51 protein-coding genes and 2 tRNA genes (2 of these 53 running past the window's edge) are annotated in these 57,671 nt (G+C 62.6%); 32 read left to right on the forward strand and 21 right to left on the reverse strand.

What is annotated here, in order from left to right; all coding sequences use genetic code 11:
• From ASD12_RS27640 to ASD12_RS27655, 4 genes are all read left to right on the forward strand, one after another.
• On the forward strand, positions 1-697 hold the 3' portion of the coding sequence (locus ASD12_RS27640; protein WP_056594199.1) for an AAA family ATPase. The gene continues 86 nt to the left of window position 1, outside the view; the window shows 697 of its 783 coding nt (coding positions 87-783); its start codon lies beyond the left edge, outside the window; the stop codon is at positions 695-697.
• Positions 694-1,215, forward strand: coding sequence for a CoA-binding protein (locus ASD12_RS27645; RefSeq protein WP_013532199.1), 522 nt, complete (start codon positions 694-696; stop codon positions 1,213-1,215). Before ASD12_RS27640 ends, ASD12_RS27645 begins: the two co-directional genes overlap by 4 nt.
• Before the next feature lie 146 nt (positions 1,216-1,361).
• Positions 1,362-2,642: an O-acetylhomoserine aminocarboxypropyltransferase gene (locus ASD12_RS27650; protein WP_056594202.1), complete on the forward strand. Its 1,281-nt coding sequence runs from the start codon at positions 1,362-1,364 to the stop codon at positions 2,640-2,642.
• A gap of 81 nt (positions 2,643-2,723) precedes the next feature.
• Positions 2,724-3,071, forward strand: a complete 348-nt coding sequence (locus ASD12_RS27655) for a cupin domain-containing protein (RefSeq protein WP_056594205.1) — start codon at positions 2,724-2,726, stop codon at positions 3,069-3,071.
• Here the strand turns inward: ASD12_RS27655 and ASD12_RS27660 are convergent, their stop codons facing one another.
• Positions 3,072-4,139 carry a hypothetical protein gene (locus tag ASD12_RS27660; RefSeq protein WP_244482994.1) on the reverse strand — a complete coding sequence of 356 codons (1,068 nt, stop codon included), beginning with the start codon at positions 4,137-4,139 and terminating at the stop codon, positions 3,072-3,074.
• A 24-nt stretch (positions 4,140-4,163) separates the two neighbouring features.
• Positions 4,164-5,414, reverse strand: coding sequence for a cytochrome P450 (locus ASD12_RS27665; protein ID WP_056594208.1), 1,251 nt, complete (start codon positions 5,412-5,414; stop codon positions 4,164-4,166).
• A 104-nt stretch (positions 5,415-5,518) separates the two neighbouring features.
• Between ASD12_RS27665 and ASD12_RS27670 the strand changes: the two genes are divergently transcribed.
• Positions 5,519-6,622 carry an FAD-dependent oxidoreductase gene (locus ASD12_RS27670; protein WP_056594212.1) on the forward strand — a complete coding sequence of 368 codons (1,104 nt, stop codon included), beginning with the start codon at positions 5,519-5,521 and terminating at the stop codon, positions 6,620-6,622.
• Between the two features lie 13 nt (positions 6,623-6,635).
• On the opposite strand, the gene ASD12_RS27675 is transcribed toward ASD12_RS27670, so the two are convergent.
• Positions 6,636-7,226, reverse strand: a complete 591-nt coding sequence (locus ASD12_RS27675) for a hypothetical protein (protein ID WP_056594213.1) — start codon at positions 7,224-7,226, stop codon at positions 6,636-6,638.
• 328 nt (positions 7,227-7,554) lie between these two features.
• Here ASD12_RS27675 and clpP point away from each other — a divergent pair, with 328 nt between their 5' ends.
• From clpP to ASD12_RS27695, 4 genes are all read left to right on the forward strand, one after another.
• Entirely contained in the window at positions 7,555-8,184 is a 630-nt protein-coding gene (gene clpP, locus ASD12_RS27680; protein WP_056594216.1) for an ATP-dependent Clp endopeptidase proteolytic subunit ClpP, read from the forward strand.
• Positions 8,185-8,481: 297 nt separating this feature from the next.
• Entirely contained in the window at positions 8,482-9,756 is a 1,275-nt protein-coding gene (gene clpX, locus ASD12_RS27685) for an ATP-dependent Clp protease ATP-binding subunit ClpX (protein WP_023759839.1), read from the forward strand.
• Positions 9,757-10,062: 306 nt separating this feature from the next.
• Positions 10,063-12,474 (forward strand): endopeptidase La, encoded by a 2,412-nt coding sequence (gene lon, locus ASD12_RS27690; protein ID WP_056594218.1) that lies wholly within the window; start codon positions 10,063-10,065, stop codon positions 12,472-12,474.
• A gap of 296 nt (positions 12,475-12,770) precedes the next feature.
• Positions 12,771-13,043: an HU family DNA-binding protein gene (locus ASD12_RS27695; protein ID WP_006201846.1), complete on the forward strand. Its 273-nt coding sequence runs from the start codon at positions 12,771-12,773 to the stop codon at positions 13,041-13,043.
• A gap of 86 nt (positions 13,044-13,129) precedes the next feature.
• On the opposite strand, the gene ASD12_RS27700 is transcribed toward ASD12_RS27695, so the two are convergent.
• Positions 13,130-14,152, reverse strand: a complete 1,023-nt coding sequence (locus tag ASD12_RS27700; protein WP_056594220.1) for an aldo/keto reductase — start codon at positions 14,150-14,152, stop codon at positions 13,130-13,132.
• A gap of 175 nt (positions 14,153-14,327) precedes the next feature.
• On the opposite strand from ASD12_RS27700, the gene ASD12_RS27705 reads away from it, so the two are divergent.
• Entirely contained in the window at positions 14,328-14,894 is a 567-nt protein-coding gene (locus tag ASD12_RS27705; RefSeq protein ID WP_056594223.1) for an SIS domain-containing protein, read from the forward strand.
• A gap of 3 nt (positions 14,895-14,897) precedes the next feature.
• Positions 14,898-15,641 carry a creatininase family protein gene (locus ASD12_RS27710; RefSeq protein WP_056594226.1) on the forward strand — a complete coding sequence of 248 codons (744 nt, stop codon included), beginning with the start codon at positions 14,898-14,900 and terminating at the stop codon, positions 15,639-15,641.
• A gap of 150 nt (positions 15,642-15,791) precedes the next feature.
• Here the strand turns inward: ASD12_RS27710 and ASD12_RS27715 are convergent, their stop codons facing one another.
• The 3 genes from ASD12_RS27715 to ASD12_RS27725 all read right to left on the reverse strand — a co-directional run bounded on the left by ASD12_RS27715 (position 15,792) and on the right by ASD12_RS27725 (position 19,610).
• Positions 15,792-16,709 (reverse strand): carbohydrate ABC transporter permease, encoded by a 918-nt coding sequence (locus tag ASD12_RS27715; protein WP_056594228.1) that lies wholly within the window; start codon positions 16,707-16,709, stop codon positions 15,792-15,794.
• Between the two features lie 25 nt (positions 16,710-16,734).
• Positions 16,735-17,856, reverse strand: coding sequence for a sugar ABC transporter permease (locus tag ASD12_RS27720; RefSeq protein WP_056594231.1), 1,122 nt, complete (start codon positions 17,854-17,856; stop codon positions 16,735-16,737).
• Between the two features lie 89 nt (positions 17,857-17,945).
• On the reverse strand, positions 17,946-19,610 hold the full coding sequence (locus ASD12_RS27725; RefSeq protein ID WP_056594552.1) for a hypothetical protein: 1,665 nt from the start codon (positions 19,608-19,610) through the stop codon (positions 17,946-17,948).
• A 289-nt stretch (positions 19,611-19,899) separates the two neighbouring features.
• Between ASD12_RS27725 and ugpC the strand changes: the two genes are divergently transcribed.
• The 3 genes from ugpC to rbsK are packed head-to-tail and all read left to right on the forward strand — an operon-like array spanning position 19,900 to position 22,366.
• A complete protein-coding gene (gene ugpC / locus ASD12_RS27730; protein ID WP_056594235.1) occupies positions 19,900-20,958 on the forward strand; it encodes a sn-glycerol-3-phosphate ABC transporter ATP-binding protein UgpC in 1,059 nt (352 codons plus the stop codon).
• A gap of 21 nt (positions 20,959-20,979) precedes the next feature.
• Positions 20,980-21,432, forward strand: a complete 453-nt coding sequence (locus tag ASD12_RS27735; RefSeq protein WP_056594238.1) for an RbsD/FucU family protein — start codon at positions 20,980-20,982, stop codon at positions 21,430-21,432.
• A 4-nt stretch (positions 21,433-21,436) separates the two neighbouring features.
• Positions 21,437-22,366, forward strand: coding sequence for a ribokinase (gene rbsK / locus ASD12_RS27740; protein ID WP_056594241.1), 930 nt, complete (start codon positions 21,437-21,439; stop codon positions 22,364-22,366).
• A gap of 129 nt (positions 22,367-22,495) precedes the next feature.
• On the opposite strand, the gene ASD12_RS27745 is transcribed toward rbsK, so the two are convergent.
• A tRNA-Asp gene (locus tag ASD12_RS27745) sits at positions 22,496-22,572 on the reverse strand.
• A gap of 216 nt (positions 22,573-22,788) precedes the next feature.
• Between ASD12_RS27745 and ASD12_RS27750 the strand changes: the two genes are divergently transcribed.
• Positions 22,789-22,864, forward strand: a tRNA-Val gene (locus ASD12_RS27750).
• A 440-nt stretch (positions 22,865-23,304) separates the two neighbouring features.
• Here ASD12_RS27750 and ASD12_RS27755 read toward each other — a convergent pair.
• From ASD12_RS27755 to ASD12_RS27775, 5 genes are all read right to left on the reverse strand, one after another.
• A complete protein-coding gene (locus tag ASD12_RS27755; protein WP_056594244.1) occupies positions 23,305-24,075 on the reverse strand; it encodes an SDR family NAD(P)-dependent oxidoreductase in 771 nt (256 codons plus the stop codon).
• Positions 24,076-24,088: 13 nt separating this feature from the next.
• A complete protein-coding gene (locus tag ASD12_RS27760; protein WP_056594247.1) occupies positions 24,089-25,084 on the reverse strand; it encodes an ABC transporter permease in 996 nt (331 codons plus the stop codon).
• A 115-nt stretch (positions 25,085-25,199) separates the two neighbouring features.
• Entirely contained in the window at positions 25,200-26,240 is a 1,041-nt protein-coding gene (locus ASD12_RS27765; RefSeq protein ID WP_056594251.1) for a sugar ABC transporter substrate-binding protein, read from the reverse strand.
• 39 nt (positions 26,241-26,279) lie between these two features.
• A complete protein-coding gene (locus ASD12_RS27770) occupies positions 26,280-27,044 on the reverse strand; it encodes an ATP-binding cassette domain-containing protein (RefSeq protein WP_056594254.1) in 765 nt (254 codons plus the stop codon).
• A complete protein-coding gene (locus tag ASD12_RS27775) occupies positions 27,041-28,207 on the reverse strand; it encodes an ROK family transcriptional regulator (RefSeq protein ID WP_056594258.1) in 1,167 nt (388 codons plus the stop codon). Before ASD12_RS27775 ends, ASD12_RS27770 begins: the two co-directional genes overlap by 4 nt.
• A gap of 223 nt (positions 28,208-28,430) precedes the next feature.
• Here ASD12_RS27775 and ASD12_RS27780 point away from each other — a divergent pair, with 223 nt between their 5' ends.
• Positions 28,431-29,609 carry a M24 family metallopeptidase gene (locus ASD12_RS27780; RefSeq protein WP_056594555.1) on the forward strand — a complete coding sequence of 393 codons (1,179 nt, stop codon included), beginning with the start codon at positions 28,431-28,433 and terminating at the stop codon, positions 29,607-29,609.
• A 10-nt stretch (positions 29,610-29,619) separates the two neighbouring features.
• A complete protein-coding gene (locus tag ASD12_RS27785) occupies positions 29,620-30,834 on the forward strand; it encodes an amidohydrolase (protein WP_244482995.1) in 1,215 nt (404 codons plus the stop codon).
• A 71-nt stretch (positions 30,835-30,905) separates the two neighbouring features.
• On the opposite strand, the gene ASD12_RS27790 is transcribed toward ASD12_RS27785, so the two are convergent.
• Together ASD12_RS27790 and ASD12_RS27795 are read right to left on the reverse strand one after the other, a co-directional pair.
• Entirely contained in the window at positions 30,906-32,210 is a 1,305-nt protein-coding gene (locus ASD12_RS27790) for a M23 family metallopeptidase (RefSeq protein ID WP_056594264.1), read from the reverse strand.
• A gap of 150 nt (positions 32,211-32,360) precedes the next feature.
• Positions 32,361-32,828 carry a peroxiredoxin gene (locus ASD12_RS27795; RefSeq protein ID WP_056594560.1) on the reverse strand — a complete coding sequence of 156 codons (468 nt, stop codon included), beginning with the start codon at positions 32,826-32,828 and terminating at the stop codon, positions 32,361-32,363.
• A gap of 95 nt (positions 32,829-32,923) precedes the next feature.
• On the opposite strand from ASD12_RS27795, the gene ASD12_RS27800 reads away from it, so the two are divergent.
• Entirely contained in the window at positions 32,924-36,304 is a 3,381-nt protein-coding gene (locus ASD12_RS27800) for a DUF3971 domain-containing protein (protein WP_056594267.1), read from the forward strand.
• Between the two features lie 6 nt (positions 36,305-36,310).
• Here the strand turns inward: ASD12_RS27800 and tyrS are convergent, their stop codons facing one another.
• Positions 36,311-37,564 (reverse strand): tyrosine--tRNA ligase, encoded by a 1,254-nt coding sequence (gene tyrS / locus ASD12_RS27805; RefSeq protein ID WP_056594269.1) that lies wholly within the window; start codon positions 37,562-37,564, stop codon positions 36,311-36,313.
• Between the two features lie 231 nt (positions 37,565-37,795).
• On the opposite strand from tyrS, the gene ASD12_RS27810 reads away from it, so the two are divergent.
• A complete protein-coding gene (locus ASD12_RS27810) occupies positions 37,796-39,439 on the forward strand; it encodes a glycosyltransferase family 39 protein (RefSeq protein WP_056594273.1) in 1,644 nt (547 codons plus the stop codon).
• A gap of 111 nt (positions 39,440-39,550) precedes the next feature.
• Positions 39,551-40,300 (forward strand): phosphatase PAP2 family protein, encoded by a 750-nt coding sequence (locus ASD12_RS27815; protein ID WP_244482996.1) that lies wholly within the window; start codon positions 39,551-39,553, stop codon positions 40,298-40,300.
• Positions 40,301-40,320: 20 nt separating this feature from the next.
• On the opposite strand, the gene ASD12_RS27820 is transcribed toward ASD12_RS27815, so the two are convergent.
• The gene (locus tag ASD12_RS27820) at positions 40,321-40,971 is read right to left on the reverse strand and encodes an FMN-binding negative transcriptional regulator (protein WP_056594279.1); all 651 of its coding nucleotides are present in this window, start codon (positions 40,969-40,971) and stop codon (positions 40,321-40,323) included.
• Between the two features lie 21 nt (positions 40,972-40,992).
• Complete coding sequence (locus ASD12_RS27825) at positions 40,993-41,667, reverse strand: alpha/beta hydrolase (RefSeq protein ID WP_013532163.1); 675 nt, start codon at positions 41,665-41,667, stop codon at positions 40,993-40,995.
• A 238-nt stretch (positions 41,668-41,905) separates the two neighbouring features.
• Between ASD12_RS27825 and ASD12_RS27830 the strand changes: the two genes are divergently transcribed.
• From ASD12_RS27830 to sufA, 8 genes are all read left to right on the forward strand, one after another.
• Positions 41,906-43,069, forward strand: coding sequence for a cysteine desulfurase family protein (locus tag ASD12_RS27830; protein WP_056594283.1), 1,164 nt, complete (start codon positions 41,906-41,908; stop codon positions 43,067-43,069).
• Between the two features lie 187 nt (positions 43,070-43,256).
• Positions 43,257-44,774 (forward strand): Fe-S cluster assembly protein SufB, encoded by a 1,518-nt coding sequence (gene sufB, locus ASD12_RS27835; protein WP_027037002.1) that lies wholly within the window; start codon positions 43,257-43,259, stop codon positions 44,772-44,774.
• Between the two features lie 6 nt (positions 44,775-44,780).
• A complete protein-coding gene (locus tag ASD12_RS27840; RefSeq protein ID WP_057145839.1) occupies positions 44,781-45,068 on the forward strand; it encodes a hypothetical protein in 288 nt (95 codons plus the stop codon).
• Positions 45,061-45,816 (forward strand): Fe-S cluster assembly ATPase SufC, encoded by a 756-nt coding sequence (gene sufC / locus ASD12_RS27845; RefSeq protein WP_056594289.1) that lies wholly within the window; start codon positions 45,061-45,063, stop codon positions 45,814-45,816. Before ASD12_RS27840 ends, sufC begins: the two co-directional genes overlap by 8 nt.
• Before the next feature lie 25 nt (positions 45,817-45,841).
• A complete protein-coding gene (gene sufD, locus ASD12_RS27850; protein ID WP_056594564.1) occupies positions 45,842-47,110 on the forward strand; it encodes a Fe-S cluster assembly protein SufD in 1,269 nt (422 codons plus the stop codon).
• A 115-nt stretch (positions 47,111-47,225) separates the two neighbouring features.
• Entirely contained in the window at positions 47,226-48,467 is a 1,242-nt protein-coding gene (locus ASD12_RS27855) for a cysteine desulfurase (RefSeq protein WP_056594292.1), read from the forward strand.
• A gap of 21 nt (positions 48,468-48,488) precedes the next feature.
• Positions 48,489-48,881, forward strand: a complete 393-nt coding sequence (locus tag ASD12_RS27860) for an SUF system Fe-S cluster assembly protein (RefSeq protein WP_056594294.1) — start codon at positions 48,489-48,491, stop codon at positions 48,879-48,881.
• 109 nt (positions 48,882-48,990) lie between these two features.
• The gene (gene sufA / locus ASD12_RS27865; RefSeq protein ID WP_056594296.1) at positions 48,991-49,371 is read left to right on the forward strand and encodes a Fe-S cluster assembly scaffold SufA; all 381 of its coding nucleotides are present in this window, start codon (positions 48,991-48,993) and stop codon (positions 49,369-49,371) included.
• 31 nt (positions 49,372-49,402) lie between these two features.
• Here sufA and ASD12_RS27870 read toward each other — a convergent pair whose 3' ends face one another.
• The gene (locus ASD12_RS27870; protein WP_056594300.1) at positions 49,403-49,900 is read right to left on the reverse strand and encodes a GFA family protein; all 498 of its coding nucleotides are present in this window, start codon (positions 49,898-49,900) and stop codon (positions 49,403-49,405) included.
• A gap of 90 nt (positions 49,901-49,990) precedes the next feature.
• On the opposite strand from ASD12_RS27870, the gene ASD12_RS27875 reads away from it, so the two are divergent.
• Entirely contained in the window at positions 49,991-50,314 is a 324-nt protein-coding gene (locus ASD12_RS27875) for a TfoX/Sxy family protein (protein WP_056594304.1), read from the forward strand.
• Between the two features lie 56 nt (positions 50,315-50,370).
• Here the strand turns inward: ASD12_RS27875 and ASD12_RS27880 are convergent, their stop codons facing one another.
• Both ASD12_RS27880 and ASD12_RS27885 read right to left on the reverse strand, forming a co-directional pair.
• Positions 50,371-51,288 (reverse strand): pseudouridine-5'-phosphate glycosidase, encoded by a 918-nt coding sequence (locus ASD12_RS27880; RefSeq protein WP_056594567.1) that lies wholly within the window; start codon positions 51,286-51,288, stop codon positions 50,371-50,373.
• A 75-nt stretch (positions 51,289-51,363) separates the two neighbouring features.
• On the reverse strand, positions 51,364-52,308 hold the full coding sequence (locus ASD12_RS27885; protein ID WP_056594571.1) for a carbohydrate kinase family protein: 945 nt from the start codon (positions 52,306-52,308) through the stop codon (positions 51,364-51,366).
• Positions 52,309-52,589: 281 nt separating this feature from the next.
• Between ASD12_RS27885 and recA the strand changes: the two genes are divergently transcribed.
• The 3 genes from recA to ASD12_RS27900 form a co-directional block, all read left to right on the forward strand.
• On the forward strand, positions 52,590-53,687 hold the full coding sequence (gene recA, locus ASD12_RS27890; RefSeq protein ID WP_023759787.1) for a recombinase RecA: 1,098 nt from the start codon (positions 52,590-52,592) through the stop codon (positions 53,685-53,687).
• A 294-nt stretch (positions 53,688-53,981) separates the two neighbouring features.
• Entirely contained in the window at positions 53,982-56,648 is a 2,667-nt protein-coding gene (gene alaS / locus ASD12_RS27895) for an alanine--tRNA ligase (protein WP_056594307.1), read from the forward strand.
• Between the two features lie 10 nt (positions 56,649-56,658).
• On the forward strand, positions 56,659-57,671 hold the 5' portion of the coding sequence (locus tag ASD12_RS27900) for an SDR family oxidoreductase (protein WP_056594310.1). It continues 280 nt past the right edge of the window; the window shows 1,013 of its 1,293 coding nt (coding positions 1-1,013); its start codon is at positions 56,659-56,661; its stop codon lies beyond the right edge, outside the window.

Genomic DNA, 57,671 nt, shown 5'->3' on the forward strand with positions numbered 1-57,671 from the left:
AAAATATCCCTGGAACCTGCCGCTGTTTCACGGCCACGACTTCGAACTCGAATTCACCACGCCAATCACAATCATTGTCGGCGAGAACGGCACCGGCAAATCGACGCTGCTCGAGGCCATCGGCGCACTGGCAGGCTACGACGAAGCCGGCGGCGGCAAGGGCTACCGGCCGGTCGATCATACCAGCGCCATCGACAAGAGTGGTGCCACATTGGCAAACACCTTCCGTGGCCACTGGCTGCCGAAAGTCACCGCCGGCTGGCTCTTTCGCGCCGAATCCTTCTACTCCGTGGCTCGCTATCTCGATCAGGTGGCGCTGGAAGATCCCTTCAGGCCGCCGCCGCCGGATTTCCTGTCCTGGTCGCATGGCGAGGGTTTTATCCGCTTTTTCGAGGAGCGCTGCCGCAGGCAAGGCATCTACATCCTCGACGAGCCTGAGAGCGCGCTGTCTCCGTCGCGCCAGATCGAACTGCTCAAGATGCTGCGGCGCATGGACCAGTCGGGCACCGCGCAAGTGATCATGGCGACGCATTCGCCGCTGCTGATGGCTTGTCCTGGAGCGCGGCTGAACCGCATCAGCCGGTTCGGACTCGCGCCCGCGGACTTTCGTGATACGGCCCACTTCCGCATGTTGCGCGATTTCAGCAATGACCCGGATGGTTTTCTCGCCGAGGCGTTGTATGAGGACGAGGCATGAACCACGATAGTTACGACAACAGCTACATTGCCGGCATCCTCAATTCGGTGAAGACCGTCGCCATGGTCGGCGCATCCGCCAACGATGTGCGACCGAGTTATTTCGTGCTGAAATATCTGCTGGCCAAGGGCTTTTCGGTGTTTCCGATCAATCCCGGCCAGGCCGGCAAGGAAATCCTCGGCCGAATGACCTATGCCAGGCTGGCCGATATTCCAGAGCCGATCGACATGGTCGACATTTTTCGCGCGCCAGCGGCTGTGCCTGGCATCGTCGACGAGGCGTTGCGGCTCGACCCCTTGCCGAAAGTCATCTGGATGCAGCTTGGCGTGCGCCATGACGAGGCAGCCGCGCGCGCCGAGGCCGCCGGCATCAAGGTGGTGATGAACCGCTGCCCCAAGATCGAATATGGCAAACTGTCCGGCGAGATCGGCTGGACCGGCGTCAACTCCGGTGTGCTGTCGTCGAAGAAGCCGCTGATGCGGTCGGGATTCCAGAGTTTCGGCGTCCGCCAGAAATAGAAGCAAAATTATTCCTTAGGTCAGCTCATTTTCTCAGGCCTCGGCCGCAGATGGTTCGCCAAAGGGCATTTTCTTCTTTGCATTCGCGCTCAGGCTTCGCCAAGAATGCCCGGCGATTTCAAGAGTTTCAAAAGGGAGGTTTTTCAGTGACCCGCACGCCAGGTTTCAACACGCTCGCCGTCCACGCCGGCGCCAAGCCAGATCCCGCGACCGGCGCACGCGCCACGCCGATCTACCAGACGACCTCCTTCGTCTTCGATGATGCCGACCATGCCGCCTCGCTGTTCGGGCTGAAGGCCTTCGGCAACATCTACACCCGCATCATGAACCCGACCCAGGCGGTGCTGGAAGAGCGCATGGCGGCCCTCGAAGGCGGCACGGCGGCCCTTGCGGTCGCCTCCGGTCATGCCGCGCAGGTGATCGTGTTCCACAATCTGATGCAGCCTGGCGACAATTTCGTTGCCGCCAACAAGCTCTATGGCGGCTCGATCAACCAGTTCGGCCATGCCTTCAAGAATTTTGGCTGGGAAGTGCGCTGGGCCGAAACCAATGACATCTCTACCTTCGAAAGCCAGATCGACGACAGGACCAAGGCGATCTTCATCGAGAGCCTCGCCAATCCGGGAGGCACCTTCGTCGACATCGAGAAGATCGGTGACATCGCGCGCAAGCATGGCCTGCCGCTGATCGTCGACAACACGCTGGCCTCGCCCTACCTCATCCGGCCGATCGAGCATGGCGCCGACATTGTCGTGCATTCGCTGACCAAGTTTATCGGCGGCCATGGCAATTCGATCGGCGGCGCCATCATCGATGGCGGCACCTTCGACTGGTCGAAGTCGGGCAAATACCCGATGCTGTCGGAACCGCGCCCCGAATATGGCGGCCTCGTCCTGCACGAAACCTTCGGCAATTTCGCTTTCGCTATTGCCGCGCGTGTGCTCGGCCTGCGCGACCTTGGCCCGGCGATCTCGCCGTTCAACGCCTTCCTCATCCTGACCGGCCTGGAGACCTTGCCGCTGCGCATGCAGCGCCACTGCGACAACGCCGTGACGGTTGCCGCCTGGCTGTCCAACCATCCCAAGGTCGCCTCGGTGAACTACCCCGGCCTGCCCAGCGACAAGAACAACGCGCTACAGAAGAAGTACTCGCCGCTTGGCGCCGGCGCCGTGTTCACCTTCGCTCTCAAGGGCGGTTATGACGCCGGCGTGAAATTTGTCGAGGCGCTCGAACTGTTCTCGCACCTCGCCAATGTCGGCGACACCAAGTCGCTGGTCATCCACCCGGCCTCGACCACGCACCGCCAGCTTTCCGACGAGCAGAAGGTCAAGGCGGGCGCGGGACCGGACACGGTACGGCTGTCGATCGGCATCGAGGACGTCAACGACATCGTCGCCGACCTCGAACAGGCGCTCGCCAAGGTCTGATTTTTTTACCCTCCCCCTTGTGGGGAGGGTCGGCGCGCAGCGCCGGGGTGGGGGGAGCCGGCTCTTTCAAGGAGGCAAGTCTTGTCCGCGCATTACCTGACAATAGCGACTGACAGCGTCGAGCCTGAATCTGGCGCGCCGGCGCCAGATCGGCTGATCTTGGGCGATCCGAAATTCCGCACCTGGAATGTCGAGGAGCGGGAGGGCGGCCTCTACGCCGGCATCTGGGAATCGACTCCCGGCAAATGGCGTATCGTCTATGACGAGTGGGAGTTCTGCCACATCCTGTCCGGCGTTTCGGTGATCGCGGAGGACGGTGGGCAAGCGCGCACCGTCAAGTCCGGCGACAGTTTCGTGCTGAGGCCTGGCTTCAAAGGCAGCTGGGAAGTGCTTGAAACGACTCGCAAGGAGTATGTGATCAAGCTTTGATCACTTTGCTGGAAACTGGCTGAGGCAGGCTTCCGACGCCTTGTCGTGGAAGGTCAGCACGTCGACATCCTGTGCCTCGACATCCGCGTCGGAGATTTCCTCGCGATAATACTGCGCCATGAGATCGAGCCCCTCCTGGCTGATGCCCTGTGTCGGCATCTCGCGGGCAAGGCAGCCGCAGAGGCTGAGCGCCCGGTCCGGCGAGCCAATCTTGTGGTTGGTGAGGATGAAGGTCTGTGCCGGGCAGGCATCGAGGAAAGCGTCGAAATCCAGCTTCTGCTGCGGCTGGTCGCCATGGTTGAAATAGGCCGGTGGCCATTGGCTCTTGCCGCTGGCGACATCGCAGCCGGTGGCTACATCCTTGGCACTGTTCTGGACGGCCAGCAGCGCCGTCCACTCTTCACCGGTCGGGTATTCGAAGTTTTCTGCCAGCGACGCGGTGTACATGTCGAGATCGGGCTGCGTAAAGCCGATCACCTGAAGGCGATTGAACTGGCATTGACATTCAGCGCTCACGCGCTCGGCTTCGCCATCGGCTGGCTGCTCGTTGGACTTGCTTTTCTGGCAAGCCGCCAGGAAGGCTGCTCCATCGAGCGACGAAGCTGGAAAGCTGGAGGCGTCGAGATAGCGCTTGCCGTCCCAGCCGATCGTCATCTGGTCGGACTGGATGTCGAGAAAACCGTTCCGTTTGAAGGCGCTGAGCCCGATCTTGTCCTGCGGCACCAGCCGGGCACCCGGAATGTCGCCGAGAACCTCCTGGTAGCTGTCGCCTTCCAGGACAAACAGGAAGTTCCCGCAGTTGGTGCCATCACAGCCCGGCGCATAGCGATAGGCGAAAATCTCCGGAAAACCATCGAGGTTGAGATCGACCTCGATGGCAAACGATGTTAGCGGCAGTCCTTTCGATCCGGTCTGCCGCTCCAGCAGAACCGTGGCCATTTTCTGGGCGATGGCCATGCTGTTTTGCCATGGGATGTTTTCCGGCTGCTGCTGGGCGGCCGCGATGTCAGGGGATGCGCGCACCAGCGCCAGGGCGAACAACGTCGCCCGTATCGAAAACAGTCTCATATCGCAGCCCCAGGCCCGCGATCGTCAGAAGCCGACGGCGAGCGTTTCCAGCCCATGGAAGTGGTAAGTGTCGCGGAAGCTTGGGCTTTCGGCAAGATGGAGCTTTGGGTGACGCTCAAACAGGGTTTTCAGGGACACCTGCAATTCGAGCCGGGCCAGCGGCGCACCGATGCAGAAATGGATGCCGGCGCCGAAGGACACGTTCTTCTGGTCCGCACGGCCGGGCTGGAAGGCTTGCGGTTCGGCGAAGGCACGCGGGTCATGGTTGGCCATGCCAAGCAGCAGCCCGATCGTCTGGCCCGGCTGCACGACGATGCCGGGCGAGACCTCGATCTCGTGATAGGCGTAGCGGGTGAACATGTGCAGCGGCGCGTCGAAGCGCAGGCATTCCTCGACCGTTGCCGCGGTCGCCTCGGGTGAAGCGAAGAAGCGGCTGACATCGCCGCCTTGCATAAGGATGGAGCGAACAGCGTTGCCGGTCTGATGCACCGTCGCTTCATGACCGGCATTGAGCAGCAGGATCGCCGAGGACACCATCTCGTCCTCCGACAGTTTTTGGCCGTCCTCCTGCGCCGAAATCAGCAACGACAGCAGGTCGTCGCCGGGCTTCTTGCGCCGCTCGGTGACGTAGCCACGCAGGAAGTCGGCAAATTCGCTCGCCGCGCGATTGGCGGTTTCCTCGGTTTCGCGGGTGCGGCCGTGGATGTACATGGCGACCATCCGGTGTGACCAGTCGAGCAGTTGCGGCCCCATCTCGACCGGCACGCCGAGCATTTCGGCAATGATGGTGATCGGCAAGGGCGCCGCAAAGGCCGGCAGCAGGTCGACGGCCTTGCCCGGTTCGAAACGGTCGATCAGGTCGTTGGCCAGAGCCTCGACACGCGGCCGCAGCCGTTCGATCTGGCGGGAGACTAAGGCACGATTGACCAGCGTTCTCAGCCGCGTGTGAACCGGCGGCTCGAGCTCCAGCATCGAATTGGCTTCGATGCCGTCGAATGCTCTGAGATGGCTGCGATCCTCGCCGATGCCGCGGCTATCCGGAATGCCAGCCGGGTTCTGGCGGCCGAAGCGGCGGTCGCGCAGCAGCCGGTTGACGTCATCGAAACCGCCAAAGCACCAGAAGCCGAATTCTTCCCAGAAGAATGCATTCGATGCGCCGTGCAGAAAGGCATAGGCCCCGTAAGGGTCTTGAAAAAAGGCCGGGTCATGCGGGTCAAGCCTTAAGCGACGAGTGGCTGGATCAAAGGCCAGGGCGGGTGGCGTCAATTTGCTCATGCCAGACCAATAGCGCGGCTTGCCAGCCGGGTTCCAGACCGTATGTTGACGACCGCAACCCAATGCGTTGAGCCAGCCGGCGCGGCTGCGGAAAGACTGATTTGATGAATGTGATCGTTGTTGGCGCGGGTATCGCCGGCCTCTCCACGGCGTGGTCGCTGGTCAAGGCAGGCCATAGCGTTTCGATCGTCGAGCAGGGGCCGATCCCCAATCCGCTGGCCGCGTCGGGTGACCACCATCGTATCATCCGCCGCGCCTACCGCGCCGGAACCGGCTATGGCCGGTTGATCACCGAAGCCTATCAGGCATGGGACGAGATGTGGGCCGATCTCGGTGAAAGCCACCTCGATGCGCGCGGATTTGTCTGCATTTCGCGCGAGCCGGGCGACGAGGCCGAGGAATACCGCGAGGGGTTGGAAGAGGGCAATTTTCCCTTCGAATTGCTGGAACCCGATGCAGCCGTGGAACGCTGGCCCTTTTTGCAGGCCAGTTCATTCCGCTATGCCTATTTTTCGACCGAAGGTGGCGCGCTGCATTGCCGCAAGATCGCCTCCGGCCTGGCAAAGTGGCTGCGCGCCAACGGCGCCAATGTCTACGAACACAGCAAGGTCACCGCCATCGACTCCGAGGCCGGCCATGTCGTGCTCGAAAGCGGCGAGACAATGCAAGCCGACCGCATCGTCGTCGCTGCAGGTGCCTGGGTGTTGAAACTGTTCCCGGAGCTGGGTGGGGAACTGAAGACCTATCGAACCGCACTTGCCTATGTCGAACCGCCGGCCGACCTCAAGGCCGCCTGGCATGCGTCACCGGTCGTCCTCGATATCGGCGGCACGGTCGACGGCTATGTGATCCCGCCCTCCGGCGGCGCCGGCATGAAATTCGGGTCCGGGCTGCACAGGGTGCCGACCAGCGACGCCGACTGGAACCGTCAGCCGGTGCCGGGCGAGGGCGAAGCGATCCGCAACCTGTTTTCGCCGCCGATCGCCCGCATTGCGGAATATGCGGTGACCGAGGTCGTCACCTGCGCCTACACCTTCACATCAGACGAGAAATTCATGGCCCATGAAAAAGGCAAGTGCCTGATCGTTTCGGCTTGCTCCGGCCATGGCTACAAGTTCGGGGCCGCGGTCGGCCGGCGCGTAGCCGCCGCCATCGGCGATGGCGATATCGCCGGCCTGAAGGCATGGCTGCGGGCGGAAGTGGCCTGAGCGCTTTCCGGGCCTAATCCTGGCAATGCCTCGGAATATGCACGCGCCGCCAGCCTGAAGACCCTTCACGGATCAGCACGCGGCGCGCGACGGTATTATACGAGGCGGGAACATCGATGACTTGTCTCTGTTCCGGCTGCACCAGCACCTCCTCGGCGATGCTGTCGTACTGTGCGGGAATGACGACACGGCGCGTGCGTTCCGGCTGGATCACCACGGTTTCGGCGACGCGCTCATAGCGCGCCTTGTGCCGGATCTTGCACAGCACCTTGCGGCCGTGGATGACGCGCCATTCCCAGGAATATCCGCCGTCATCGACCCGGACCGTACGGTAGACGGTGCGGGTGACGGCGGGCACGACCTCGTAGGTCACTTGTGGCGGAACGGTCATCACCACGCGTTCGCGGGTGCCGTAGATAGGGGCAACATAATCGACCTGCTGACCGGGCGGACTGACCATCACGTCTTCATAGACGGTGTCATAGATGGCCGGCGTGCGGACGGGTTCGTAACATTCGACGGCGCGGCCGCCGGCCGCCGTCTGCGAAATCGTACCGAGCATGGCCAGCCCGGCAATGGTGAAGCATGCGGTTTTCCCAGACATGGCACTCCCCGTGTTGAACTCTAGCATCAGTTCAACGCTGAATTGTAGGGGAAGCTGCCTCGGAGAAAAGCGGTTTCGGCGCATTTCGTTAAGCGATGCGGTTAAGAAATTGCTACGGTGGTGACGACACCGCCGAGCGATCACGGCACAGGTCGATGAATCCCGTGAAATGTAACCTTGATTCGACTTACCCAGATGGCTAGGACGGGTCGGCCTTGCGCAAGGATGAGCCGGCATCCTATTTACACAGTAACGATCCAGAACCGATTCTGCCCGATCTGCCAGCTTTGCCGGCGCCGGAATCCCACCGCGAGATAAGAGATAACTAATGAAGAACCCCGTCGAAACCTACATGAACCTCGTTCCGATGGTGGTCGAACAGACCAATCGCGGCGAGCGGGCCTACGACATTTTCTCGCGCCTCCTCAAGGAGCGCATCATTTTCATCACCGGTCCGGTCGAGGACGGCATGGCGACGCTGGTCTGCGCGCAGCTTTTGTTCCTCGAAGCCGAGAATCCGAAGAAGGAAATCAACCTCTACATCAATTCGCCGGGCGGTGTCGTCACCTCGGGCATGGCGATCTACGACACCATGCAGTTCATCAAGCCGGCGGTGTCGACGCTCTGCATCGGCCAGGCGGCCTCGATGGGCTCGCTGCTCTTGACCGCCGGCCACAAGGACATGCGCTTTGCCACGCCGAACGCCCGCATCATGGTTCACCAGCCTTCCGGCGGCTTCCAGGGCCAGGCGTCCGACATCGAGCGCCATGCTCAGGACATCATCAAGCTGAAGCGTCGCCTCAACGAGGTCTACGTCAAGCACACCGGCAAGAGCTACGAAGAGATCGAAAGGACGCTCGACCGCGACCATTTCATGACCGCCGACGAAGCCAGGGATTTCGGCCTCATCGACAAGGTCATTTCGTCGCGTGAGCCGCCTGAAGGCGCTGTGGCATAAGGGCTTATTGGCAGTTGGCTGGCGGCATCACGCGCTTTTGGCGCGTCTTGCGGCATTTCGGCCACAATTGGCTGTTCCCTCGGGGGACAGGATTGCCTACGTTAAGGCTATGTTGAGTTTCGGCGGCTTAGCTTTATGCGGGGTTGTCGCGAATCATTGCCACGTTTTCTGATTTGTGTTTCGTACGGAATGCGTTGCGGGAGCCGGGACACACTGGCGGCGGCGGATTCCCGCGATAGATAGAGTATGCGCCCTTTCAGCCAGACCATCGGCGGGCGGCCATGAAAGGACATGAAAATGAGCAAGGTCGGCAACAACAGCGGCGATTCCAAGAACACGCTTTACTGCTCGTTTTGCGGCAAAAGCCAGCACGAAGTGCGCAAGCTGATCGCCGGTCCGACGGTCTTCATCTGCGACGAGTGCGTCGAGCTCTGCATGGACATCATCCGCGAGGAGAACAAGACCTCGATGGTGAAGTCACGCGAGGGCGTGCCGACACCGCAGGAGATCCTCAAGGTTCTCGACGACTACGTCATCGGCCAGCCCTACGCCAAGCGCGTGCTGTCGGTGGCGGTCCACAACCACTACAAGCGCCTCGCGCACGCCGGCAAGAACAACGATGTCGAGCTGGCGAAGTCCAACATCCTGCTGATCGGCCCGACCGGTTGCGGCAAGACGCTGCTTGCGCAGACGCTGGCCCGCATCATCGACGTGCCCTTCACCATGGCTGATGCCACGACGCTGACCGAAGCCGGCTATGTCGGCGAGGACGTCGAAAACATCATCCTGAAGCTGTTGCAGTCGGCCGACTACAATGTCGAGCGGGCCCAGCGCGGCATTGTCTACATCGACGAAATCGACAAGATCTCGCGCAAGTCCGACAATCCTTCGATCACCCGCGACGTGTCGGGCGAGGGCGTGCAGCAGGCGCTGCTGAAGATCATGGAAGGCACCGTCGCCTCCGTGCCGCCGCAGGGCGGCAGGAAGCATCCGCAGCAGGAATTTCTGCAGGTCGACACCGCCAACATCCTGTTCATCTGCGGCGGCGCCTTCGCCGGGTTGGACAAGATCATCTCCGATCGCGGCCGCAAGACCTCGATCGGCTTCGGCGCCATCGTCGCTTCGCCCGAGGATCGCCGCACCGGCGATGTCTTCCGTCTGGTCGAGCCAGAGGATCTGTTGAAGTTCGGTCTTATCCCCGAGTTTGTCGGCCGTCTGCCGGTTCTGGCGACGCTGGAGGATCTCGACGAGCCGGCACTGATCCAGATCCTGACTGAGCCGAAGAACGCGCTGGTCAAGCAGTACCAGCGGCTGTTCGAGATGGAGAATGTCGACCTGACCTTCCACGAGAACGCCCTGTCGGCCATCGCCAAGCGCGCCATCGAGCGCAAGACAGGCGCGCGTGGCCTGCGTTCGATCATGGAAGCGATCCTGCTCGACACGATGTTCGAACTTCCTGCGCTCGAAGGCGTGCGCGAAGTGGTTATTTCGGAGGAGGTGGTGACCGGCAGTGCCCGGCCGCTCTACATCTACTCCGAGCAGAAGGAAAAGAAGGGCAATGTCAGCGCCTGACATGAGCCCGCAGCGAAATTCTGAAACGGCGCCGCAAGGCGCCGTTTTGCTGTCTCGCACGGTTTTGCGGGAGCACCCGGTCTTGGGGTCGCAAATGTGTCACTTGCGGGAAAGTTGGAGGTGCGGATTTGTACTCGCCCCTTGATCTTTGTGGATCGTGCATCCAACTAATTGGAGAAGGCCGAGGTGCCCGATTTCTGTGCTGTAAAACTCCCGTCACAAACGGTGGTAGGCGGAACGATCCCCGGTCGTTAATATAGGATTCGCGGTTGGCTGATTGGCGGCCGCGACATGAAAGGTTGGACAATGGCCAAAGTATCCAAGGCACCCAGCGACGGCGTCTTCGCAGTTCTCCCGCTGCGCGACATCGTGGTGTTCCCGCACATGATCGTTCCGCTCTTCGTCGGGCGTGAGAAGTCGATCAAGGCGCTGGAAGAGGTGATGGGTCAGGAAAAGCAGATTTTGCTTGCCACCCAGATGAACGCCGCCGACGACGATCCCGAGCCCGATGCCATCTTTGACATCGGCACGCTCGCCAACGTGCTGCAATTGCTGAAGCTGCCCGACGGCACCGTCAAGGTTCTGGTCGAGGGCGCCTCGCGCGCGAAAATCGTCTCGTTCACCGATCGTCCCGACTTCCATGAGGCCCGCGCCACAGCGTTGGTCGAGCCGGAAGAGGAAGAGGTCGAGGTCGAGGCGCTGGCTCGTTCGGTCGTCACCGACTTCGAGAACTACGTCAAGCTGAACAAGAAGATCTCGCCCGAAGTGGTGGGTGCCGCCAGCCAGATCGACGACTATTCCAAGCTCGCCGACACTGTTGCCTCGCATCTCGCCATCAAGATCCCCGAGAAGCAGGAGATGCTGGCCACGCTCTCGGTCAAGGAGCGGCTGGAAAAGGCGATGGGCTTCATGGAAGCCGAAATCTCCGTTCTGCAGGTGGAGAAGCGCATCCGTTCGCGCGTCAAGCGCCAGATGGAGAAGACGCAGCGCGAATACTACCTCAACGAGCAGATGAAGGCGATCCAGAAGGAGCTCGGCGAGGGCGAGGACGGCCGCGACGAAGCCGCCGAGATCGAGGCGCGCATCAAGAAGACCAAGCTCTCCAAGGAAGCCCGCGAAAAAGCGGAAGCCGAGTTGAAGAAGCTCAGGACGATGTCGCCGATGTCGGCTGAATCGACGGTCGTGCGCAACTATCTCGACTGGATCCTGTCGATCCCGTGGGGCAAGAACTCCAAGGTCAAGCAGGACCTGGCTTTCGCGCAGAACGTGCTCGACACCGATCATTTCGGTCTCGACAAGGTTAAGGAGCGCATCGTCGAGTATCTCGCCGTGCAAAGCCGCCAGAAGAAGCTGAAGGGGCCGATCCTGTGCCTCGTCGGACCTCCGGGCGTCGGCAAGACCTCGCTCGGCAAGTCGATCGCCAAGGCGACTGGACGTGAGTTCATCCGCATGGCGCTGGGCGGTGTGCGTGACGAGGCCGAGATCCGTGGGCACCGCCGCACCTATATTGGCTCGATGCCCGGCAAGGTCATCCAGTCGATGAAGAAGGCTAAGAAGTCCAACCCGCTCTTCCTGCTCGACGAGATCGACAAGATGGGCCAGGACTTCCGTGGTGATCCGTCGTCGGCGTTGCTCGAGGTGCTCGATCCCGAACAGAACTCGACGTTCATGGACCACTACCTCGAGGTCGAATACGATCTGTCGAGCGTGATGTTCGTGACGACGGCGAATACGCTGAACATCCCGGCGCCCTTGATGGACCGCATGGAGATCATCCGTATCGCCGGCTACACCGAAGACGAGAAGATCGAGATCGCCAAGCGGCACCTGATGCCGAAGGTGATCCGCGATCATGCGCTGCAGCCGAAGGAGTTTTCCGTCGGTGAGGACGCGATCCGCGCCATCGTTCAGACCTACACCCGTGAAGCGGGCGTCAGGAGCCTGGAGCGCGAGCTGATGAAGCTCGGGCGCAAGGCGGTGACCGAGATCCTGAAGACGAAGAAGAAGACGGTGAACATCACGGCGGCGAACCTCGCCGACTACCTCGGTGTTGAGCGCTTCCGCTTCGGTCAGGTCGAGGCTGACGATCAGGTCGGTGTTGTTACAGGTCTTGCCTGGACGGAAGTTGGCGGCGAGCTGCTGACGGTCGAAGGCGTCATGATGCCCGGCAAGGGCCGCATGACGGTGACCGGCAATCTGCGCGACGTGATGAAGGAATCGATTTCGGCGGCGGCCTCCTATGTCCGCTCGCGCGCCGTCGATTTCGGCATCGAGCCGCCGCTGTTCGACAAGCGCGACATCCACGTGCACTTGCCGGAAGGCGCCACGCCGAAGGACGGCCCGTCCGCAGGTGCTGCCATGGCGACAGCCATTGTGTCGGTACTAACGGGTATTCCGGTCCGGGCAGATGTGGCGATGACTGGCGAGATAACGCTTCGCGGCCGCATCTTGCCGATCGGTGGGCTCAAGGAGAAGCTGCTTGCCGCACTGCGCGGCGGCATCAAGAAGGTGCTGATCCCGGAAGACAATGCCAAGGATCTGGCGGAGATTCCGGACAACGTGAAGAACGGCATGGAGATCATTCCGGTCTCACGGGTCGGTGAGGTGTTGCGCCACGCGCTGGTGCGTATGCCGGAGCCGATCGAATGGGTCGAACCGGTCAATCCGCCGGCCGCGACAGACACTGCCGACGACGCTGGAAAGTCGCTTGCGCATTAAGCGTCGCGCGTCCACTTGGACGCAATGAACGCTCTAACGCCTTGGACTTGCGCATGGTCTTTTCCGAAAACCGGCTACGGTTTTCGGGGCCATGCGTTGGTTTTCGCCAAGGTTGCAGTGCACAAACAGAGAGCCGGGCCTAGCGCCCGGCTTTTTCATGTGAAAAACCCAGCATTTCCGGGCTTTTTCCGCCTTTTTTCTGCCTTTTCGACTTGGTTGCGGGAACGCTTCTTTCTAAAGTCCCTTTCCTGCCGGATGAGTCGATAGTTCCGGTGTTCTCATGGAAGGGAATTTTTATGAACAAGAACGAACTGGTGTCCGCTGTCGCCGACGCCGCGAGCATTTCGAAGGGTGACGCGCAGTCGGCGGTCGATGCGGTATTTTCCGTGATCACCGGCGAACTGAAGAAGGGCGGCGATGTCCGGCTTGTCGGCTTTGGCAATTTCACCGTGTCAAAGCGTGCGGCGTCGACCGGCCGCAATCCTCAGACCGGCGCCGAAGTGAAGATTCCGGCACGCACCGTGCCGAAGTTCTCGGCTGGCAAGGGCCTCAAGGACGCAGTCAACTAAACGCCTTTTTCTTTTCAGGGACCAGAAAAGCCGGGCTTGCCCGGCTTTTCATTTTTGTGTCCGACGCCGACGCGATGGCGGTCGAGTTATGCGGTCGGCGCTTCAGGGTGCATAAGGCCCTCCTTCTTGAGATCGGCCCAAAGCGCCGCGGGCAGTTTCGCATCGAGCAGCGAGCGGTTGCTCTCGACTTCGCTCGGCCGCTGGCCGCCGGGGATCACCGAGACGACCGACGGATGCAGCAATGGGAATTGTAGGGCGGCCTCGATCAGTCGCACGCCATGGCGCTTGCAGACGCTCTCGATGCCGGCGACGCGGTCGAGGATGTCCTTTGGTGCTTCGGAGTAGTTGTAGTAGGCGCCCGGCTTCGGCCCTGTTGCGAGGATGCCGGAGTTGTAGGGTCCGCCCAGAACGATGCCGATGCCGCGTGCCTGGCAGAGCGGCAGGAAGGACGTCAGCGCCTCCTGTTCCAGCAGCGTATAGCGTCCGGCCAGCAGGAACAGGTCGAAGTCGCCGCGCTCGGCCAGCGTCTGCGCAACCTGCCACTCATTGATGCCGCCACCGAACGCCTTGATCACGCCTTGGTCGCGGAGCGAGAGCAAGCCGTAGTAGCCGGAGCGCATGAACTCCTCGATGCGCTGGTCGGACGCTTCCTTGCTGCCATGGGTGAAGATGTCAACATCATGCACGAAGAGGATGTCGATACGGTCGACGCCGAGGCGCTCGAGCGAGGCTTCAAACGAGCGCATGACGCCGTCATAGCTGTAGTCGTACACCTCGCGGCGCGATGGCGTGCCGAAGAACTTGCCGATGCCCGTGCGCTCTTCCGGCGGGCAGGCCCGCATGATGCGGCCGACCTTGCTCGACAGCACATAGTCGTCGCGCTTCTTGCCGCGCAGGAACGGGTTGAGCCGCGTTTCCGACAGGCCAAGCCCGTAGAGCGGCGCGGTGTCGTAGTAGCGGCAGCCGGTCGCCCAGGCGGCCTCCAGCGTGGCATTGGCGTCCTCGTCCGAGACGGCACGATAGAGGTTGCCAAGCGGCGCCGTGCCGAAGCCGAGTTCGGTGAAACTGATACCGCCATTGCCGATGCGGTCGAAATGCCGTGTCTTCATATCCTGCCGTTTGCCTCGCTTGATTTGTCTCACATACACTATCATGCCTGTGATCAGGCAAAAGCATCGCGGAGCGTTGGACACGCATTTTCGCGGTTGCTAGCATGAGCAAAATCAAGCTGTTCGTGGCAGCAAGAGCGGCAAATCCCAGGGTGATTTTCATGGCAGGGTTGCGGTGAGCGACAAGAGCAAAAACCTGTTCGAGACGGCGCTTGACGAGCTCGGCGGCGTGCTGGCGCGGGTCGACGAGAGCCGGATCGACGCCGCCTGCAAGAGGCTGGCCGGCGCCAGGCAGATCGTCGTCTATGGCTGCGGCCGCGAGGCCCTGCAGGTCAAGGGTTTTGCCATGCGGCTCTACCATTTGGGCCTGCCGGTCGCCGTGGTCGGCGACATGACCACGCCGCCCTTGGGACCGGGGGATGTCTTCCTGGCCAGCTCCGGGCCGGGAGAAACCTCGACCGTGCTGACCCTCATGCAGGTCGCGCACGACGCCGGCGCGACCAACCTGCTGCTGACGGCCCAGGCCGAAAGCAGTGCGGCAAAGCGCGCCGATTTCACGCTGTTCATCCCCGCGCAGACCATGGCCAACGATCAGGGGGCGCAGAAGACGTCGGTCCTGCCGATGGGCTCGGTGTTCGAAGGCGCGCTGTTCCTGCTGTTCGAAGTGATGGTGCTGAAGCTCAAGGATTTGATCGGCGCGTCGCCGGAAGCGATGCGCGCCCGCCACACCAACATGGAATAGATCATGCGCTACGAATTGATGCTGCCGCACCAGATCCGCAAGGCGATCGCCAAGAACTGGCCGGTCGCACTGCCGCTTGGAGTGCTCGAATACCACGGCGAGCACATGGCCGTCGGCATGGACACGCTGGCCGTCGTCAAGGCTCTGGAGCTGTTCGAAAAGGAGAAGGACGTCGTCATCTTGCCGCCTTTCTACTATGGGGCGGCCAGCTACGCGGTAGCGCCGCCGGAAGGCAGCGGCTCGGTGCAGGTCGGCGGCAATGCGCTGGCGGCGTTCGGCGAGGAGCTGTTCTACAGCCTGCTGCGCATCGGATTTCGCAACATCCACGCAATCATCCACCACCAAACCGAGAATTTCGCCGCCGGCATGCCGACCGATCTGGCGTTCAAGACCGCCGGTCGCCAGGCGATCTTCCGCTTTCTCGAGAAGGAACGCGGCGAGGGTTGGTGGGGCTCTCAGACGATGGCCGACTACTATTCGGGACACGCTGCGGGTGAAAATTTCTTCAATTGGGTGCAGGTGCATCCGCTGATGTCGGCTGACATGAACGGCAGGTACCCGTTCGATCATGCCGGCATTGGCGAGACCTCGCTGATGCTGGCGCTATGTCCCGAAGCGGTGGATGCCACGCACTTCGAAGACAACAAGAGCTGGTATACGGCGAGCGCCAAGGATGCATCGGCGGAACTCGGGCAAAAGGGTGTGGCCATGATCATGGATCACCTGCGCACGATCCTGAGGGGCTAATGCATGTCGCCCAAAAGTGACCTCGGTTTTGGGAGAACGACATGCATCAAAACAAAGACCTAAAGCGGGTCGTCTGAATCCATTCAGACGCGACACGCTTTAGCGCGGTTCTTTCCCGCTCCCCTTCCGGGAGAAGGAAGGCTGGCCCTGCTACTTCACCGCTCCCGCGGTCATGCCCATGATCAGATAGCGTTCGAGCGCGATGCCGATGACGGCGAGAGGCGCGATGGCAGCAGTCGCGAGCGCTGCCATCGACCACCAGTTGATGCCTTGCGAGCCGGTCTGGCTCGCCACCATGACCGGGATGGTCTTGGCGTCGGTCGAGGTCAGAAGGGCGGCGAAGAAATACTCGTTCCAGCACAGCACCATCGCCAGGATGAAGGCGGCGACCATGCCAGGCAGCGCGATCGGCATGACGATGCGGAAGAAGGCGCCCCAGATCGACAATCCGTCGACGAGCGCGGCTTCCTCGAGCTCGACCGGGATCGAGTTGAACTGGTCGCGCATGATCCAGATGACGATCGGCAGCACCATCAGCGTGTAGAGCAGGATCAGCCCAACGCGCGTGTCGAGCAGGCCGACTTCGCGGTAGAGCACCAGGAAGGGCAGCGCCAGCACCACCGGCGGCAGTATCAGCTGCGACAGGAAGAAGAACGAGATGTCTTCGTTCTTGAACCAGGCGAAATGGTAGCGGTAGCGGGTGAGCCCGTAGGCGGCGAGGCTGCCGATGACGATGGCGAGGCTCGATGCGCCGACCGAGGTGATCACCGAATTCATGAAGCGCTTGAGGAACTCCTCGCGCACCGTCGAGGTCTGGAAGATCGAGTCCGGCGACAGGCCGAGTGAGCGCCAGCCCTTCCAGTCCGGCTGGAAGTCGACGAAGGGGATGAGATGGCCCTGGGTAACGTCAACCGCGGTCTTGAACGAGGTCGTGATCGTCCAATAAATCGGGAACAGGCAGATGAATGCCCAGAAGGCCAGCGCCCCATAGATGAAGACGCGGCTGGCGAGGAAGCTCGCCGGCGAGCGGATTTCCGAGGCGACATATTCGGTGGTCTGAACGCTCATCTTGGCTCAATTCACCCATCTTGCTTCAATTAACGTTGCGCACGAAGCGGTTGGCAAATTTCAACAGCCACGTGACGAACACGACGATGATCACCAGATAGGCCATCGCCAGCATGGTTCCGTAGCCGACATTCGAGCGGTCGCGATATTCGCGGTAGATGAAGCTTGACACGGAATCGGTGGCACCGCCCGGACCGCCCGAGGTCACTGTGATAATGATGTCGGCAAGCTTCAGCTTGAAGATGATGCGCAGGATCACCGCCGTCACCGATACCGGCAGCATCAGCGGGAAGGTGACCTGCCAGAAGGTCTGCCACGCATTGGCGCCGTCGACGCGTGCGGCTTCGAGCACCTCGCGCGACATCGCCTGCAGCCCGGCCAGCAGCATGATCATCATGAACGGAATGAACGTCCAGGCGTCCAGCACCATGATCGCGATGCGCGCGGTGATGGGATCGCTGAAGAAGGCTGGATTCTCCCAGCCGAGATGTCGTGCCAGCGTTGCGGCCGGTCCAAAGCGGTATTCCATCAGCGACTTGCCGATCATCCACGACACCGCGACGGGCGACAGCATCAGCGGCATCAGGAAGACGACGCGGAAGAATTTTCGCGCCCGGATCTGGGCGTTGAGCAACAGCGCCAGGCCGAAGGCGATCACATATTCGACCGCCACCGCCAGCACATAGAGCACCATGTTGAACAGCGCGTTGCGGTAGTAGGGATCGCCCAGCATCTGCCAGAAATTGTCGAGCCCGTTGAACCTGCGGCCGCTGAAGGAACTGAGATTCCAGTCGGTCAGCGCGATGTAGAAACCAAACAGTGTCGGGAAGATCACCATGGCGATAGTGAACAGCAGCGCCGGCAGCAGGAACAGGGCGCGCTGGCCGTCCTCGCCGCGCGTCAGCACCTGGCCGATGCCGAGCGCCACGCCCCACAACACATAGGCATAGACGACGGGGCGCCAGGTCTCGAAGCCGATCGTATCGGCGCTGCCCTTGTAGAGGATTTCCAGCGCGATCATGGACAGCAGGCCGAGCGTCGCAACGGACATCAGCGCCCAGCCGAGCCGTTTGCGGCCTGGAGAAATCAGATCGGAAGGGCCGGCATCTGCCGGCCACTGGTTTGCGGTCGAAGTCTGGTCAGCCACAAATCTCGCCCGTTTGAAGGCTCTCAAGGAGCCGGAGCCGGTCTAAAGTGGTCCGGCGTTGCCGCCGGACCACGGTTCATAGGGCCAGCCTACATGCCGAGCGAGGCCTTGTAGAGCTTGATCTGGTTGTCGCGGCCGATCTGGTCGGTCAGCTTCTCCCAGGCCGCAGCAATGGCGTCGGCGCCTTCCTGCGCCTTCATCTTGCCGGCGAAGGTGTTGGCCAGGATGTCCTCGGCGGCGCTGTAGTACTGGAAGATGCCGGGGATGCGTGGCTCGATCGCCGCGTTCGGATGATTGTAGCTGTCGGATTCCGACTTGAGGTAGGAGGTGATGAAGGCCTCGTCGTAGCCGGCCGCCACCCATTCCGGAATATCGAAATGCGAGTTGCGGTACGGCTGGAAGCCCGAGGGATACATCGCCGTCCAGATCGACAGGTCCTTGCCGCCAAGATGGGCGGCGGCGGACCAGGCCGCCTTCTTTTTCTTCTCGTCGGCATCGACGCGGGCCATGACATAGACGCCCCAGCCGAGATAGGCGCAGTTGGGCGCATAGTTCGGGCCGCTGGCGAGCTTGTCCCAGGCTCCGGTCTTCGAATTGTAGACATCGTCCGAGCCCGGCAGGATCGAGAAGCCGGTGACGTCGCCGACAACAGACGAATCGTTGGTCTTGACGTTGGAGCCGACGTCGCCCCACCAGGTGACCATCGAGCCGGTGCCGGCCAGGAACTGCTGGAAGGCGGTGGTGTTCGGGTCGGCGTTGATCTGGTCGGCCGGCTCCGAAGGCAGTGCGTCGATGACGTCCTGGATGGCGCGCACCCAGGCCGGGTTGTTGACGCGCGGCTTCATCGTGTCGGCGTCGAACAGCCAGGCCTTGTCGTCGGGGTGCTTGGCGTAAGCGCTGGCGCGGCTGCCAAGGAAGTAGAAGCCGAAACCGCCCCAGGGTTTTGGCGCATCGAGATAGCCAAAGACGTCCTGGTCCTTGAGCTTCTTGCCCTTGAGGAACTTCGTGACCGCCTGGACCTGCTGCCAGGTCTTCGGCACGCCCCACTCGCCTTCACCGCCGCCGTCCTTCCAGGCCTTGGCGAGGTCGGCATCGGCAAACACGTCGGTGCGGTAGTTGAAATTGTGCGCGTCGCCGTCGACGGTCACGCGATATTGCTTGCCGTTCCAGGTGCCGACCGGGGGCTGCAGATAGGCCACGACATCTTTCATGTCGATCTGCTCCTTGACCCAGTCGGGCATTTCCGACGTCAGGCCCTTGCCGCAGACATCGCCTTCGAACGGTGCGCCCATTTCGATGATGTCGAAATCGACGGTGCCTGTAGCGATCGACTGCTGCAGGCGGGCGTTGTAATCGGCCTGCGCCAGGTCGATCCAGTTGATCTTGGCGCCCGTATAGGTCTCCCACGGCTTAAGGAAGCCGCGGAACAGCACATTGTGCAGGTTCTGGTTGTTGAGACCCATGAAGGTCAGCTCGACGCCGGCGAATTCGCCTTCCTTGACGTTCGCCTTGGTCGCCTCGAGGCAGAGTTCACCGACCTTCTGGAAATCGGCGTCCGTCGGCTGGCCCTTGCCGACGCCGGGGATCTGCAGGATTTTGGTGCGCAGTTCGCTTGCCGCGGAAGCCGGACGCGTCAAGGCGCCAAGCCCGGCGCCGGATGCGGCCGCGATTGCGGCCATGCTGGCAGCGCCCTTCAATATGTCGCGCCTTGTGGCGCCGGCTCGAACCAGTTTCTCGTAAAGACCCGTTCTCATCGCCTGTTCCTCCCAGAACATCAGTGTGAATAAATTGGCCATCTGTCGGACGCCGGAGCGCCAACGATGCTCCCGGTTCGGAAACGAACTAGGCAGGACCCCACCCTGCGTCGATTGAGGTTCCGATTACGGTTCGGGTGCCGACTTTGGACCAGCGCTCGCCACTATTCTCACAACCCAACGCCGTGTCAACGAGAACGGGTTTTTATCTATAAGGGACCGACTTGCCCTGACCGGTCGCCTTGGTTAGCTTCTGCGTCTACGGCCAGTGGAGCCGGAAGGGGAGTATATGGCTCAAGTCGCAATCAGCAAGGTGGCCAAGGCGTTCGGAACGGTCAAGGTTCTGCATGAAGTCAGCGTCGATATCGCAGACGGACAGTTCGTGGTGCTGGTTGGCCCTTCGGGTTGCGGCAAGTCCACGCTGCTCAGGATGGTGGCCGGGCTGGAGACCGTATCCGCTGGGACCATCGCCATCGGCGACCGCGTCGTCAATCACCTGCCGCCGGCCAAGCGCGACATCGCCATGGTGTTCCAGAACTACGCGCTCTATCCGCACAAGACTGTCGAGCAGAACATGGCCTTTGCGCTCAAGCTGCGGAAAACCGATCCGGCCGTGGTCGCCGAGCGGGTCAAGCGCGCCGCCGACATCCTCGACCTCAATCCCTATCTGAAGCGCTATCCTCGCCAGCTTTCCGGCGGACAGCGCCAGCGCGTGGCCATGGGCCGCGCCATCGTGCGCAACCCGCAGGTGTTCCTGTTCGACGAGCCGCTCTCCAATCTGGACGCCAAGCTGCGCGTGCAGATGCGCACCGAGATCAAGGAACTGCACCAGCGGCTGAAGACCACCACCATCTACGTCACCCATGACCAGATCGAGGCCATGACCATGGCCGACAAGATCGTCGTCATGCGCGACGGCCGCATCGAGCAGGTCGGCGCGCCGCTGGAGCTGTTCGACCGGCCGGCCAATCTGTTTGTCGCCGGCTTCATCGGTTCGCCTTCGATGAACCTGCTCAAGGGCGTCATGCGCAAGGGCGCCAAGCCCGGTGTCGACATTGCAGGCACGCTGTTTCCGATTGCACCAGGCAATGCCGCGCAGGACGGCCAGGCCGTCGTCTATGGCGTGCGCCCGGAACATCTCGAGATCCATCCCGATGGCGTGCCGGCGAAGATTTCGGTGGTCGAGCCGACCGGCTCGGAAACGCTGGTGTTCCTGCGCTTCGGCGACGGCGAGATGGTGGCGCTGTTTCGCGAGCGCCACGACTTCAAACCCGGCGACACGCTGACCCTGAAGCCGCGGCTCGACCAGATCCATCTTTTCGACGCCGAGACCGGCAAGCGTCTCTGATCTCAACTCACGAGGACTATCATGCTCAAAGGCATCAATCCGTTGCTCAATGCCGACGTGCTGCAGGCATTGCGGGCGATGGGCCATGGCGATGATCTGATTATCGCCGACACCAATTTCCCGTCCGATTCGGTGGCGCGCCAGACCGCGCTCGGCCGCCTGCTGCGCATCGATGCCTCGGCCGCCGAGGTAGCCAAGGCGGTGCTGTCGCTCTACCCGCTGGACACGTTCGTCGACGACTCGGCCGCGCGCATGGAGATTGTCGGCAAGCCGGACGAGATTCCGGCTGTGCAGAAAGAGGTGCAGAAGGAAGTCGACCAGGCCGAGGGCAAGTCCTGGCCGATGATAGCGGTCGAGCGCTATGCCTTCTACGAGCGCGCCAAACAGGCCTATTGCGTCATCCAGACCGGCGAACGCCGCTTCTATGGCTGCTTCGCTTTCCGCAAGGGCGTCGTGCCGCCGGATGCGGAGTAGCGGCATGGCTTCGGGCAAGCCTGTCGTCATCCTGGGTGTGTTCGTCGCCGACACCGCCTACAGGGCGCAGCGGCAGCCGCGCATGGGCGAAACCATCCTCGGCACATCCTTCACGCTGGGGCCGGGCGGCAAGGGCTCGAACCAGGCGGTCGCCGCCGGCAAGCTCGGCGCCGACGTCACCTTCCTCACCCGCCTCGGCGTCGACCCCTTCGCCGACATGGCCAGGCAGACCTGGGCGCAGGCGGGCGTCAAGAATGCCGTCATCGACACGCCGGAAAGCTATACCGGCGCGGCCTACATCTTTGTCGAGGAAACCACCGGCAACAACGCCATCATCGTCAGCCCTGGTGCTGCCATGCTGATCTCGCCAGCCGATATCGAGGCCAATGCCGGGCTGATCAGCGGTGCCGGCGTCTTCGTCACGCAGCTCGAACAGCCGATCGAGGCGGCTACGCGGGCGCTGGAGATAGCGCGTGGGGCAGGGGTGACGACGATCCTCAACCCGGCCCCGGCGGCGAAGCTTCCCGACCGCATCTACACGCTGTGCGACTATCTCACGCCCAATGAGACCGAGACGGAGGAACTGACCGGGATGAAGGTCTCCTCGGTCGACGAGGCGCGAGCCGCTGCGGACAAGCTGCTCGAAAAGGGCGTCGGCACGGTCATCGTCACGCTCGGTGACAAGGGCGCGCTTTTGCACTCGAAGAACCGCTCCGACCATGTTCCTGCCGTCAGTGCCGGGCCGGTGGTCGAAACCACAGGGGCGGGCGATGCCTTCAATGGCGGTCTTGCCGCAGCAATTTCGCGGGGCGTGGAGCCGCTAGAGGCGGTGCGCTTCGCTTGTGCGGTCGCCGGCATTTCGGTGACGCGACCAGGGACCGCGCCGTCCATGCCGACGCTGCAGGAGGTCGAGGCGCTGCTGGCGAGAGGGTGATCTTGCGAGGCCAGACGTAGGCACATGCCGAAAGGACCTGAGTGGCCTCAGGTCTCTTGCAAGACAATATTTTTGACAATCAATGTCGACATTTCTCCGAAGCCAAGGGCTTGATACCCCCAGGAGAAATGGCGCGAGTGACGGGGCTCGAACCCGCGACCTCCGGCGTGACAGGCCGGCACTCTAACCAACTGAGCTACACCCGCGCATGGCGAACACGTGTCAGCCGTGTTCGTCGTTGGGGCGCTGGATAAGGGGTTCGCCACCGGGTGTCAAGCGTGACAGGACAGCATAACAGCAAACAGGAGAAGGTTTTTTGACAGCCGGCGTTTTGTTGGCAAAACCGGCGTCCAACCAGGGCGTCCTGCACTCATTTGGCCTTGCGAAGCCGGTTACGACCGCTTAAAGGTCCGGCCCGGAGCGGGCGATTAGCTCAGTTGGTAGAGCGCTTCGTTTACACCGAAGATGTCGGCGGTTCGAGCCCGTCATCGCCCACCATTCCAGTCACACAATCCATCACACGGCCGCGTCAATGGCGAAGCCCACGGTATGGAGTGCCTGGCTATCCATCAGCCGCTGCCTCACAAACTCGGCGCAGGTCGGCATGGATGTTTTTGGAGTTCAACAGCTCGGCGGCTTCGGGATAACCCTCGGCCAGCAATGTGCCACGATCTCGGCCGGAGAGTGGTGGAAACCGCCCTCCGCCGAAGCATGGGCCCGCTGGTAGATATGGCTGGTTCTGATGTCGTTGGCCATTGGCAAACATCCCCCTTGATCAGCACTTGGTGAACAACCTTTGAGACGCTAAGTTGTTCCGCTGCAACTTGTGGGGGAATGTTGGCAACTAATGCGTGGGCGATGAATCTGTCGCTTGAACTACGGCTCTCATTCTCGCTCCTCGTCAGGAGACGAGGCGGTCCGTCGCCATCCTGCAACGGTCAAGGCGGCAGGAGCCGGAAGTCGTTGCCTTCCGGCAGCAGCTGGCCGCCGTCGACGATTATGGTCGTGCCGGTGATGTAGCTGGCATCGTCGGAGGCGAGGAACAGGAAGGCGTTGGCCACGTCGCGCGGGCTGCCGAGGCGGCCGAGTGGGATCGAGTCCTCCATGTTCTTGATATAGGCCGCGCCCCGATGCATCTCGATGGCCTCGGTGAGGATGTTGCCGGGCTCGACACCGTTGACGGTGATGCCGTAACCGGAGAATTCCAGCGCCGCGGCACGGATGAAGCCGTTGATGCCGGCCTTGCTGGCGGAATAGTGGCCATGGCCGGGGCTGGTGACATGCGGGCCGGTGATGGAGGAGGTGTAGAGCATGCGGCCAAAACCTTGCGCCTTCATCGGCACCAGGGCCGCGCGGCTGGCATTGAAGGTGCCGCGCAGATTGACCGCCATGACACGGTCCCAGTCGTCGGCGCTGGTGTTCTCGATCAACTGCCAGGGATAGATGCCGGCATTCTGGACGATGATGTCGAGGCGGCCATGGAGCTTGAGCGCGAGCGCCACGGCGGCCTCGGCATCGCTCATTTGCGAGATGTCGGTGCGGATGAAGGGGACGCCCATTTCGTCCGCGGTCGCTTGCCCGGCCTCGACCTCCGTGTCGGCGAGCACCAGCCTTGCACCCTCTTCGGCGAAGCGTAGCGCGATGCCCTTGCCGATGCCGCGGGCGCTGCCGACGATCAGCGCTACCTTGTCTTTCAGTCGTCCGGTCATGCGAGCCGTCCTGTCATGCGAGCCTTTGGCGGATGGTTTGCTTGAAAGCGTCGAGCAGCACGGCGGCCAGCACCAGCAGACCGTGGATCACCTGGGTGAAATTGGCCGGCAGGCCCATCAGGTTGATCGCCGTGTTGATGGCCGAGAGCAGCAGGACGCCGGCATAGACGCCGGGCAGGGTGCCGACGCCGCCTTTGAGGCTGACGCCACCGATGACGACGGCGGCGAAGGCGTTGAACAAAAGGCCGACGCCGAGATTGGCGGTGGCACCCGAGGTGCGGATCGCCAGCAGCCAGCCAGCGAGGCCGGCGATTGAGCCGGCGAGAACGAAAGCGATGATGAGATTGCGGTTCACCCTTATGCCGGCGCGGAAGGTTGCCGTCTCGTTGCCGCCGATCATGACGAGATGCCGGCCGAACGGCGTCTTGGCCATGATCAGCGAAAAGACGACGAAACAGCCAACCGCGATCCAGGCGGTGAGCGGCAGACCGACAAGGCGCTGGATGCCGAACCAGCGGATGGCCGGCGCCAGGTCCTGCGCCGAGCGGCCGCCCGAAATGACCAGCACGAGGCCGCGCACCCAGATGTAGGACGCCAGCGTGATGATGAAGGCGCTCATCTTCACCTTGACCACCAGATAGCCGTTGAAGGCGCCGATGAGGCCGCCGACGGCCAGCGCCAGCAGCAGCGACACCGGAACCATCAGCCATTCCGGATACAACTGAACGCCAAGCCCTATTCCGGACGAGCAGAACAGGATGCCGACCGCCATGGCGCTGAGCGCCGCCACCGATTCGACCGACAGGTCCATGTGACCGGCGATGATCACCAGCGCCAGGCCGATCGACATGACGCCCAGCACGCTGGAGGCCTCGATGATGTTGGCGAAGATGCCAAGTTGAAAATAGTTCGGGACGAAGATGGAGAAGACCACGAGCACGAACAGCAGCATGAACCAGACGAGGTTGTCGAGGACGAACTCCAGGGCGCGGCGTGTGCGGGGGTTCATGGGCTGATCCGGCTGGCGCGTGATCCAAACTCGATTTTTCGAGAGATCATGCGCGGGTTGGAATTGGAGAATTGGCTCCGGGCCGAGATGGCCCGGAGCGTTTTCTGCGACGTGACTATTCGACTGATTTGACGGTGTCCGTCGGCGGCTTCTGGTTGCCCCAGAAGGCCGGATTGTCGACATTTTCCTTGGTGATGGCGGCGCCTGGGATCTTGATGTTCGGGCCCCAGGCTTCCTTGGTCACGGTCGATTTCAGGCCGAGCACGTCGTATTCGCCGGGCTTGATCTCTTCCTTCTTGGCGATCTTGTCCATGAACATGGCGACAGCCGCGGCCTGCGCGTAGAGCGGCTGCTCGACTTCGACGTTGAGCCAGCCCTTGCGGATCAGGTCGAGGCCGACCGGAGCGCCGTTCGAGCTCATCAGCATGACGTCGCCCGGCTTCTTGCCGGCGGCCTCGAGCGAGGCGACGGCAGCGACCGAGAGGTGGGCGGCATGGCTGAAGATCAGGTCGATGTCGGGGTTCGCCAGCATCTGGTCGGCAACGATGGTGCCGGCATTGCTGGCCTCCCACTGCATGGCCGGAAGCGAGATGATCTTGACGTCCGGAAACGCCTTCATCTTCTCCTCAAAGCCCTTCTGGATGTCGAGCGTATAGGGATCGCCCGGGTCGCCGAGCACCTGCAGCACCTTGCCCTTCACCGAGCCGTTCTTCGCTTTCAGCAGCTTCTCGGCCTGGTCGGCGGCGACGTAGCCGATCTCGACCGTTCCGGCGACAGAGGTGAAGTCGGATGGCGTCGACGTGATCTGGCGGTCGAACTCGACCACCGGGATGCCGGCCGCGCGGGCGGCTTCGATGGATGGTTTCAGCGCATTGAAGTCGACCGCCGCCAGGATGATGGCCGCCGGTTTCAGCGCGATGACGTCGTTCATTTGTGATTGCTGGGCGTCGGTCTTGTTGTCGGCGTTCAGCGTCTTCATCTCGTAGCCGGTCTGCTTCAGGAACAGTTCCAGCGCGCTCACCGAGCCGGTCTGGAACTCATCCAGCAGGGTCGGTACCATATAGTAGACGATACCCTTGGACTGGGCGAATGCCGGCGTGAGCGTGGCAAAGGCCAGTGCAAGGATACCGAAGGCAGCAAGAAGTATTCGCTTCATGTCGTTCGCTCCTCTTAAGCCGGACCCCTCTTTTGTCCCTCAGCCTGTCGGTCCGGCACCGGCAAGCGTTTCACCGGTGATCATGTTGATCACCGCATCGGGACTTGTTTTGTTGCGTGCGACATCGCCGGCCACGACGCCTTGCCGGATCACCACGATCCGGTCGGCGACCTGGAAGGCCTGCTGCATGATATGGGTGATGATGACGACGCCGATGCCCTGGTTCGCCACCTGGCGGATCATGTCGAGGCCGCGCCGCGTCTGTTCGACTCCAAGCGCTGCGAACGGTTCGTCGAGCAGCACCAGCTTGCCGCCCCAGTGCACGAACCGGTTGAGCTCGATGGCCTGCCGCTGGCCGCCCGAAAGATGCTCGACATTGGTGCGCAGCGAGGGAATGCGGGTGCCGGCACTGGCCAGCGCCTTTCCGACGACGGCTTCCATGGCGCGCTCGTCGAGCACGGGAATGCCGAAAACCTTCCTGGTGATCTCGCGGCCCATGAAGAAATTGGCGACCACGTCGACATTGGTGCACAAAGACAGGTCCTGGTAGACGGTCTCTATGCCCGCCGCCTTGGCCTCGGCGGGCGACCGGGCAAGAAAGTCCTTGCCCTCGAACAGCATGCGGCCGGAGGTCGGCTCCAGTCCGCCAGCGATGATCTTGACCAGTGTCGATTTGCCGGCGCCGTTGTCGCCTAGCAGCGCCACGACCTCGCCCTTGCCGATCGAGAAGCTGATCCCCTTGAGCGCTTCGATCGCGCCATAGTTCTTGGTGACGTTGTCGAGCACCAGCAGGGGTTCGTTCATGCCGCAATCTCCCTGGCCTTGAGAAGGTCGCGCTCGCGCTCGCGTTCGGCGGCGAACATCTGCCCGAAGCGGGGCGACAGCACCCCGGAAACCGCAAGGGCGGCGGCGCCGCGCAACACCGAATGTTGCCCGCCGCGCGCGACGATGATTCGAGGCGTCGTGCGGTCCTTCCGTGCGGAAACGGAGTTGTGCAGGCCTCTGGCCGAACCAGCCAGCCGTTCGAGCAGATCGGTGGATGCCAGCCCGCCGAGGATGACCGTCTCCGGGTCGAAGAGGTTCTCGATGATGGCGACGGCATTGTGGAAGATCGGGCCGACTTCGGCCACCCAGTCGGCTTCGCAGCCGTTCCAGCGCCGGAGCGCCTCGAGTGAGAGGTACCTTTCGAGGCAGCCGCTGTTGCCGCACGGGCAAGCCTCGCCGCCGGGAACGACGGGAATGTGTCCGATCTCGCCGGCATTTCCCCAGGCACCGCGCAAGGCGCCGCCGTCATGAACCATGACACCGCCAAGGCCGACGCCAAAATAGAGATAGTAGTATTCGGAAAACTGGGCGCCGAGGCCGTAGAGGCGCTCGCCCATGGCCGCTGCCGCCATGTCGGTTTCAAAGAAGGCCGGCAATCCGGTCGATGCCGCCAGCCGCTCGCGCAGCGCCACATCCTTCCAGCCGGTCATGGTGGTCGGGCCGACAAAACTCATGGATTCGACGCCGAACGGTCCGGGCAGGGCCAGGCCGACGCCCAGCACCCGTCCGCCAGCCCGCAGCCTGGTCAATTCGATCACCATCGCCCCGATCAGGTCGAAGGCATGGTCCGGCGCCGCGTTCGGAGCTTCGCGATAGTTACTCTCGATCACGTCGCCGCTCAGATTGATCAAGGCGGCACTGATGCCGAGCGGGGTGATGTGGACGCCGACGGCATAGCCGCCCTCGGGGTTGATGCGCAGGGTCGCCGGGGGCAGGCCGCGCCCCTTCGGCTCTTCGCGCAGCGACAGGATGTAGCCCTGATCTTCCAGTTCGCGAACGATGGTCGATACCGTCTGGACGGTCAGTCCGACGCGCCGGGCGATCTCGCCGCGGGCGATCGGTCCATGAAGGCGGATGGACTCAAGCACGATGCGCCGGTTGTACGGCCGCCCGAACTCCTGATTGGTCCCCCGCAGTGCCATGACGTGCACCCCTTCGAGAGGGTAACTTGGCACCGCTTATTTATTCAGTCAAATGGAATTCAAAAATAAATTGATAGCGGAGTTTTTCCAAAAGAAGGCCGCGGAGGGCGTATTCGGTTCAGGACCTGCTTACGCACCGCCCTGGCTGATTGCCGCCATGTCGAAACGGTTTCAAAGGTGGGCGAACCCCGCGACCGTTGATCCGACAAAGCATGGAGCAAAGATGATTGAATTGCCGTTTGCCCGCAACGAGTACCAGCAGCGGCTGCGCAAGATCCGCACCGAGATGGCCAGGCGCGGTCTCGAGCTCCTTGTTGTCAACGACGTTGCCAACCAGCATTACATCACCGGCTATGATGGCTGGTCATTCTATACGCCGCAGGTGGTGCTCGTTCCGGTCGAAGACGTCGAGCCGGTCTGGATCGGGCGCGCCATGGATGCGGCCGGCGGTCTTCTGACGGCCTGGATGAAGCCGGAAAACGTGGTTGGCTTCCCGGAAGACCACGTCCAGCGCGTCGACCGCCATCCCATGGACTGGATCGCGAATTGGATCGTCGCGAAGGGCTGGGGTATCAGACACATCGGCATCGAACTCGAAGCCTACTATTTCTCGCCGAAAGGGCACGCCCGGCTCGTCGCCGGACTTCCCAACGCAAAATGGCATGATGCCGATCTGCTGGTGAACTGGATCCGCGCGGTCAAATCGGCGCCCGAGATCGCCTATTTGCGCAAGGCCTCGACCTTGGCGGAGGCGGCGGTCACACGGGCCTTCGAAGTGATCGCGCCGGGCGTTCGCGAGTGCGATGCCATCGCCGCCATCCAGGCTGCGCAGATCGCCGGCAGCCCGGACTTCGCGGGCGACATCACCGCGCTGCCGCCGACAATTCTCGGCGGCGAAAATGCTTCCGCACCGCACATCATGTGGAGCGACAGGCGGTTCGGGGAAAACGAGACGATTGCCCTGGAGCTTGCCGGGGTCTGCCGCCGCTATGCCGCCGGGCTGGCAAGAACCCTGCAACTCGGCAAAACGCCGACAAATGTCTCGGATACGGCCAAAGCAGTGATCGAAGGCATGGACGCGGTGCTCGATGCGGTCAGGCCGGGAACATCAGCCGAAGCGGTAGAGGGCGCCTGGCGCAAGGTCATTCAACGCTACGGATTGAAGAAGGAGTCGCGCATCGGCTATTCCATCGGCGTCGCCTATCCGCCGGATTGGGGCGAACACACGATCAGCCTCAGGCCGGGCGACAAGACTATGCTTGAACCGGGCAACGTCGTTCATTCCATCCTCGGCATGTGGATGGACGGCTGGGGCATCGAGATCAGCGAGACCATCCTGGTCACCGAAACCGGCAATGAGACGCTGACGAGGTTCCCGCGAGAGATCCATGTCAAATCCTGAGGATCCGGCCATGGCAGGCGGTTCTGCAATTCCCGGCACGATCGATATCGATGCCGGAATTCTCGACCGGATGATCGAGATCCGCCGCCATCTGCACCGCAATCCGGAGCTCTCGAACCGCGAAGTCAACACGCAGCGTTATCTCAGGCAGATGCTGGCCGGGCAGGGAATTGCCGGCATTCGCGACGTGGCGGGCTTTGGCCTGGCGGTCGACATTGTCGGCACCGGCAAGCCGTCAAATCGAAAGCTGGCCATTCGCGCCGACATCGATGCCTTGCCGATCGCGGAGGAATCCGGTGTCGAATTCGCATCGATGAACCCAGGCGTGATGCATGCCTGCGGCCATGACGCCCACGCATCGATGGCCTTTGCGGTTGCCGAGCATCTTCACCAGTCAAGGAACAGTTTTGGCGGGACCGTCCGTCTGATCTTCCAGCCGGCGGAGGAAGACGATCCGTCGGGAGGCAAGAGGGTGGTGGAAGAGGGGCTTCTCGACGATATCGACGCCGCTATCTGCGTCCACGTCGATCCATACACGCCGACCGGTAAGATCGCCGTGAGTTCCGGTCCGTATACTCTGGCCTGCGATACATTTGACGTTGTCGTCACCGGCTCGGCCGCGCATGCGGCAAAGCCGTATGAGGGCATCGATGCGATCCCCGTGGCCTGCTCCATGGTGGGGGAATTGCAGAAGATCGTTTCGCGCGAGATCGATCCCTACGATCCGCTGGTCATTTCCGTCACCGGCATCAATGGCGGCAACGCCTACAACGTGATCGCCGGCAAGGTCACCTTGAAAGGGACTATCCGCAGCGGCAGCGACGCCACCCGCGAACGAGCCTGGCGGCGCGTTCGTGCGATACTGGAGGCAATAGCGACGGCCCATGGCGCCAGTGTGCAGCTCGACATCCACAAGGGCGAACCCGGCGTCGTCAACGACGTCGAGATGACCGAGCTGATTGTCGCCAGTGCCAAGGCCTGTGTCGGGCCCGACAATGTCCTCAACACGCCAGGATGGACCATTGCGGACGACTTTGGCTACTACAGCGAGAAGCGTCCGTCGGTCTACTTCCGGCTCGGCATCCGCAACGAGGCGGTCGGATCGGTGTTTCCGCTTCACCATGCCAGGTTTCGCGTCGATGAGGCCGCCTTGAAAGTCGGTGCCGCCACCCTGGTTTCGGCGGTGACCGCGTTCCTGTCGATGCACCGGGAAAATGCCGACTGACAAAGGCACGGGATGCAGGGCTCGTGCCGGCATGATGGCCATCAGCCGTGCGGGGCAGGAGCAAAAAACGCTCAGAGGTACTGGGCGACCTTCTTGCCGACAGTCAGGAAGCGCAAGGGATCGATCGCTTCGCCATTGTGGCGGACCTCGTAGTGCAGATGCGGGCCGGTCGAGCGGCCGCTGCTGCCGGTCTTGCCGATGACGGCGCCGGCATCCAGTTTCTCGCCCACGGTCACGTCGATCTCGCTGAGATGCCCATAGCGCGTCGCAAAGCCGTTGCCATGGTCGACTTCAACCATGCGGCCATAGCCGCCGTTCCAGCCTGCCTTGGTGACGACGCCCGGTGCTGTGACCTTTGCGGCCATGCCGATCGGCGCCCTGAAATCCATACCTGAATGCAGAGCGGCGGTGCCGAGGATGGGGTCGGTGCGCACGCCGAACGGGCTGGTGACGGGGTGACCCGGCGCGGGATTGGTGAGCGGCAGCCGGCGGGCTTCCTTCTTGAGGTGGTCGAGCGCGTCAAGCGCTTCGTCCAACTCCTTGACCTTGCTGTCGAACATCATCGAGGAGTCGAGCGGGATCAGCGGTCCGCCGGCATCGCTGTCGTTCTTGCCGAAATCGCTATCGACGGGCAGTCCGGCCGCTTGAAGCGCCTGGGTGATCGCGTCGGCGCTCTTGTAGGCATTGTCGGCAAGCGTGCTGATGCGGGTGATCTGGTCGCTTTCGATGGATTTCAGCGACTGGTTGATCGAGACGAACAGCTTGTCGGCACGATCCGCGGCTGAATCGTTGGGCAGCGGATCGGAGCGCGTCGACCACAGCGAGAACGGCCTGGTGTCGCCGGCGCCGAGGTCGGCGCTCAGGCTGGCGACCGCGTAATTCTGCGCGGGCGGGATGATGCTGCCGGTCACTTCGGCGCGTTTGTCCGGCTTGCTCGCCGCTGCCGGATCTTCGGCCGGCGCCGTTCCGACTTCGCTCTCGGCGCGTTCGAGCAGCGGGCCAAGCCGGCCGTGACGCTGGCTCAACTGGCTCTGGCGTTCAAGCAGTTCGCTGACCTTGGTTTCCATCAATTGCTGGTCGAGCAACTGGCGGCTGGTGATGCGGTCGACCTGGGCGCGAAGCGCCGAAATGCGATCTTCATAGGCTTGCTGCATGCGCGCCTGCCGCGCCGTGGTGGCGCCGATCAGGTCGTCGCGCAGCACGAGATAGGAGGTGGCCATCAGGTAGCCGATGGCAATGGCCGCGAGCGCCGAGCCGATAAAGGCCACAAGCCAGGGGCGGATCGTGAAGTGCCTGATCTCGTTGCCCCGGGCGATGATGACCGTATGGGGCTCCTTACGCCTGCCGAAGACTGCTGACTGACCGGTTGCGTTCACGGGACCAAGCTTTCGGTTACGACACCACGACAGCTTGATTACACATTATTAGGGTTAACAAAGGCTTGCGGCGCCAACTTGCCGCCTGGGATTGACCGTCTGACGGGTATGAGGTTGTGGGGAAGGCGCGTCAGCTGTGCCCGCAAGACCTCAAAGCGCGCGAACGGCCGCCAGCACGTCCTCGGCATGGCCCTTGACCCGGACCTTGCGCCAAATCCCAGCGATCCGCCCGTCGCGGCCGATCAGGAACGTCGCGCGCTCGACACCCATGTATTTGCGGCCATACATCGATTTCTCGACCCATAGATGGTAGGCCTCGATCACCTTGCGCTCCTCGTCGGCCGCGAGGTCGATGGTGAGATTGTATTTCGACTTGAACTTGTCGTGCTTTTTGGCGTTGTCAGGTGAGAGGCCGATCACGACGGCGCCGGCCTTCTCGAACGCCGGCTTCAACTGCGAAAAACTTATTGCCTCTTGCGTGCAGCTCGTCGTGTCGTCCTGGGGGTAGAAATAGAGGACTGTGGGCTTGCCGAGGGATGAGGCAAGGCTGACTGATCCGCCGCCGTCCCGCGGCAGGTCGAATTGCGGCGCCAGATCGCCTACGTCGAGGTCAGCCATACCGATGCCCTTGTTTGTGGTTACGCGCCAAGCCACACCGATATAGTGTCGAGCGGGGATTCGTCCACGATCGAGTTCGTACAACGGAAAATTGCGTGGATCAGGAGCAACCGCAGCACGAGAAGATCCGGTTCAGGCGTGATGAGATCACCGACCTGGGGACCTTTCCGTCGGCGTGCCGCGTGCCGCCGCTCGGTCAGGCGTCGATCGGACGCGGCTTTCGCATGCTGGCAAGGGTATTCGCCGGTTTCGCCAGTCTCGTCTTGTTGGCGGCCGTCGTTGTCTATCTCATCGGTGCGTCCGGCGTCGGTTCCGAACGGCTTCGCACCGAGGCGGAAACGGCTCTCGAGAAACTGGCTGGTGTCGATGTCAATGTCGCGGTCGGGCCTGCCCGCATCACGCTCGACAGTTCGAGTTTCATAGCGCTTCAAGTCAGTGACGTCAGCCTGAAGACCGCTGACGGCAAGCCGATGGCCGATGCCGGCCGCGTGCGCTTTGGCGTGCGCCTGGTTCCGCTGCTGTGGGGAGATGTTCGGCTGACCAGCGCCAGGATCTCCGATGCCCGCATCGTCGTGGCTGCGATGCCGTCAGGCGGCGACTGGACTGCCGCCCTGCGCAATGCGGACGGCCTCATCGATCCGGAAAAACTGTCCGTTGCGGTGTTCGCAAACGTCAACCGTGCACTCGATGCCGTGCGCGAGGATTCGCTGCGCCAGATCGACCTTCGCGACGTCGAATTCGTGCTGCCCGACACCGGAACGATCAAGCTCCTCAAGGTCACCGACGCCACTGTCGTGCAGTCGGGAACCGGCGGCATGCGGTTTTCCTCCAAGGCGGATGTCGACGGCAGGACTGTTACCGTTGCCGCTTCCGCCACCCGCGATATCGCGGCGCACCGGGTCACGGCACTGGATGCGAGCATCGATCTGGCGGATGCCGGTGACACGAGGGCCGCTGCCGGCAAGTTGGGCGCGGTCGCGCTGAAACTGACAGGATCGGAGGGGTTCGGCATGAATGCATCGCGGCTGACGGCCGCTTTGTCATCCACGGGTTCCATCATCGATCTCGGCACACGCGGGCTGCTGCCGGCAGATGTCGATGTCAATGCGACGCTGGTTGCCGGTAGCAACAAGGTCCAGGTCGACAGATTGCTACTGAAGACCGGCCGCTCGACATTCGATTTCGCCGGTTCGATCGGGCCGAAGCCGGCAACCGGAGCGGCGGGCGAGGAACCCTCCTATCGTTATGACCTGACCAGCGACGGTTCGTCGCTGGCGCCTTCGGAGTCGCCTGAGCCAGCGCTCACCTTCCTTGCCCGGATTGCCGGAGTCTACAACACGGTGAGCCACAGACTGGTCGCCGAGCAGATCGCGCTTCGGTCCGCTGCCTCCGGAGAGGTGCTTGGCACCGCCGCCGTGGCGTTCGTCGACGGCAAGGCCCCGGGGATCAATCTTGCGTTCAACATCCACAACATGCAGGTCTCCCACGTCAAGCAGCTGTGGCCGTGGTTTTCAGCGCGCAACGCCCGGCTGTGGGTGCTGGCCAATCTGTTCGGCGGCCGCGTCGTCGACGCCAACCTCCAGTTCCAGGTCGTGCCGGGCCGCCTCGGCAACGGCGTGCCGCTTTCCGCCGATGAGGTGTTCGGTCGCTTCCAGATCGAGGGATCGCGCTTCGACACCGCCGGCCGCATACCGCCGATACGCGACGCGGTTGGTGTCGTCGGCTTCCACGGCAACGATGTCGATATTTCCCTGTCCTCGGGCACTGTCTATATGCCCAGCGGCCGCACCGTGGCGGCCAGCAACGGCACGCTGACGGTCGAGGCGGCCAATCGCCCGCCGGTCGTCGGCGCGCTCGACATCGACGTTGCTGGCGACGCATCCGCTGTTGCCGAACTCGCATCCTACGAGCCGATCAACGCCATGCGCCACGTCGGTATTCTGCCGGAAGACCTGTCGGGCAGCGTCACCGGCCACGTCAAGGCGGATATTCCGCTGCAGTCCGGCGTCGACTCCTCGAAGCTCGATTGGCTGGTGTCGCTCGACTACAGCGGTATGTCGTTGGCCAAGCCTTTCGAGGGGCAGACCGTGACGGATGCCGACGGTTCGATCACGGTCGACCCTGTAAAGGCGGTGATCTCTGCCAAGGCGTCGCTGAACGGCATACCGGCCGAACTCGATCTGATCGAGCCGCTCGGCGACGACGGGCCGGCGCGCAGCCGCAAGGTGGCCCTGGTGCTCGACGACAAGATCCGCGCCGCCGCCATGCCCGGTTTGAAGGCGCTGCTTGGCGGAACGGTGAAGGTCGCGATCGACAAGAGCGGCAGCGGCGACCAGAACGTTTCGGCCGATCTGACCAATGCCAGGCTGGACATTCCCTGGGCGGGTTGGAGCAAGGGGGCAGGGGTTCCCGCCAATGTCACCTTCGTCATGACCAAGTCCGGCGACACCACGACGCTGTCCGACTTTAATCTCGACGGAAAGACCTTCTCCATCGACGGCAGCATCGTGCTGGTCAACAGCGCGCTGTCGTCGGCGCGGTTCAGCAAGGTCACCTTGAACAGGGGTGACGACGTTGCGGTGTCGGTGAAGCGATCCGGTAAGGGCTATGCGGTCGACATATCAGGCAACGCGCTGGATGCACGCTCGCTCATCAAGCAGTTTACCTCGGACGTCGACACCGCCACCAAAACCACCGGTTCGGATGCCATTTCCGTTAGCGCCGATGTCGAACAGTTGACCGGTTTCCACGACGAGCAATTGTCCAATCTGAAGCTCGACTACAGCGCGGCCGGTTCGCGGGTGAACGGGCTGAAGGTCAGCGCCACGGCAAGTTCGGGCGCTGCGATCAGCATCAGCAACACCACCGGCGCCGGCCGGCGCGCGCTGAACATGCAGTCCGCGGACGCCGGCGCCATCCTCAGGTTCCTCAACATCTACGAGCATATGGAAGGCGGAGCGATCACGCTGGCGCTGGCGGGGCCGAGCGACGGATCGCTGAAGGGCAAGGTCGACACCAGCAACTTTTTCGTGGTCAACGAACCGAAACTCGCCTCCATCGTCTCGACCACGCCGGCCGGCGACAACCGCAGCCTCAATCAGGCGGTCAAGGGCAAGCTGGACACGTCGCGGGTGAAGTTCGAACGCGGCTACGCCGAGATCGACAAGGGCAGCGGCTATCTGAAACTGGCCAATGGCGTGCTGCGCGGCCCGCGCATCGGCACGACGTTTCAGGGCACGCTCTACGACCAGGACAACAACATGGACATGACCGGCACCTTCATGCCGGTCTACGGCCTCAATCGCATCTTCGGCGAATTGCCCATCGTTGGCGCGCTGCTCGGCAATGGCCGCGACCGTGGCCTGATCGGCGTCACCTACCGGCTGAAGGGCAACGCCAACAAGCCGCTGCTGGACGTCAATCCGCTGTCGGTGATCGCGCCTGGAATATTCAGGTCGATCTTCGAGTACCGCTGATCGAGGTCAAATAGGTCGTACCAGAATGTGCTTTTTCCTACCGAGTGAGAGCTTTACGACGTTTTCCGGACTCAAATCCTTTGAAGTCACCAGCCGGCGCTCGTCGCTGACCGGCTCGTCGTTCAGGCGCACCGCACCGCCCTGCACATGCCGCCGCGCCTCGCCGTTCGATGCCGCCAGTCCGGCGGTGACGAGCAGCGACAGGACGCCGACGCCGGCTTCGAGCGCTGCCTTGTCAACCTCGACGGTCGGCAAAGATTCGGCGAGCGCGCCTTCCTCGAACGTCTTGCGCGCCGTATCGCTGGCTTGCTCCGCGGCTGCGCGGCCATGCAGCAGGGCGGTGATCTCGGTGGCGAGGATTTTCTTCGCCTCATTGATCTCGGATCCGCCGAGCCGCCCGAGCCGCGCGACCTCGTCCAGCGGCAGCGTCGTGTACAGTTTCAGGAAGCGGGCAACGTCGGCATCCTCGGTGTTGCGCCAGTACTGCCAGAATTCATAGGGGCTCAGCATCTCCGCATCGAGCCAGACCGCACCCGAGGCCGACTTGCCCATCTTGGCGCCCGACGAGGTGGTGAGCAACGGCGTGGTCAGCGCATAGAGTTGCGCGTCCTCCATGCGGCGGCCGAGATCGATGCCGTTGATGATGTTGCCCCATTGGTCGGAGCCGCCCATCTGCAGGCGGCAGCCGAGACGCTTGTAAAGCTCGACGAAATCATAGGCCTGCAGGATCATGTAGTTGAATTCGAGGAACGACAGCGACTGCTCGCGGTCGAGCCGCAGCTTGACGGAATCGAAGGCCAGCATGCGGTTGACGGAAAAGTGACGGCCAACGTCGCGCAGGAAATTGACGTAGTTGATCTCCATCAGCCAGTCGGCGTTGTTGACCATGATCGCGTCATTCGGACCGCTGCCGAACTTGAGGTAGGGCATGAAGTTGCGGCCGATGCCGGCGAGGTTGTCTTCGATGTCCTGCGGGGTCAAAAGCTTGCGGGCCTCGTCCTTGAACGACGGGTCGCCGATCATCGAGGTGCCGCCGCCCATCAGTGCTATCGGTCGATGACCCGTCTGCTGCAGCCAATGCAGCATCATGATCTGGATCAGCGAGCCGGCGTGCAGGCTCTTGGCGGTGGCGTCGAAGCCGATATAGGCCGTCACCGTCTCCTTGGCGAAGATAGCGTCGAGGCCGGCATCATCCGAAGTCTGGTGGATGAAACCGCGCTCGCTCATCGTGCGCAGGAAATCGGATTTGAAGACGGACATTGTTTCTTTCCCGAAAGCGCCCGGCCGCTGTGGCTCGGGTGTGCATGAACGCGGGCGTTTAGCATCCAAGCGCGATCAGCAAAAGTGGAATCCGGGTCTTGCTGCGTGCGTGGATGGCCAGGCCACTTCTTGCCTCGTGCATTTGGCTAGCGTATTGAGGCGCCGCGCAGGGGCAGGACCTGAAGCGCCGCGACGGGGCCATCCCGCAAATCGGATCCGGAAAGCTCCGCGATGAACAGGAACTATCTCATCCTTTTTCTGTTCAGCCTGCTGATGACGCTCAGTGGGCTGATGAGCCTTCCACCGATCGACCGCGACGAGTCGCGTTTTGTCCAGGCGACCAAGCAGATGGTCGAAACCTCCGACTATGTCGACATCCGTTTTCAGGATGCCTCGCGCTACAAGAAGCCGATCGGCATCTACTGGCTGCAATCGGCGGCCGTGGCGCTAAGCGGCGAGGGGGCGGCGGCGCCGATCTGGGTCTACCGCCTCGTCTCCATGCTTGGCATTGCCCTGGCCGTCGTCGGCATCGCCTGGACGGGCACGAAGCTCTTCGGGGCCAATGCAGGTCTCGCCGCCGGCCTTATGATGGCGGCGATCTTCGCGACCGCCTTCGAGGGCCGTGACGCCAAGACAGACGCCATGCTGCTGGCCTGCTGCGTGGCGGCGCAGGGCGCGCTCGCCCAGATCTATCTGGCAGCGCGCCGGAACGAACCGGTAGCCAGCCATCTGCCATGGATATTCTGGGCGGCTCAAGGCCTGGGGATCCTTATCAAGGGGCCTGTCGCTCCGCTGTTGTCGGTGCTCACGGTCGCCACGCTGTTTGCGTTCGAACGCGACTGGCGCTGGCTTTTGAAGCTGAAGCTCATGCGCGGCGTCGCCCTGGTGCTTCTTATCGTGCTGCCATGGGTAGCCCTCATCACCTGGAAGAGCGGCGGCGCCTTTCTGCAGGATGCCGTCGGCAAGGACATGGTGGCCAAGGTCGCGTCGGGAGAGGAATCGCACGGCCTGCCGCCTGGTTTCTACATGCTGACCTATTCGCTGTTCATGTGGCCCTTCGGCCTGATCGCTGTCGGCGCCGGGCTCCAGGCCCTCAACCGGTTGCACGACGATCCGCGGCTGCGTTTCTGCCTCGCCTGGTACATTCCGTTCTGGCTGGTGTTCGAACTGATCCCGACCAAGCTGCCGCATTATGTCCTGCCGGCCTATCCCGGCATGGCGCTGCTGATCGGCTGGCTGCTGACATTGCCGCCGCAGGAGGCGAATGCGCCGCTCAGGCGCTGGCAGGATTGGTTGTGGTGGTCGACCGCATTCGGTCTGGCCGTGGTCAGCCTCGGCCTGGCGTCGGTCTGCGTTGGAGCGCCGATCTACCTCACCGGCACCTTCTCCTGGTGGAGCGTACCGGCGGCCGCGGCGGCACTGGGGGCGGGCTACCTCGCTTTTTCCAGAGAGCTGCAAGTGCCGCTGCGCCGCATCGGCGCCATCGCGGTCTGCGCGGGCATCACCTATGGGCTGTTGTTCGGCGTCATCGCGCCGTCGCTGAAGCCGATCTGGCTGAGCCCGGCCATCGAGGCGGCGGTCCGCGCCAACAGGCCTTGCGACACCACGGTGCTCGCCTCGGCGGAATATCACGAGCCGAGCCTGGTGTTCCTGGTGGGCACCAAGACCTTGCTGACCGATGTCGATGGCGTCGCCAGACATCTGCTTGGCGATCCGGCCTGCGCGCTGGCGCTGGCACAAATCGGGGACGAGCAGAAACTGAATGGGCTGCTGGCGGCGCAAGGCAAGTCGGCGACCCGCGTTGCCGAAGTCGACGGCCTCAACTATTCGTCGGGAGACAAACTGTCGCTCGGCCTTTATCGTGTGGCCCCATGACGGCTCGTCGATGACAGGGTCGAATTTCAAATGCTGGTGAAATCGCGCCCTTCCGTTTCCGCTATGCTCCTTGGAGTGGGGCGCCGATCGGTCGACAATTTTCGCGATACGATGCGGATCGCAAGAAAGCGCTTTGCCGCTCGCCCCGTCAGATACCCGAACATTTTGTGGTCGGTCTGGGTGCTGGTGTGGGTTTTGCTGACGGCGGCAGCATTTGTTCGCCTCGACACCCCGGCTGGAATGCTTCGCGACCAATGGTCGCCGGGATTCGTCCATCTGGCCGATTTTTTCACGCAGTTCGGCTTGGGTGGCTGGTATCTCATTCCGTCAGTGCTTCTGCTCGTTGCCGCGAACCTGACGGACTGGCGAAGCCTTTCAAGGCGTTCGCTGATGCTCGCCTACAACTGGACCTGCCTGGCTTTTCTGGTGCTGGGCGCCGCCGGCCTGTCGGGCCTCGCCGTCAATGTGCTAAAATACGCGATTGGCCGGGCTCGTCCGATGTATTTCAATGAGTTCGGGGTGTTGTCGCTGCATCCGTTCGCTTTTGATGCGCGCTTCGCCGGCTTCCCGTCGGGCCACGCCACGACCATGGGCGCCGTGTTCGGGGTCGCCCTGCTGTTGTTTCCAAGGCGCTGGTACATCGCCCTGGCGGTCACCGCATGCATCGCCTCGACGCGGGTCTTCGTGGGCGCGCACTATCCCAGCGACACCGTCGCCGGCTTCGGCCTCGGCTGCGCATTCGCGCTTGCCTGCGGGCTGGTCTTTGCCCGGCTCGGCTTCATCTTTCGGCCGATGCCGTCGGGATTGCCGGTCCGCAAGAGGACGTTTCGGCTGATTGGACCGACAAGGAAGACTCCCTGATCGCTCGGCGTTGCCGCAGCTTAGTTGCCGTCCAGCCCGCCATAGGATCTGACCAGGCCAGCCATGCCGGGCGACGAATGGTCCTCGCTTTCGAGCCCCTGCGCAACGCCGGCGCGGTCGGCCACGGGCCGGTTCTGGCTGACCTTCCACTTGCCGTGGATTTCGCTGATCTCGATTTCCAGCCCGATAATGCCCTTGATCTGCGACTGGATGAAGGGCGCCGGCGCATCGGTCACCGCCCAGGGTGCCTCGCGAGCGCCTTCCTGGGATATGGTCAGATCGGCGATCTGCTGCGCCAGCCAGTCCTGGTCATCCATCACCTTGACGGTGCCGCGAACCTGCACGATGGCATAATTCCAGGTCGGCACCACCTTGCCGGTCTCGCGTTTGGTCTCGTACCAGGACGGCGTCACATAGGCGTCGCTGCCCTGGAAGACGATCAGCACGGGCGAAGCCGGATTGTCGGCCAGCAGGCGCCATTGCGGATTGGCCCGCGCCAGATGGGCGCGCAGTCGGCCGTTCGGCTCGACGTCGGCGTCAAGCAGGAACGGGATGGCGTTGGCGATCGGCCCCTCGGGCCCGTTGGAAATCAACAGGCCCAGCGGATGCGCCCGGATCAACCCGTGCATGATCTCCGGCCGCGTTTCCCTGAAATGAGGAGGCTCGTACATAGCCGCCGCTTCGTCCTTGGCTTATCTCAACCGCTTCGGGCGCGGATCCGACAATTCGCCGGCCAGCCGGCGGTCGAGATAATCAGCGCATTCCTCGAGCAGCAGGTCGGCGTCGTTGGAGAAGAAATGGTTGGCGCCAGGCAAGGTCTTCTGCGTGATGGTGATGCCCTTTTGCGTGTGCAGCTTGTCGACCAGGCCTTGCACATCCTTTGGCGGCGCCACCTTGTCGGCATCGCCGTGGATGATCAGACCCGACGACGGGCAGGGAGCCAGGAACGAGAAATCATAGGTGTTGGGCTGCGGCGCGATCGAGATGAAGCCTTCGATCTCCGGCCGGCGCATCAGAAGCTGCATGCCGATCCAGGACCCGAAGGAGTAACCGGCGACCCAGCAGCTCTTGGAATCCGGATGCAGCGACTGCACCCAATCCAGCGCTGCCGCGGCATCCGACAGCTCGCCGGTGCCGTGATCGAACTCGCCCTGGCTGCGGCCGATGCCGCGAAAATTGAAGCGAAGCGTGGTGAAATCCCGCTTCTGGAACATGTAGAAGAGGTCGTAGACGATCTTGTTGTTCATCGTGCCGCCGAACTGGGGGTGCGGGTGCAGGACGATGGCAATCGGCGCGCTCTTTTCCTTGGAAGGCTGGTAGCGACCCTCCAGGCGGCCGGCAGGACCGGTGAAAATGACCTCAGGCATGAAATACTCCACTTGGGTATACGAATGCGCGGCGCCCGGAACGTGTCTTCCTCTGGCCTTGACGCAGGGCGAGCGTCTTCTTAGAAGCTAGTTTAGAATTGTTCAAAACTGAGTGGCAAGACATGAGCCCGGCCACCCGCGCCGCAAGCCGCGTAAATAGGACGGCTCGCCTTGGAATTTCAAGGAAATAACGCGATACGTCAGCGGAATGGCTTCTAACGGGACCAACTGGACGAAAATGGCCGCAATACGCGCCTATCTCGACTACAATGCCAGTGCGCCGCTGCTTGCCGCGGCCCGCGAGGCTGTGGTCGCGGCCCTTGATGTCGCCGCCAACCCGTCATCGGTCCACGCCGAAGGGCGCGCCGCTCGGCGCCTGATCGAAACCGCCAGGCGTGACGTCGCGGCACTGGTCAACGCCAAATCAGAGCATGTCGTGTTCACCTCCGGCGCGACGGAAGCCGCCTCGACGCTGCTGACATCAGACTGGCAGATGGGGCGCGGCAGCGTGCGCACGAGCCGGCTTTACGTGTCCGAGGCCGACCACCCCTGCCTGTTGAACGGCGGCCGTTTCCCGGCAGCACAGGTGACGCGGATCGGCGTCGACGCCAACGGCATCGTCGATCTCGACGCCTTGGCGGTGGCGCTCGGCCATCATGACAAGGCCGATGGCCTGCCGCTGGTCGCCATCCATGCCGCCAACAACGAGACCGGCGTCATCCAGCCGATCGATCGCATCGCCGGGATCGTCAAAGCGGCGGGCGGCATCCTCGTCGTCGACGCGGTCCAGGCCGCGGGGCGCGTTTCGATCGACATTTCAGCGGGCTATGCCGATTATCTGATTCTGTCCTCGCACAAGATCGGCGGTCCCAAGGGCGTCGGCGCCATCGTCGCCGCTTCCGATCTGATGATGCCGAGGCCGCTGATCAATGGCGGTGGCCAGGAAAAGGGCCATCGCGGTGGTACGGAAAATCTCGCCGCCATTGCTGGCTTCGGTGCCGCCGCACGCGAGGCGCTTGTCGGATTGCCGGCCATCGATACCGTGCGCCAACGCCGCGACGAGATCGAGGCCATCGTGAAATTGCTGGTGCCGGACGCGGAAATCTTTGGAACCGGCGCGCCAAGGCTTGCCAACACGACATTCTTCGCTATTGCGGGCGTCAAAGCCGAAACCGCGCAGATCGCCTTCGATCTGGCCGGTGTGGCGCTGTCGGCCGGCTCCGCCTGCTCGTCGGGCAAGGTCGGGCCGAGCCATGTGCTGAAAGCCATGGGCTACGGTGACAGTCTTGGCGCCTTGCGCGTGTCGATCGGTGCGACGACCGGCGCGCAGGAGATCGAATTGTTCCGCACAGCGCTGGCGGGTATCGCCGCGCGTCGGGCAAGTAGAAAGAAAGCCGCGTGAGCGGTTGGACATTTTTGGGCCTTTCGGCCTGGTAGAGCCGTGCGTCTCATGTTGGCCGGGTGAATTTCCGGTCGGGGCGCACTATATGGAACTTACGCTGCCGCGAGCGCTTCTTTGGCGTTCATTTCGGCGGTGCCATAGTTTGAAAACTGTCGGGCCTTGACCCCGGCGTGGATGGAGAACGCTGATGCCTGCTGTGCAGGACACGATCGATCGGGTCCGAAAGATCGACGTCGACCAATACAAATACGGATTCCAGACCGAAATCGCTGTTGATAAGGCCCCCAAGGGGCTGAGCGAAGACATCATCCGTTTCATTTCGGCCAAGAAGGACGAGCCGTCCTGGATGCTGGAATGGCGTCTGGAAGCGTATCGCCGCTGGCTGACGCTGGACGAGCCGACCTGGGCGCGCGTCCACTACCCGAAGATCGATTTCCAGGACATCTACTTCTACGCGGCGCCCAAGAGCACGCCCGGCCCGACGTCGCTTAGCGACGTCGATCCCGAATTGCTGAAGGTCTACGAAAAGCTTGGCATCCCGCTGCGGGAGCAGGAAATCCTCGCCGGCGTCCAGAAGACCGACGCTTCGGAGCTCGAGGAAGTCAGCGACAATGTCTACAAGTCGGGCCGCGTCGCAGTCGACGCCGTGTTCGATTCCGTATCGGTCGTCACCACTTTCAAGAAGGAGCTGGCGCAGGCCGGCGTCATCTTCTGCTCGATCTCGGAAGCCATCCGCGAGCATCCGGAGCTGGTGAAGAAATATCTCGGCTCGGTCGTGCCGACCTCCGACAATTACTACGCGACGCTGAACTCGGCCGTGTTCACCGACGGTTCCTTCGTCTTCGTGCCCAAGGGCGTGCGCTGCCCGATGGAGCTGTCGACCTATTTCCGCATGAACGAGAAGAACACCGGCCAGTTCGAGCGTACGCTGATCATCGCCGAGGAGGGGGCTTACGTCTCCTATCTCGAAGGCTGCACGGCGCCGCAGCGCGACGAGAACCAGTTGCATGCCGCGGTCGTCGAACTGGTGGCGCTCGACGATGCCGAGATCAAATATTCGACGGTGCAGAACTGGTACCCCGGCGACGCCGAGGGCAAGGGCGGCATCTACAATTTCGTCACCAAGCGTGGCGACTGCCGTGGCGACCGTTCGAAGATCTCGTGGACGCAGGTCGAGACCGGCTCGGCGATCACCTGGAAATATCCGAGCTGCATCCTGCGCGGTGACGATTCCCAAGGCGAGTTCTATTCGATCGCCGTGTCGAATGGCTATCAGCAGGTCGACAGCGGCACCAAGATGATCCATCTCGGCAAGAACACGTCGAGCCGCATCATCTCCAAGGGCATCGCCGCCGGCTTCTCGCAGAATACCTATCGCGGCCAGGTTTCCGCGCACCGCAAGGCGACCAACGCCCGCAACTTCACCAACTGCGACAGTCTGCTGATCGGCGACCAGTGCGGCGCGCATACGGTGCCCTACATGGAAGCCAAGAACTCGACGGCGCAGTTCGAGCACGAAGCGACGACCTCGAAGATTTCCGAGGACCAGAAATTCTACGTCATGCAGCGCGGCATCCCTGAAGAGGAAGCGATCGCGCTGATCGTCAACGGCTTCGTCAAGGACGTCATCCAGCAACTGCCGATGGAGTTCGCCGTGGAGGCACAGAAGCTGATCGGCATCTCGCTGGAAGGCTCGGTGGGCTAAGTGACCATGGCGACGCAGCTGCCGAGAGAGGACATCTGGTTTGCCGTCCGCTGGCGGCGGCTGCGGGCTGTCCGCCGCGAGGGCAAGATCGCCATGACCAAATTTGCCGCCGCGACAATTATCTCGGCATTTGCCGGCTTCCTGCTCATTGCCTTCGTCAATGTGTTCCTCGGCATCGCCGTCTTCTCGGCCAGTTTTGGCCTGTCCCTATCGTGGTTCATGGCCCTGCAGCGCCGGCACACCGACTACTCCATCACTTACGACGATTATTTCAGAGAAAAGAACAATGCTTGAAATCAGAAACCTGCACGCCCGCATCGTCGATGACGGCACCGAAATCATCCGCGGCTTGAACCTGACGGTGAAAGCCGGCGAGGTCGCCGCGATCATGGGGCCTAACGGCTCGGGCAAATCGACGCTGTCCTACATCCTCGCCGGCCGCGAGGACTATGAGGTGACCGAGGGCGACATCCTCTACAACGGCCAGTCGATCCTCGAAATGGATCCGGCTGAGCGCGCAACGTCAGGCATCTTCCTTGCCTTCCAGTATCCGATGGAGATACCCGGCGTCGCCACCATGGAATTCCTGAAGGTGGCGATGAACGAGCAGCGCAAGGCGCGTGGCGAAGAGCCGCTGAAGATCCCGGAATTCCTCAAGCGGGTGAAGGAAGCAGCCGCCTCGCTCAGCATGGACATGGCGATGCTGAAGCGGCCGCTCAATGTCGGCTTCTCCGGCGGCGAGAAGAAGCGCGCCGAGATCCTGCAGATGAAGCTGCTTGAGCCCAAACTCTGCGTGCTCGACGAAACCGATTCCGGCCTCGACATCGATGCGCTGAAGATCGTCTCGGACGGCGTCAACGCGCTGCGCGCGCCGGACCGGTCGTTCCTGGTCATCACCCACTACCAGCGCCTGCTCGAACACATCGTGCCCGACACCGTGCACGTGCTCTACAAGGGCCAGGTCATCAAGTCGGGCGACAAGTCGCTGGCGCTTGACCTGGAAGCCAATGGCTATGCCGGCGTGATCGGCGAAGCCGCGTGAGATGCCAGAAGGCAAGGCGAAACTGATGAATATGCACTTACAGCCCCAGAGAACCTCCGCCGAGACGGCGCTGATCGACGCCTTTGGCGAACGGCTGTCGCTGCTGCCCGGCGACGGCGCGGTGATGCTGAAGCGCGACGACGCAATCGAAACGATCAAGCATGGCCTGCCGACGCGGCGCGTCGAATCCTGGCATTACACCGACCTGCGCCGGCTCTTGAATGCGGTGCCGGACTTCGACTCGGCCGCCATGGCCAAAGCCATTGCACCGATCGTCGACGGTTCCACTGTGGTGTCGATCCTGAACGGCAAGTCCGACGCGAAGGTGCCAGTCCTTGAAGGCGTCACTTTCCAGCGCCTGTCGGAAAAGCTGACCGACGGCAGCATCGCACCGGGGCTCGATTCCTACGGCAGCGACGACGCCATCGGCGCGCTGAACACGGCGTTCGTGGCCGACGGTTATTTCGTCGATATCGCCGATGGTGCGGAACTGGAAAAGCCGATCGAACTGCAGAACCTGCAGGCCGGTGGCCAGACCCATGTGCGCTTGGCCGTTCGTGTCGGCGCTGGCGCCAAGGCCGTTATCGTCGAGCGCCAGACGGGTGATGGGCCTGCTCTGGTCAGCTCGGTCAGCCAGCTCGTGCTGGGCGAGGGCGCCGAGGTGACGTGGCTGATCGTCCAGGAACAGCCGGAGACGGCAACGCATCTGGCTCAGTTCAAGGCGCATCTCGGCAAGAATTCGAAGCTGACGGTGTTCTTCATGAATGCCGGCGGCAAGCTTGTGCGCCAGGAAATCGTGGTCAGGACGACAGGCGAAGGCGCCGATTTCAAACTGCGCGGCATCAACCTTCTGGCCGGCGACACCCATACCGATGTGACCATGGTGCTCGACCATGCCGTGCCGCACACGACCTCGACGGAGGTCATCCGCAACGTGGTGACGGGCAAGGCGCGCGGCGTCTTCCAGGGCCGCATCAACGTCCATCAATATGCGCAGAAGACCAACGCCAAGATGGCCTGCAACACGCTGCTGCTGTCGGATGACGGCGAGTTCTCGACCAAGCCGGAGCTTGAGATCTTCGCCGACGACGTCGTCTGCGGCCATGGCGCGACGGTCACCGAAATCGACCACGACCATCTGTTCTACCTGATGGCGCGCGGCGTCGACGAGAAGACCGCGCGGGGCCTACTCGTGAAGGCCTTCGTTGCCGAGGTGATCGAGGAACTGGACGACGAGTCGATCGTCGAGGCGCTGGAAGCGCGGCTCGACGACTGGTTCGTGACACACGGGTGAGGAGGGGTCGGCGTAGCCGGCAAAAAGCCAACGATTTGGCTTTTTGAGCGACGAACGCCCGGAACCATAGCGAAGGGCCGGATGACGGTGAAGCCCGGGTATTGAAAGACAGACGATGGACCAGAAACTCGAAAACATCCCGTACGACGTCGAAGCGATCCGCCGCGATTTCCCGATCCTGTCGCGGGAAGTCTACGGAAAACCGCTTGTCTATCTCGACAATGGCGCCTCGGCACAGAAACCGCAGGTGGTGCTGGATACGATCCAGCACGCCTATTCCCAGGAATACGCCAACGTCCATCGCGGCCTGCATTTCCTCTCCAATGCCGCGACCGATGCCTATGAAAAGGCGCGTGAGACGGTGCGCCGTTTTCTCAATGCGCCAAGCACCGACAACATCGTCTTCACGTCGAACACGACCTCGGCCATCAACACGGTCGCCTATGGCTATGGCATGCCCAACATCGGCGAGGGCGACGAGATCGTGCTGTCGATCATGGAGCACCACTCCAACATCGTGCCGTGGCATTTCATCCGCGAGCGGCAGGGCGCCAAGCTGGTCTGGGTGCCGGTCGACGATCTCGGTGTCTTCCACATCGAGGAATTCGAGAAGCGGCTGACCAGCAAGACAAAGCTCGTTGCCATCACACAGATGTCGAACGCGCTTGGCACGGTGACGCCGATCAAGGAAATCGTGCGCATCGCGCATGCGAAAAACATTCCGGTGCTGGTCGACGGCAGCCAGAGCGCCGTGCATATGCCGATCGACGTGCAGGATCTCGACTGCGACTTCTTCGTCTTCACCGGCCACAAGGTCTACGGCCCCTCGGGCATCGGGGTGCTCTACGGCAAGAAGGACATTCTGTCGGGCATGCGCCCCTTCATGGGCGGTGGCGAGATGATCGAGGAGGTGACGGAAGACATCGTCACCTACAACGAGCCGCCGCACCGCTTCGAGGCCGGTACGCCGCCGATCGTGCAGGCGATCGGGCTCGGTGCTGCGCTCGACTATATGGAATCGGTCGGCCGCGAGCGCATCGCCGCGCATGAAGAAGACCTCAAGACATACGCGCATGAGCGGCTGCGCGCCATCAATTCGCTGCGCATCTTCGGCGATGCGCCCGGCAAAGGCGCCATCATCTCGTTCGAGCTGCAAGGAATTCATGCGCACGACGTGTCGATGGTGATAGACAGGCAAGGCGTTGCAGTGCGTGCGGGCACCCATTGCGCCCAGCCGCTGTTGAAACGCTTCGGCGTAACCTCCACATGCAGGGCGTCGTTCGGCATGTATAATACCAGGGCCGAAGTCGATGCTTTGGCCGAGGCGCTTGAAAAAGCGCGCAAGTTCTTCGGGTGAAGATTTTTTTGGGTGACGACCATGGATGATGCAAGCATCGCTGCCGAGACCACTCAGGAAACCGCGCCCAATGCGCTGGTTTCGGGATCGGCCATTCCAGCTGATGAACTGGCACGACTGACCGACGACATCGTCTCGGCCCTGAAGACCGTCTACGATCCGGAAATCCCGGCCGATATCTACGAGCTTGGCCTGATCTACAAGATCGACATCGAGGACAATCGCTCGGTTAAGATCGACATGACGCTGACCGCCCCCGGCTGCCCGGTCGCCGGCGAAATGCCCGGCTGGGTGGAAAATGCCGTCGGCGCCGTCGAAGGCGTTTCCGGCGTCGAAGTGAACATGACCTTCGACCCGCCCTGGTCGCCCGACCGCATGTCGGAAGAGGCGCAGGTCGCGGTGGGCTGGTACTAGCGTTGGGCCCGACAGGGTTGGCACACTTGCGCCAGTCATAAAACTTCACCATTTTAGGTGAGGAATCATTCGGCAGGCCTTGAACCTGCATGGAATGGAAGGAAAAAGAATGGGACGCTTCGCCGTCATCACGATGACCGAAAAGGCCGCTGACCGGGTGCGCGAGATTGTCGCCACTCGCGACAACGCGCATGGCATTCGGCTCGGCATCAAGAAGGGCGGCTGCGCCGGCATGGAATACACGGTCGATCTGGTGACCGAGCCCAACACCAAGGACGACCATATCGAGCGCGATGGCGCGCATGTCTATATCGCGCCGGAAGCGGCCCTTTTCCTGTTCGGCACCGAGATGGATTTCGAACAGACGACGCTGCGCACCGGCTTCACCTTCCACAATCCGAACCAGAGTTCGGCCTGTGGATGCGGCGAATCCGTCGAACTGAAGCCGGCCGATCTCAAGGCGCTGGCGGAAGCACGCGCCTCGGCCTGATCTTCCTTCGCCCGTCGACGGGCGAAGAAGGCTACTCCACCCACATGCCCGTCCGCTTGTGCCAGTCGGCGATCGATTCCTCGGGATAGATGTCGAACGCGTTGTCTCTTTTGCCGATATCGGGTTCGACCCAGTTCGCCTTGTATTTCAGCATCAGGTGCACCTTGCTTGGCGGAATGGGGAGGTCGCTGTCGATCGCCGACGCGAAAGGATGCACGAGCTCCGGCCAGGTCGGGTCGTAGAGCCAAAGGGCTGATCCACATTTCTTGCAGAAATTGCGCTCCCCGGTCGAGATCTCGCACTGCGGATGTTCGTCATCCTCGATCTTGGCCCGGTAGACGCCAAGGCTCCTTTTGCCTCTGATGTTCAACGTCTCACTGTCGGCGCCGAGATTGATGGCAAAACCGCCGCCGCCCTGTTGTTTGCGGCAGATCGAGCAATAGCACAGCATGAATGGCGCCGGCGTGTGGCTCTCCACCTCGAAACGCACGGCATTGCAGCGGCAGGACCCTTTGAGCAGAAGCGGCATGACAAAAACTCCGATAGATGGCTCTCAACCTGTCAGCATGATTTTGGTTGCGGCGATGACAAGGCCAAATGCCGGTGGCATGATCGCGGCATGGACAATGAACGCATCGCCGAACTGTTAGAAGGCCTTGGTCCGGTCAGCATCCGAAAACTGTTCGGCGGCAAGGGCATCTATTTCGACGGCGTCATCGTTGCCATCGTGCTACGCGGTGAATTGATGCTGAAGGCCGACGAGCAAAGCGCGCCCGACTTCGAAGCCGCCGGTTGCCGGCAGTGGACCTATACCGGCTCGCGTCACGGCAAGCTGGTCTCCATGCCCTACTGGAGCATTCCCGACAGCGCTTTCGATGACCCCGACGAGATGACTGTCTGGGCGCGCCGGGCCTATGAGGCGGGGCGGCGCGCGGGGAAGTGACGGGCAATTCGGAACGGTCGAGGGACAGCACCCCCGCCGACCTTGGCGGCAGCACCCTACAGCGCCTTCGCGATCCTCGCCGCCAGCCGCGCATTGTTTTCGACCAGCGCGATGTTGGTCTTAAGGCTCCTGCCACCGGACAGTTCGAGGATTTTCGACAGCAGGAAGGGCGTCACCGCCTTGCCGGTCACGTTGAGCGCCTCGGCGGCCTTCTGCGCGGCTTCGATATAGGAGGCCATCTCTTCAGCGGGAATTTCGTGGTTCTCAGGCACCGGATTGGCGATCAGCATGCCGCCGGCGAGCCCCAGCGCTGCCCTCGTCTGGTAGAAATGCGCGATCTCTTCCGGTCCGTGCAAGGTCAGCGGCGCGCGGAACGGCGAATGCCGCGACCAGAAGGCCGGCATCGTCTCGCAGCCATGGCCGATCACCGGCACGCCGCGCGTCTCCAGCACCTCCAGCGTCTTTTCGATGTCGAGGATAGCCTTGGCGCCGGCCGACACGACGATGACCGGCGTGCGCGCCAACTCGTCGAGATCGGCGGAAATATCAAAGCTCTTTTCCGCACCCTTGTGCACGCCTCCAATGCCGCCGGTGGCGAACACTTTTATGCCGACCATATGCGCCGCGATCATCGTGGCGGCGACCGTGGTGCCGCCGGTGCGCCCTTGCGCTACCGCAAAACCGAGGTCGGCGCGCGACAGCTTCATGGCGTCGCCCGTCATCGCCAGCGATTCGCGCTCGCCGTCCGAAAGTCCGATCTTGATGCGGCCGCCGACGACAGCGATCGTCGCCGGCACGGCGCCGCCATCGGTGATGATCTTTTCGACATCGGCCGCCATGGCGCCATTGTCGGGGTAGGGCATGCCATGGGTGATGATGGTGCTTTCCAGCGCCACCACCGGCCGCCCAGTGGCCAGGGCTTGCGCCACCGGCGCGTGGATGTCGATGAAGGGGCGGGCGGTCTCTGGGGTCATCTCGGTCTCCAATCCGGAGTGCGGCGCGTCCATCGGGACCCTTGGCAACACTGCGGCACTAAGAATTTGCCGGTCTCATGCCACTTCCTGCGCTTCCGGCACAAGAGCCAGCGCGTCCGCGAAGCTTGCCTTGGTGAATTCGGGAACGGCGTTGGAGCTTTCGATGGCAAGCGTCGCCGCGGCAATGCCTTCGCGCAGGGCCACCCGCAACGGCAGGCCGCGCAGCAAGGCGGCGACCGTTGCGCCCGCCAGCGCATCGCCGGCGCCGGTGACGTCAGCGACCTTTCTTGGCGGCGGCGGCAGGATCGAGAAGGCGCCGGCCTCATCGAAGCCCAGCATGGGGCCGCCGCCCGCCGTCACCACGCCGCTCTTGAGCCCCGCGCGTCTCAGCCCGTCGACGATGTCTTGCGGGGAAGTCGTGGCGTCCAGGGCTGCCAGTGCGACCGCTTCGCGCCGGTTCATGAAGACGACGGCCAGATTGCCGAGCACCGGCTTCAAGCGCACGATCTTGGCCGGCGAAACGGCAATGGCGAAGACGGGTTTTCCGGCGGCAAGCTGAATCAGCCGTTCCAGTGCCGCCGTCGGCAGGTTGGCGTCGCAGAAGACGGCATCGGCGGCAGCGATCACCTCCCGGACTTTGGAGCGCCTGATCTGCTTGGGAAAGGTCAGGTCATAGAGCGCCATGTCGGCAAAGCCGACGATCAGCTCCCCCTCGCGGTCGATCAGCGCCGTATAGCTCGGCGTGGGGCGGTCAAGGAACACGGCCGACAGGTCCGCAATGCCTGCCTCGGCGATGGCTCGCGAAACAGTGTCGGCAGCGGCATCGCCGCCACGCACCGACATGAGCGACGCTGAGACGCCGCGGAGCACGGCACTGCGCAGCGCGTTGAAGACGCCGCCACCGACATCCTCGCGCATCGTGCCGGGATTGGAGGCGCCAGGCACGTAAGCGCCGGACACCTTGCCGCGCCGGTCGATATGGGCGCCGCCTATAGCCAGTATTTTCGCGGATTTCAGCATGCCGGCGATATGACCTTTGTTATTCCAGCCGCACAAGCGCTAGGCTGCTTGGCGAAGCTTCGCATGCAAGGCAGCGATTCGGCAGATCGAAACATCCGAGCCGTCTGGCCCAATGCGGGATGCATCGTGGAGCGAGATCGTGAGACAAAAAAAGAACAAATCCGGATAGTGATTGTTTTTCAGATATTTGATCCCTCTTGCCAAACGAGAACAAAAAAGGTACAAATTGGCAGGGATTACGGATTGTCCGGCCTTCATTGACGACCAAGGGGTGATGTATCATGGCTCAGAATTCTTTGCGGCTGGTAGAGGACAAAGCGGTGGACAAATCAAAGGCTCTGGATGCGGCGCTGTCGCAAATCGAGCGGGCTTTCGGCAAGGGCTCGATCATGCGGCTCGGCGCGAACGAGCAGGTCGTCGAGATCGAAACGGTGCCGACCGGCTCGCTTGGCCTCGACATCGCGCTTGGCGTCGGTGGCCTGCCGCGCGGCCGCATCGTCGAGATCTACGGGCCGGAAAGCTCGGGCAAGACGACGCTGGCCCTTCACACCGTGGCCGAAGCCCAGAAGAAGGGCGGCATCTGCGCCTTCGTCGATGCCGAGCACGCGCTTGATCCGGTCTATGCCCGCAAGCTTGGCGTCGATCTGGAAAACCTCCTGATCTCGCAGCCCGACACCGGTGAGCAGGCGCTGGAAATCTGCGACACGCTGGTGCGCTCCGGCGCCATCGACGTGCTGGTGGTCGATTCGGTGGCGGCACTGACGCCACGCGCCGAAATCGAAGGCGAGATGGGCGATTCACTGCCCGGCCTGCAGGCCCGGCTGATGAGCCAGGCGCTGCGCAAGCTGACCGCTTCGATCTCGCGTTCCAACACCATGGTCATCTTCATCAACCAGATCCGCATGAAGATCGGCGTCATGTTCGGTTCGCCCGAAACCACCACCGGCGGCAACGCGCTGAAATTCTACGCTTCGGTGCGCCTCGATATCCGCCGCATCGGCTCGGTCAAGGACCGCGACGAGGTCGTCGGCAACCAGACCCGCGTCAAGGTGGTCAAGAACAAGCTGGCGCCGCCCTTCAAGGTGGTCGAGTTCGACATCATGTATGGTGAAGGCGTGTCCAAGACTGGCGAACTGGTCGATCTTGGCGTCAAGGCCGGCGTGGTCGAGAAGTCGGGCGCCTGGTTCTCCTACAATTCGCAGCGTCTCGGCCAGGGCCGCGAGAATGCCAAGCTGTTTTTGCGCGACAACCCCGACACCGCGCGCGAGATCGAACTGGCGCTCAGGCAGAATGCCGGGCTGATCGCCGAGAAGTTCCTTGAGAATGGCGGCTCCGAAGGTAGCGACGACGGTTTCGAGGAGGAATCCGGCGCGATGTGACAGCCTCGCGCGATGTCGGCCGGAGTTCGGCCATAATCGCATTCTATTATCTCGGGCTTATGTAATCGAGTTCCGCGTTATTGCGTTTTGAAACCGCCGGCCCTGGGCCGGCGGTTTTGCGTTTTGGCGGCGAAACCGGGCGGGTTCGAACAGCTGGCAAAGGCTGCGGATTGGACCACTTCCGTGTTTCTGGACAGGGTGAAGCGCGGCGGCTAAAAGGCCAAGTCCTATCTTCTAAAACGCAGAGCCCATTTCCGCCGGTTCGCCGGCGGCTCTTCCGAAAAGGCATCATTCATGAGTGGCGTGAACGAAATCCGGTCGACATTTCTCGACTACTTCCGCAAGGAGGGTCACGAGATCGTCGCGTCGAGCCCGCTGGTGCCGCGCAACGATCCGACGCTGATGTTTACCAACGCCGGCATGGTGCAGTTCAAGAACGTCTTCACCGGCCTTGAGAAGCGGCCCTATTCGCGTGCCTCGACCGCCCAGAAGAGCGTTCGCGCCGGCGGCAAGCACAACGACCTCGACAATGTCGGCTACACAGCGCGCCACCTGACCTTCTTCGAGATGCTCGGCAATTTCTCCTTTGGCGACTATTTCAAGGAGCGCGCCATCGAGCTTGCCTGGGACCTGATCACCAAGGAATTCGGGCTGAACAAGGACAAGTTGCTGGTCACCGTCTATCACACGGACGACGAGGCTGCCGGCTTCTGGAAGAAGATCGCCGGCTTTTCCGACGACCGCATCATTCGCATCGCGACCTCGGACAATTTCTGGGCGATGGGCGACACCGGACCTTGCGGGCCGTGCTCGGAGATCTTCATCGACCGCGGCGAACACATCTGGGGCGGCCCTCCCGGCAGCCCGGAAGAGGACGGCGACCGTTTCCTCGAATTCTGGAACCTGGTGTTCATGCAGTATGAACAGGTGACGAAGGACGAGCGCATCGACCTGCCGCGCCCGTCGATCGACACCGGCATGGGCCTGGAGCGTATGGCGTCCATCCTGCAGGGGGTGGAAAGCGTCTTCGAAACCGATCTGTTCCGTCATCTGATCGACGCCGCCTCGTCCGCCATCGGGCATGGTCCCGACAAGGAGACGGTCGCGTCCTACCGCGTCATTGCCGATCATCTGCGCTCGTCCTCCTTCCTGGTGGCCGATGGCGTGCTGCCTTCGAACGAAGGTCGGGGCTACGTCCTGCGCCGCATCATGCGCCGCGCCATGCGTCATGCCCAGTTGCTCGGTGCCAACGAACCGCTGATGTGGAAGCTGGTGCCGGCGCTGGTGCGAGAGATGGGCCAGGCCTATCCGGAACTGCTGCGCGGCGAACAGTTGATCACCGAGACCCTGAAGCTCGAGGAGACCAGGTTTCGCAAGACGCTGGTGCGTGGCCTCGGCCTGCTCTCCGAGGCGACGGAAACGTTGCATGCCGGCGACATGCTGGACGGCGAAACGGCTTTCAAGCTCTACGACACCTACGGCTTCCCGCTCGATCTGACGCAGGACGCGCTGCGCCAGCGCAGCATTTCGGTCGATCTTGCCGGCTTCACCAATGCGATGGAGCAGCAGAAGGCCGAGGCGCGCAAGCATTGGGCTGGGTCTGGCGACGCGGCCACCGAGACCATCTGGTTCTCCGTGCGCGAGAAGGCGGGCGCCACCGAATTCCTCGGCTACGAGACTGAAGCTGCCGAAGGCATCATCCAGGCGCTTGTCCGGGACGGCAAGACCGTCGACAGCGCCGGCAAGGACGATGCGGTGGCGATCGTCGTGAACCAGACGCCGTTCTATGCCGAGTCCGGCGGCCAGATGGGCGATACGGGCGTTATCTCGGGCGAAGGGTTCTCGATCGAGGTCTCCGATACGCAGAAGAAGGCTGATGGGCTGTTCGTCCATGTCGGCAAGGTGGCCAGCGGCACCGTCAAGACGGGCGCTGCCGTCGAGCTGAAGGTCGACCATGCCAGGCGCTCCAGGCTGCGCGCGAACCATTCCGCGACGCATCTGATCCATGAGGCGTTGCGCGAGGTGCTGGGCAGCCACGTTGCGCAGAAGGGCTCGCTGGTGGCGCCTGAGCGCCTGCGCTTCGACATCTCGCACAACAAACCCATTTCACCGGAGGATCTCGAAGAGGTCGAGCGCATGGCCAACGAGATCGTCGTGCAGAACAGCCCGGTGTCCACGCGTCTGATGTCCGTCGACGATGCCATCGCCGAAGGCGCCATGGCGCTGTTTGGCGAGAAGTATGGCGACGAAGTGCGTGTCGTTTCGATGGGCACCGGCGTGCACGGCGGCAAGGCCAACCGGCCCTATTCGGTCGAGCTCTGCGGCGGCACCCATGTCAGGGCGACCGGCGATATCGGTCTGGTGCGCGTCGTGTCGGACAGCGCGGTCGCCGCCGGCGTGCGGCGCATCGAGGCGCTGACCGGCGAAGCGGCGCGCAAACATCTCGACGAGCAGGACAGGCGTCTAAAGGCGGCCGCAGCCGTGCTGAAGATTTCGCCGGCCGACGTGCCTGCGCGTGTCGAAGCGCTGCTCGATGAGCGCAAGAAGCTCGAAAAGGAGCTGACCGAGGCGCGCAAGAAGCTGGCGCTGGGCGGCGGTGCAGGGGCGGGTGTGCCGTCGGAGAACGAGACCGTGGCGGGTGTCGGCTTCCTCGGCAAGGCGGTTTCCGGTGTCTCGCCGAAGGACCTGAAGCCGCTGGCCGATGCCGGCAAGACCTCGCTCGGTTCCGGCGTCGTCGTCTTCGTCGGCGCCGGTGAGGACAACAAGGCCAGCGTCGTGGTCGCCGTCACCGATGATCTCGTCGGCCGCTTCAGCGCCGTCGACCTGGTGCGCGTCGCCTCCGCCGCATTGGGCGGGCAGGGCGGCGGCGGTCGACCTGACATGGCGCAGGCCGGTGGCCCCGACGCTTCCAAGGCCAATGATGCGATCGCTGCCGTAAGGGCGGCGCTGGAGGCAGCCTGAAAGTCACTGCATGAACGTTCTTGTTCTCGGCGGCTATGGTTTGATCGGGGAAGCCGTCGTCGGACGTTTGTTGCGCGACGGTCATCAGGTGACCGGCCTTGGTCGTGATGTTCAGGATGCGGAGCGACGTAGGCCGGCGGTGCGCTGGATCGCCGCCGACATGTCGCGACTGCTTGCCGCTGAGGACTGGCTGCCGGTGGTCGCCGGTATGGATGCTATCGTCAATGCGGCAGGCGCCTTGCAGGACGGCCCGCGCGATCGCCTTGACGCCATATACCGGCACTCGGTGGTGGCGCTGGTGACGGCATGTGAACAGGTCGGCGTGCGCCGTTTTGCGCAAATTTCCGCGATCGGCGCCGACCTCTCCTCTGCCGACGCTTTCTTCAACACCAAGGCGCAAGGCGACAAGGCTGTCGCAAGCTCTTCGCTGGAGTGGACAATCCTGCGCCCGGGGTTGGTAATCGCGCCCGCCGCCTATGGCGGGACAGCACTTTTGCGCGCCCTTGCAGCGTTTCCCGGTTTCATTCCGGCCGTCATGTCGCGCCAGCCGATCCAGACCGTGGCGGTCACCGACGTTGCTGAAGCGGTCTCGCGCGCGGTCGCCGGATCTTTGCCGCCCCACTCTGCCGTCGACCTCGTCGAAGCCGAGGCCAGACCGCTCGCCGATGTTCTCTCGGCCTTTCGGGCATGGCTTGGCCTGCCGCAGGCGAAGGTCGTGCCGATACCGGCCATTGTCGGCCGGCTTGCGGCCGCCGTTGCCGATGGCCTTGGCCTCCTTGGCTGGCGGTCGCCTCTGCGCAGCGCGGCTCTTGCCGCGCTGGCACGTGGCGTGACGGGCAATGCCGAGCCCTGGAACCAAATTTGCGGGCATCCGCTGCAGCCGCTGGAAGCAACGCTGGCCGCCATGCCGGCCCATGTTCAGGAGCGATGGTTCGCGCGCCTCTGGCTGGTGAAGCCTGTCATCCTTGCCTGCCTGTCCCTGTTCTGGCTTGTCTCAGGCATCATCGGCCTGATCCGGCAGGA

Source organism: Mesorhizobium sp. Root102, assembly GCF_001425625.1.
Lineage (GTDB): Bacteria > Pseudomonadota > Alphaproteobacteria > Rhizobiales > Rhizobiaceae > Mesorhizobium.

Coding starts and splice junctions, on each gene's coding strand:
- ASD12_RS27830 (WP_056594283.1), top strand. CDS start 41,906: ATGGCCGCAATACGCGCCTATCTCGACTACAATGCCAGTGCGCCGCTG.
- ASD12_RS27840 (WP_057145839.1), top strand. CDS start 44,781: ATGGCGACGCAGCTGCCGAGAGAGGACATCTGGTTTGCCGTCCGCTGG.
- clpP (WP_056594216.1), top strand. CDS start 7,555: ATGAAGAACCCCGTCGAAACCTACATGAACCTCGTTCCGATGGTGGTC.
- alaS (WP_056594307.1), top strand. CDS start 53,982: ATGAGTGGCGTGAACGAAATCCGGTCGACATTTCTCGACTACTTCCGC.
- ASD12_RS27645 (WP_013532199.1), top strand. CDS start 694: ATGAACCACGATAGTTACGACAACAGCTACATTGCCGGCATCCTCAAT.
- ASD12_RS27755 (WP_056594244.1), bottom strand. CDS start 24,075: ATGACCGGACGACTGAAAGACAAGGTAGCGCTGATCGTCGGCAGCGCC.
- ASD12_RS27675 (WP_056594213.1), bottom strand. CDS start 7,226: ATGTCTGGGAAAACCGCATGCTTCACCATTGCCGGGCTGGCCATGCTC.
- sufD (WP_056594564.1), top strand. CDS start 45,842: ATGAATATGCACTTACAGCCCCAGAGAACCTCCGCCGAGACGGCGCTG.
- ASD12_RS27770 (WP_056594254.1), bottom strand. CDS start 27,044: ATGAACGAACCCCTGCTGGTGCTCGACAACGTCACCAAGAACTATGGC.
- lon (WP_056594218.1), top strand. CDS start 10,063: ATGGCCAAAGTATCCAAGGCACCCAGCGACGGCGTCTTCGCAGTTCTC.
- ugpC (WP_056594235.1), top strand. CDS start 19,900: ATGGCTCAAGTCGCAATCAGCAAGGTGGCCAAGGCGTTCGGAACGGTC.
- ASD12_RS27765 (WP_056594251.1), bottom strand. CDS start 26,240: ATGAAGCGAATACTTCTTGCTGCCTTCGGTATCCTTGCACTGGCCTTT.
- ASD12_RS27660 (WP_244482994.1), bottom strand. CDS start 4,139: ATGAGACTGTTTTCGATACGGGCGACGTTGTTCGCCCTGGCGCTGGTG.
- sufA (WP_056594296.1), top strand. CDS start 48,991: ATGGGACGCTTCGCCGTCATCACGATGACCGAAAAGGCCGCTGACCGG.
- sufC (WP_056594289.1), top strand. CDS start 45,061: ATGCTTGAAATCAGAAACCTGCACGCCCGCATCGTCGATGACGGCACC.
- ASD12_RS27695 (WP_006201846.1), top strand. CDS start 12,771: ATGAACAAGAACGAACTGGTGTCCGCTGTCGCCGACGCCGCGAGCATT.
- ASD12_RS27875 (WP_056594304.1), top strand. CDS start 49,991: ATGGACAATGAACGCATCGCCGAACTGTTAGAAGGCCTTGGTCCGGTC.
- ASD12_RS27885 (WP_056594571.1), bottom strand. CDS start 52,308: ATGCTGAAATCCGCGAAAATACTGGCTATAGGCGGCGCCCATATCGAC.
- ASD12_RS27825 (WP_013532163.1), bottom strand. CDS start 41,667: ATGCCTGAGGTCATTTTCACCGGTCCTGCCGGCCGCCTGGAGGGTCGC.
- ASD12_RS27810 (WP_056594273.1), top strand. CDS start 37,796: ATGAACAGGAACTATCTCATCCTTTTTCTGTTCAGCCTGCTGATGACG.
- ASD12_RS27670 (WP_056594212.1), top strand. CDS start 5,519: ATGAATGTGATCGTTGTTGGCGCGGGTATCGCCGGCCTCTCCACGGCG.
- ASD12_RS27820 (WP_056594279.1), bottom strand. CDS start 40,971: ATGTACGAGCCTCCTCATTTCAGGGAAACGCGGCCGGAGATCATGCAC.
- ASD12_RS27795 (WP_056594560.1), bottom strand. CDS start 32,828: ATGGCTGACCTCGACGTAGGCGATCTGGCGCCGCAATTCGACCTGCCG.
- ASD12_RS27665 (WP_056594208.1), bottom strand. CDS start 5,414: ATGAGCAAATTGACGCCACCCGCCCTGGCCTTTGATCCAGCCACTCGT.
- rbsK (WP_056594241.1), top strand. CDS start 21,437: ATGGCTTCGGGCAAGCCTGTCGTCATCCTGGGTGTGTTCGTCGCCGAC.
- ASD12_RS27780 (WP_056594555.1), top strand. CDS start 28,431: ATGATTGAATTGCCGTTTGCCCGCAACGAGTACCAGCAGCGGCTGCGC.
- ASD12_RS27700 (WP_056594220.1), bottom strand. CDS start 14,152: ATGAAGACACGGCATTTCGACCGCATCGGCAATGGCGGTATCAGTTTC.
- ASD12_RS27725 (WP_056594552.1), bottom strand. CDS start 19,610: ATGAGAACGGGTCTTTACGAGAAACTGGTTCGAGCCGGCGCCACAAGG.
- ASD12_RS27710 (WP_056594226.1), top strand. CDS start 14,898: ATGCGCTACGAATTGATGCTGCCGCACCAGATCCGCAAGGCGATCGCC.
- ASD12_RS27715 (WP_056594228.1), bottom strand. CDS start 16,709: ATGAGCGTTCAGACCACCGAATATGTCGCCTCGGAAATCCGCTCGCCG.
- tyrS (WP_056594269.1), bottom strand. CDS start 37,564: ATGTCCGTCTTCAAATCCGATTTCCTGCGCACGATGAGCGAGCGCGGT.
- ASD12_RS27785 (WP_244482995.1), top strand. CDS start 29,620: ATGGCAGGCGGTTCTGCAATTCCCGGCACGATCGATATCGATGCCGGA.
- sufB (WP_027037002.1), top strand. CDS start 43,257: ATGCCTGCTGTGCAGGACACGATCGATCGGGTCCGAAAGATCGACGTC.
- ASD12_RS27860 (WP_056594294.1), top strand. CDS start 48,489: ATGGATGATGCAAGCATCGCTGCCGAGACCACTCAGGAAACCGCGCCC.
- ASD12_RS27815 (WP_244482996.1), top strand. CDS start 39,551: ATGCGGATCGCAAGAAAGCGCTTTGCCGCTCGCCCCGTCAGATACCCG.
- recA (WP_023759787.1), top strand. CDS start 52,590: ATGGCTCAGAATTCTTTGCGGCTGGTAGAGGACAAAGCGGTGGACAAA.
- ASD12_RS27760 (WP_056594247.1), bottom strand. CDS start 25,084: ATGAACCCCCGCACACGCCGCGCCCTGGAGTTCGTCCTCGACAACCTC.
- ASD12_RS27870 (WP_056594300.1), bottom strand. CDS start 49,900: ATGCCGCTTCTGCTCAAAGGGTCCTGCCGCTGCAATGCCGTGCGTTTC.
- ASD12_RS27775 (WP_056594258.1), bottom strand. CDS start 28,207: ATGGCACTGCGGGGGACCAATCAGGAGTTCGGGCGGCCGTACAACCGG.
- clpX (WP_023759839.1), top strand. CDS start 8,482: ATGAGCAAGGTCGGCAACAACAGCGGCGATTCCAAGAACACGCTTTAC.
- ASD12_RS27880 (WP_056594567.1), bottom strand. CDS start 51,288: ATGACCCCAGAGACCGCCCGCCCCTTCATCGACATCCACGCGCCGGTG.
- ASD12_RS27855 (WP_056594292.1), top strand. CDS start 47,226: ATGGACCAGAAACTCGAAAACATCCCGTACGACGTCGAAGCGATCCGC.
- ASD12_RS27735 (WP_056594238.1), top strand. CDS start 20,980: ATGCTCAAAGGCATCAATCCGTTGCTCAATGCCGACGTGCTGCAGGCA.